This window comes from Streptomyces erythrochromogenes, assembly GCF_036170895.1.
GTDB classification, from domain to species: Bacteria; Actinomycetota; Actinomycetes; order Streptomycetales; family Streptomycetaceae; genus Streptomyces; species Streptomyces erythrochromogenes.
The window spans coordinates 5,029,024-5,075,000 of record NZ_CP108036.1 but is presented as its reverse complement, the minus strand read 5'-3'; the positions used below and the strand labels follow the sequence as shown (position 1 = coordinate 5,075,000).

Genomic DNA, 45,977 nt, shown 5'->3' with positions numbered 1-45,977 from the left:
AATAGAAAATCGGACGTACCCCGATCGGATCTTGAAGTCCATGTGGGGTGAGAGAGAGTTTAAACCATCGCTGCCGAACTTGTCCAGTTCGAGGCAACCGTTCGAATCTACCTCCCCGCTCGCTCCGTGTCAACGGCGTTTGCGGGACGACGAGGAGACTAGCAGCTCAGCGGGCTTGTACGCACATCAGGCTGCGGTCGGGAGCGTTGCAGTGCGGTCCGCGGCCTCCACGTCGCCGAGTTCGCCGGCGCGGGCGGCCCTGCCGCCCAGGACGAAGACGTAGAGCAGGAACGCCGCCTCGGCGACCACGCCGATCGTGATGCGCGCCCAGGTGGGGAGGCCAGAGGGGGTGACGAAGCCTTCGATCAGGCCGGAGACGAACAGGACCACCGCGAGGCCGATCGCCATGCCGAGGGCGGCCCGGCCCTGTTCGGCGAGGGCCGTGCGGCGGGTGCGGGGGCCCGGGTCGATGACCGTCCAGCCCAGGCGCAGGCCGGTGCCCGCCGCCACGAAGACGGCCGTCAGTTCGAGCAGGCCGTGCGGGAGGATCAGGCCGAGGAAGACGTCGAGCCGGCCGGCGGACGCCATCAGGCCGAGGCCGACCCCGAGGTTGGCCATGTTGAGGAAGAGGATCCACAGCACCGGGATCCCCAGGAAGGCGCCGAGGACCAGGCACATCGCGGCCGCCTGGGCGTTGTTCGTCCAGACCTGGGCGGCGAAGGAGCCCGCGGGGTTGCTGGAGTAGTACGTCTCGTACTCGCCGCCCGGCTTCGTGAGCTCCTTCAGGTGTTCCGGAGCGGCGATGGCGCCCTGGACCTCGGGGTGCGTCGCTATCCACCAGCCGATGAGCACGCCGAGCGCCGTGGAGAGCAGGGCCGTCGGTATCCACCAGCGGCGGCTGCGATAGACCGCGGCCGGGAAGCCGACGGTGAAGAAGAGCGCGGCGTCGCGCCAGCCCGCGCGGCGGGTGCCCGTGACCGTGGCCCGGGCCCGTGCGACCAGCTGGGTCAGCCGCCCGGTGAGCATGGGGTCGGGGGCGCTGGACTGGATGAGGGAGAGGTGGGTCGAGGTGCGCTGGTAGAGAGCGACGAGTTCGTCGGCCTCCTCGCCCGTCAGCTTGCGGCCGCGGCCCAGGAGCTGCTCCAGGCGGTCCCATTCCGCGCGGTGTGCCGTGACGAAGACGTCGAGATCCATCCGGTGCGCTCCCCTGCCCAGGTCCCCTGGCCGCTGCCTATTCCTAGTGTGGTCAGCTTGGCAGACTTGATGCAGTAGGGGCGGAGCAGGTCACATGAGAGGTGCTGCGGTGAGCGATCTGGTGACGGGGGACGCGGTCGTCCTGGGGCTGCGGCCGGCGAGACTGCCGAGCCGTGCGCTGGCGATCCTCCTGGACCTGACCCTCTACGTCACCGCGTACGTCCTCATCGGGGTCGGGCTGACCCTCGCGACGGCCTCGCTGGATCCGGCCGCCCAGGCCGCCATCGCGGTGGCGAGCTTCCTGTTGCTGCTGGTCGGAATCCCGATCGCGGTGGAGACCCTGTCCCACGGGCGCTCCCTGGGCAAGCTCGCCTGCGGGCTGCGGGTGGTGCGCGACGACGGCGGGCCCATCCGGTTCCGGCACGCGCTGGTGCGCGGGGCCCTCGGGGTCGTGGAGCTGTTGCTGACCTTCGGCACGGTGGCGGCCATCGCCTCGCTGGTGTCGGTGCGCGGGCGGCGGCTCGGAGACGTCTTCGCGGGGACCCTGGTGGTCCGGGAGAGGGTGCCGGGAGCGCGGGTGATGCCGGTGCCGGCGCCGCCGCCGTGGTTGGCCGGGCGGTTCACGCAGCTGGACCTGTCCGCCGTGCCGGACGGGCTGTGGCTGGCGATCCGCCAGTACCTGACGCGCATGAACCAGCTGGATCCGCAGGTGGGTGCGGCGATGGCGGCGCGACTCGCGGACGATCTCGTGGCGCGTACGGGGGCGCCGCCGCCGGCGGGGGTGCCGGCCGCTGCCTATCTGATGGCCGTGGTCCACGAACGCCAGTCGCGCGATGCCGCCCGGGCCTTCCGCGCCACTGCCGCCGCCGGGGCCTCTCCCCCCGCACACGCCACACACGCCGCACCCGTCGCGCCCGTACCGCCGGTCGCGTCCGGCTTCGGGCCGGTGCCGACCACGGCGCCGGCCCCTGCCCCGGCCCCGTACCTCGCCCCCGCGCCCGCGCAGGCTCCGCGCGCCGGCGGGTTCGCTCCGCCCGCCTGAGGGTGAGGGGTCACTGCTCCTCGAAGGCCGAGGGCGGGGTCTCCAGGTGTTCCAGTTCGATGCCGGGGGCCGAGAGGACAACGTCGCCGGCGATGTGGACCGTGTGGACCTCGCCCGTGTCCAGGGCGGTGACCCGGTACTCGTCCACCAGGAGCGGGCCGCTGTCCGTCGGGTGTTCCTCACGGGCCACCAGCGCCCAGGCCTGGTCGACCGTACGCGGGGCCAGCACCGGGTCGGTGAGGGCGAGCAGCCGGACGCGCGTGGCGGGTGCGCCGGGGGTCAGCCGCAGCAGGCGGGCCGTGGCGACGAGGAAGGCCGGGGAGGTGCCGGTGAAGCCGGGGGCGGCGATGTTGCCCTCGGTGGCCTCGGTGCCGGTGGGGTCGGTGCGGACCCAGGTGACGCCGTCGAGGGCGGCTCCGCGCACCTGCCAGCTCGCGGCGTTGACCTCCAGGCGGATCGGGCGGCCGAGTTCGTCGATCGCGAGGTCGACGGAACCGCGGTGTTCGCCGTCCGGGGCGGTCAGCTGGGAGACGTAGCGCCAGCCCGAGGGGCCGGGGGCGCAGTGGAAGTGCTCCTCGCCGAGGGGGGCGTGGTCGTGCGGGTCGTGGAGTGAGTAACGGCCGCGGGGCATGGTGCGCACACTTCTTCGGATCGGGGATACGGGGCAGGCCCCCGGCACGGGTGCCGGGGGCCTGCTTCAGGTCCGTCCGCGGTTGATCAGGGGGCTGATCAGTAGCGGTAGTGGTCCGGCTTGTACGGGCCCTCGACCTTGACGCCGATGTAGGCGGCCTGCTCCGGGCGGAGGGTGGTGAGCTTGACGCCGAGGGCGTCGAGGTGGAGGCGCGCGACCTTCTCGTCGAGGTGCTTGGGGAGCACGTAGACGTCGGTCGGGTATTCCTCCGGCTTCGTGAAGAGCTCGATCTGGGCCAGGGTCTGGTCCGCGAAGGAGTTCGACATGACGAAGGACGGGTGGCCGGTCGCGTTGCCGAGGTTCAGCAGGCGGCCCTCGGAGAGGACGATCAGGACCTTGCCGTCCGGGAACGTCCAGGTGTGGACCTGCGGCTTGACCTCGTCCTTGACGATGCCGTCGACCTTGGCCAGGCCGGCCATGTCGATCTCGTTGTCGAAGTGGCCGATGTTGCCGACGATGGCCTGGTGCTTCATCTTGGCCATGTCGGCGGCCATGATGATGTCCTTGTTGCCGGTCGTGGTGATGAAGATGTCGGCGGTCTCGACGACGTCGTCCAGCGTGGCGACCTGGTAGCCGTCCATCGCCGCCTGGAGGGCGCAGATCGGGTCGATCTCGGTGACGATGACGCGCGCGCCCTGGCCGCGGAGCGACTCGGCGCAGCCCTTGCCGACGTCGCCGTAGCCGAAGACGACCGCGACCTTGCCGCCGATGAGGACGTCGGTGGCGCGGTTGATGCCGTCGATCAGGGAGTGGCGGCAGCCGTACTTGTTGTCGAACTTCGACTTGGTGACGGCGTCGTTCACGTTGATCGCCGGGAACAGCAGGGTGCCCTCGGACATCATCTCGTAGAGACGGTGGACACCGGTGGTGGTCTCCTCCGTCACACCGCGGATCTCGGACGCGAGCTGCGTCCACTTCTGCGGGCTCTCGGCGAGGGTGCGGTTGAGCAGGGTGAGGATGTACGCGTACTCCTCGGAGTCCGCCGTGGACGGGTCCGGGGCCTCGCCGGCCTTCTCGAACTCGACGCCCTTGTGGACGAGGAGGGTGGCGTCACCACCGTCGTCGAGGATCATGTTCGGGCCGCCGGTGGGGGTGTTCGGCCAGGTCAGAGCCTGCTCCGTGCACCACCAGTACTCCTCCAGCGTCTCGCCCTTCCAGGCGAAGACCGGTACGCCCTGCGGGTTCTCCGGGGTGCCGTTCGGGCCCACCGCGATGGCGGCGGCAGCGTGGTCCTGGGTGGAGAAGATGTTGCAGGAGGCCCAGCGGACGTCGGCGCCGAGGGCGACGAGGGTCTCGATGAGCACGGCCGTCTGCACGGTCATGTGCAGGGAGCCGGTGATGCGGGCGCCGGCCAGGGGCTGGGCCTCGGCGTACTCCCGGCGGATCGACATCAGACCCGGCATCTCGTGCTCCGCCAGGGTGATCTCCTTGCGGCCGAAGGCGGCGAGGGAGAGGTCTGCGACCTTGAAGTCCATGGGTGCTGCTCCTCATGGTTCGAGAGGTGGGTACGGCTGGTCCGTGCGCCGTCCTGGGGACGGGACACCGAGCACAGTCCGTCGGGGGTCCTCTCTCCCCTCGGCCGGTCGCAGGGACCGCCCGACCCGCCATCAGCAGCGACGCCTGACACTGCCCACGAATCTACACCGATCGGCGGTGGCGGCCCCAGTCGGACGAAGAACTGGCGGGGTTCGGATTGCGGGTCGACCCACCCCACCCATGGAGGGTTTTCGGCCAGACCGTATTCTTCCGGCCGTTCGTATCGGTGGGAGGGGTGGGGGATCGATGGCACGCAGGCCCGGGCGGAGACGGGGGATCTGGGCGATAGCCCTGCTGGTGCTGGGCGTGGCGCTGGCCGCCGGACCGTACGCGTACATGTTCGGCCGGTTCACCCCCGTGAAGCAGTTCGGCGAGGGCATGCTGCCCACGGTCCCCGTCGGAGAAGTGCTCGCGATGGAAAGGAACCCGGGCGAGGTCCGCCACGGTGACGTGATCACCTACGACCCGGCCGACTGGGGACTCGACGGCCCGTTCATCGGACGCGTCGTGGCCTTGGGCGGGGACCACATCTCCTACGCGATGGGCGACCGGACGCTGACCCTCAACGGGAAGCCGCTCGACGAGCCGTACGTGCGCGACGGCGACCCCGGGGCCGGCGGGGTGAGTTTCGCCGTCTCGGTGCCGCAGGGCCGGATGTTCGTACTGGGCGACAACCGCGGCAACTCGGCGGACTCCCGGTTCCACCCGGAGACCCGGGCGGGAACGCTGCCGGTGTCCGCAGTGACCGGGATCGATGCCGGCCTCGACGAGGCGGCTCCGCTGGTGATCGCCCTCAGTCTGATCTCGTTGGCGGGGGCCGGACTCCTGCTCACGGGGCTCGGGCTGGGGATCGCCTCGCTCGTGGCGCGCAGGCGCAGGCCGGCCGAGGCACAGGGGCCCGTCTGGGGAACCACGCAGGTGGACGCACCGTAGCCGTCCCGCACACTCCGAAGGCCCCCGCGGGCTGCTGCTCGCGGGGGCCTTCGGCATGTACGTGCGGGGCGTACGGGACTACTTGGCGGCCTCGGGACGGTAGATGTCCGGCTCCAGGTAGATCACCCGGGCGATCGGGACCGCCTCGCGGATGCGGGCCTCGGCGGCGTTGATCGCGTCCGCCACCTCGGTCGCGGTGTCGTTGCCCTCGACGGCGATCTTGGCGGCGACCAGCAGCTCCTCGGGGCCGAGGTGCAGGGTGCGCATGTGGATGACGCGGGTGACGACGTCCCCGTCGACGACCGCGGCCTTGATCTTCTCGACCTCTTCGACGCCGGCGGCCTCACCGAGCAGCAGGGACTTGGTCTCCGCGGCCAGGACGATCGCGATGGCGATGAGCAGGACGCCGATGCACAGGGTGCCGATGCCGTCCCAGACGCCGTTGCCGGTCAGCAGGGCGAGGCCGACGCCGGCCAGCGCCAGGACCAGGCCGACGAGCGCGCCGAGGTCCTCCAGCAGCACGACGGGCAGTTCGGGGGCCTTGGCCCGCCTCACGAACTGGGTCCACGACAGCGTGCCGCGGATCTCGTTCGACTCCTTGATCGCGGTGCGGAAGGAGAAGGACTCGGCGATGATCGCGAAGACCAGGACGCCGACCGGCCAGTACCAGGCCTCGATCGGGTGCGGTTCGTGGATCTTCTCGTAGCCCTCGTAGATGGCGAACATGCCACCGACGGTGAAGAGCACGATGGAGACGAGGAATGCGTAGATGTAACGCTCGCGCCCGTACCCGAAGGGGTGCTGCGGCGTCGCCTCCCGCTGGGCCTTCTTGCCTCCGAGGAGGAGCAGGCCCTGGTTCCCGGAGTCGGCCACCGAGTGGACGCTTTCCGCGAGCATCGACGACGAGCCGCTGAAGAGGAACGCCACGAATTTGGCTACAGCGATGGCGAGGTTGGCGGCAAGGGCCGCCACGATCGCCTTGGTACCGCCCGACGCGCTCATGGGTGCAGGGTGTCCTTCCTGGGCCAGTGACTACGGCCGCACATTGTTGCAGCCCCCGGGCCGGACGCCGCCTCAGACGACCACGGTGGCCCGGAAGACAGTGCCGTTTCCGGATAGTTCGACCTTTTCGCCCGCCGGTACGAAGGCCGATCCGCCGGGCGAGAGCGCCAGTTCGCCGGCCCGTACGGAGCCGGCCGTGCAGAGCAGGATCTGCGGGGCGCCGTCCGGGAGCACGTGCGGGGCGCCGCCGGGCGCGAGGAGGAAGCGGGAGAGCCGGAACTCGTCGATGGGGGCCTCGTAGACCTCCTCGCCGCCGTCGCCCTCGGGCCGCATGACGGTCGGGTCGCTCGGCTCGAACCGCACGATCTTCAGCAGCTCGGGCACGTCCACGTGCTTGGGCGTGAGCCCGGCGCGCAGCACGTTGTCCGAGTTGGCCAGCAGTTCGACGCCGAGGCCGTCGAAGTAGGCGTGCGGGACGCCCGCGCCGAGGAACAGCGCCTCGCCGGGCTGGAGTCGGACGTGGTTGAGCAGCATGGCCGCGATGACGCCGGGGTCCCCCGGGTACTCGTGGACCAGGGCGGCGTAAGTGGCGTACTCGCCGCCCAGGCGTTCGGCGGCGGCCGCGGTCTCGGCGACCGTACGGGCCATCTGCTCGCGGTCCGCGCTCAGTACGGCGGTCAGCACCTCGCGCAGCGCGGCCTCTTCGGGGTGGGCGCGCAGCAGGTCGGCGTACGGCTTGAGGGAGTTGACGCCCAGCCCCTCGAAGAGGTCCGCGGACGCCTGCGGGGAGCGGAAGCCGCACAGCCCGTCGAACGTCGTGATCGCGCAGATCATCTCGGGCTTGTGGTTGGGGTCCTTGTAGTTGCGGTGGGCCGCGTCGATCGGGATCCCGCGCCGCTCCTCGGCCTCGAACCCCGCCTTCGCCTGGGCCAGGTCGGGGTGGACCTGGAGGGACAGCGGGGCGCCGGCGGCGAGGATCTTGAAGAGGAACGGCAGCCTGGGGCCGAACTTGGCCACGGTGGCGGCGCCTAGCTCCCCCTCGGGGTCGGCGGCGATGACCTCCGCGAGCGTCCTGACGCCGGCACCGCGGTCGACGCGGGACGGGGCGCCCGGGTGGGCTCCCATCCACAGCTCGGCCTGGGGCTCACCGGTGGGTTCGACACCGAGGAGCGCGGGCAGGGCCGTGGGGGATCCCCAGGCGTAGGGGCGGATCGTGTTGGTCAGGCGGTCCATCGTCGTCTTCCTGGATAGATCCGGGCTACGTGCGCGGGTCTCAGCTGTGTCCCCCGGAGGCCAACGCCAGGTAGGCGGTGGCGAAATCCGTGACGGCGAGCAGTTCGGCGAGCTGTTCCAGCTCGGCGCCTTCCTCCGGTTCGAGCTCGCTGATGGCCGTGTCGTGGCTGAGGGCGAGCTCGCGTGCGGCGGGGGCGGCGGTGAGGCCGCCGGCCGGCCGGTCGCGCAGCAGGACGACGCGGGCGCGGAGGGCCTGCGGCTCTTCGACCCGGTCGCGGAAGAAGTCGTCGGGGTCGGCGCCGGCGGCGAAGTCGCCGGCGAGCAGGACGCCGTGGGCGGGCAGTGCCTCGGGGAGCGCGGCGGCCAGTGCGGGGCGGCCGGCGAGCTCGGCGAGGGTGGCGGCGAAGCGGCGGCCGGCGGGGCCGGCACCGGTGCCCTCGCTCCAGATGAGCGGCAGCGAGTCCGCCAGCTCGGCGGCGAGGGTCTTGGCCGGGTTGGAGTAGGTGGCGATCGCGGGCCCACAGCGTTCGGCCGTCCGGTCGAGCCGGTCGGCGACGAGTTGGAGGGTGTCGGGGGCCGCGGTGATCAGGCCGACCTTGTCGAGCAGCAGCAGCAGGGGCGTCAGCAGGGCCCACAGGGCGCCCGGGCCCGCGGCTGCGGACTCGTCGAACTCCTGGTACGGGGCCTTGGCCATCGGTACGAGGAGCCCGTGCGCGCCGTCCACCGCCTCGCTCAGCGGTGAGCGTTCGGGGGCGACGGCGACGACGGTGCAGCCGCGCCGGTAGGCCTGCTCGGCGAGCACGGCGAGCCCGGGCTCGGTGCCGTCGGTGGTGGCCACGAGCAGCAGGTCGACGGACCCGGCCCAGCCGGGCAGGGCCCAGCGCAGTGCCCCGGAGGCGTGGGCGACCCCGGTGGGGTCGAGCCGGATCACCGGCGCGGAGGCGCCCGCGAGGGCGCCGAGCAGGTCGGCGACGCCCGTGGCGGCGGTGCCGGGCCCGGCGATCAGGACCGCGCGCGGCCGGCCGTCGGGGCGCAGGGTGGCGATGCCCGCCTCGCTCGCGTGCCGGGCCGCGGTACGGACTCTGGCCCCGGCCTCGGCCGCGCCGCGGAGCAGGCCCCGTCGGTCGACGCGGGCGAGATCGTCCGGTGCGTCGAGGAGCGACTCGTCGAGCATGGCGGCCTCCGGCTGTTGGGTGACGGGAACCTGTCTGCGCGTGATGCGGTGTGTTCTTCGGTGGTGCGGGTCAGGCGGGGCGGCGGGCCTCGTCCACGAGGAGGACCGGGATGCCGTCGCGGACCGGGTAGGCGAGACCGCAGTCCTGGCCGGTGCAGAGCAGCTCGGGGGTCTCGTCGGCCGACTTGTCCTCGAGGGGCGCGTGGCAGGCGGGGCAGGCGAGGATCTGCAGGAGGCCGGCTTCGAGCGGCATGGGGTGGGTTCCCTTCGGGGATGCGGGTATGGCGTGGTCAGCGTACCGCCGGGGCTGCGCCGATGCGGCTTGGGGCGGGCGGGGGTGGGACCCGGCTGCGCCGGGGCTCGTGGGGCTCCGCCCCACACCCCGCGCCTCAAACGCCGGCGAGGCTGGTTTTGCGGGCCCGTGCCGGAAAGTGCAGGCCGAAGGGGCTGGAATGGCCCAGCCCCCTCAGGACCGGGACGGTCAGGCGCGGATGAGGGCGAGGGCCTCGTCACGGACCCGGGCCAGGGTGTCCGCGTCACGGGCCTCGACGTTCAGGCGCAGCAGCGGCTCGGTGTTCGACGCACGCACGTTGAACCACCAGCCCTCGCCCGTCACCGTCAGACCGTCCAGCTCGTCCAGGCCCACGCCCTCACGGCCGCCGAAGGTCTCCCGCACCGCCGCCAGACGACCCGCCTGGTCCGCGACCGTGGAGTTGATCTCCCCCGAACCCTCGTACCGGTCGTAGGAGGCCACCAGTGCAGAGAGGGGCCCGTCCTGGCCGCCCAGCGCCGCCAGAACATGGAGCGCGGCGAGCATGCCCGTGTCCGCGTTCCAGAAGTCCTTGAAGTAGTAGTGCGCCGAGTGCTCACCACCGAAGATCGCACCCGTCCTCGCCATCTCCTCCTTGATGAAGGAGTGGCCCACCCGCGTCCGGACCGGGGTGCCGCCGTTCTCACGCACGACCTCCGGCACCGACATCGAGGTGATCAGGTTGTGGATCACCGTGCCCGACCCACCGTTGCGCGCCAGCTCACGCGACGCCACCAACGCCGTGATCGCCGACGGCGACACCCCGATACCGCGCTCGTCCACAATGAAACAGCGGTCCGCGTCCCCGTCGAAGGCGATCCCCAGATCCGCGCCCTCCGCCAGCACCCGCGCCTGCAGATCCACGATGTTCTTCGGATCGAGCGGATTCGCCTCGTGGTTCGGGAACGTACCGTCCAGCTCGAAGTACATCTCGGTGACATCCAGCGGCAGGCCCTCGAACACCGTCGGAACGGTGTGACCACCCATCCCGTTGCCCGCGTCCACGACGACCTTCAGCGGACGGATCGACGCCAGGTCCACCAGAGAACGCAGGTGCTCCGCATAACCCTTCAGGGAATCCTGCTCCGTCACCGTCCCCGGCACCGTCCCCACCGGAACCTCCGGCGCGCCATGGTCCAGCCACCCCTCCACCAGCACCCGGATCTGCGACAGACCCGTGTCCTGACCCACCGGAGCCGCACCCGCACGACACATCTTGATCCCGTTGTACTGCGCAGGATTGTGCGACGCCGTGAACATCGCACCCGGCAGACCCATCGAACCCGACGCGTAATACAGCTGATCCGTCGAACACAGACCGATCAACGTCACATCCACACCACGCGCCGCCGCACCCCGCGCGAACGCCGCCGACAAACCCGGCGACGAAGGACGCATGTCATGCCCCACCACGATCGCCGAACCACCCACGACCTCGACGAAAGCACCACCGAACAGCTCCGCCAGCGACTCGTCCCACTCGTCCGGCACAACGCCACGCACGTCATACGCCTTGACGATGTTCGAAAGATCTGCGGCCACTGCCTGCCCTCCTGAGGTTCTGTGCGGTCCGGCAAACCTACCCTGAACCAGCAGCTGTCCCGCAGATGACCCGAGCGTCAGGAATCCGGCGATCTGAGGACGCGCAGGTGTCCGCGACGGGTCTCGCCGGTGGTCTGGCCGCCCTTGCCCGATCCGGCCGGCCCGGGGGCGCGGCCCGGAGGGCGCGCGGCTTCGCGGACGGCGTTGGCCAGGGCTTCGAGGTCGTCGCCGCTGGGGCGCGACGGACCGGACCCGTCGGACAGACGGACGACCTCCCAGCCCCGCGGGGCTGTCAGGCGCTCCGAGTGCTCGGCGCACAGGTCGTAGCAGTGGGGTTCGGCGTATGTGGCGAGCGGGCCGAGAACTGCGGTCGAATCGGCGTAGACGTACGTCAGTGTCGCGACGGCAGGGCGGCCGCACGCGGTGCGCGAACAGCGACGTACAAGGCTCACGACGTTGGACGGTACCGCACTCTTGACCGGGCCGCGACGACTCCACCGCTGCTCACTCCCCCGTGTCGTGCTCGGAGCTACCCTGCGGGGGTGACGGACACCCCTCTGCCCCCCTGCCCCGCCGAGCCCCCCGCGGGGGCCCCCGTCGAGCCCAGAACGCGTCGCCGGGACCGGCACGGGCGCGGGATGCGCGGTCCGCTGGCCCCTCCGCAGGTGCCCCTGGCGGCGAGCCGGGCGGAGCTGTTCGGGGATCTCGTACGGGACTCCGTGGAGCGGCTGGAGCGGCGCTGGCCGCAGCTGTCCGAGGTGGAGTTCCTGGTGGGCGACGTGCCGGGGCCGCCGGGCGGTCCGGACGGCGGATGGAACGACGAGGCGGTGCCGCTCGGTGCGGTGTCGGAGTCGCGCCAGGGGCGGCCGGCCCGGATCGTGGTCTTCCGGCGGCCGGTGGAGATCCGTACGAAGACGCGCGACGAGAAGGCGATGCTGGTCCACGAGATCGTGGTGGAGCAGGTGGCGGAGCTGCTCGGCCTCACTCCGGAGACGGTGGACCCCCGATACGGCCAGGACTGACGACCGGTCCGGACGCGGCGGGGGCCCTGATCGTCACCTGGTCAGGACGGAGAGGTCCTGGACGGCCTTGGGGACCGACACCGTGGAGTAGTCGTCGGAGAAGCCCTGGACGGTGAACATCGCGATGCCGTCGTTCGGGAAGGACAGGGTGCGGGCCGCGTGGACCGGGCCGCCCGAGAGGGTCTCGACGGTGAGGGCGTAGGAGCCCTTTCCGCCGGCGGGGGCGAGGGTCAGCGTCTGGGTGGTGCCCGCCTTGACCGTGACCTCCTGGGAGGCCGGCTCGCCGCCGCCGGTGCCCGGGGACGCAGTCACCTTGACCTTCGCCTCGGCGCTCGGCGCGGTCAGCGACAGCACGGTGGTGTTCTCCTCGGGCCGGTTGTCGGCGACGGTCGCCCGGGCGCCGACCGGCCCGGTGGCCGGGACGAATCCGAGCTCCTGCTTGGCCCCGCTGCCGCGGACCACGCGTACCGCAGCGACCACCGGGGCGGCCTTCTTGGCGTCCGCCGGGGTCAGCAGCAGCGAGCCGGGCTCGCCGCGGGTCACGTCCTTGAGGTCCACGACCGCCGTCATGCCCGCCTTGACGTGCAGCTGCTCGCTGCCGGCCGGGCTGATGGCGCTGCCGGGTCCGGCCAGGCGCAGCTTCAGGTCCGCGTCCTCCTCGCCGGGCACGAAGGCGACCAGCCGTACGGAGGTGGCGTCCGCCGGGATGCCCGGCAGCACCAGCGAGCCGGCCGGGTCGGTGGAGGCGGGCAGCCAGTCGGCGCCCACGTTCTCCTCGGCGACCTGCACGGAGGCGCCCACCCGGCCCGCGCGGGTCGTCACGTGGGCGGTGGCGTCGGCGAGCTGGGTGGTCGGGAGCAGGGAGGAGAGCAGGACGGTCTTGGTGGACTTGGGGTCGACGCGGATGTTCTCGCTGGTGCCCGCGTCGGGCTTGGCCAGGCCGTCGGGGCCGAAGAGCGCGATGTCGACGATGGCGGCCGCGTCGTCGGGGTTGGTGAGGTGGAGGTAGTCCTCACGTCCCTTGGCGGTGCTGACCCCGGGGAACCAGAAGTCGGTGCCGGGCGCGGTGCAGCCGACGCCGAGCACGCCCCGGGCCCGGCCGACCGAGACCTTGGTGGTCAGCTGCGCCGTCCAGCCGGGGGCGAGGACGCCGTCGGCGCTGCCGGTGAGGGCGGGGGCGTCGGCCCCGTTGGCGGTGGCTCCGACGGGCTTGCCGGGCTCCTTGGGCTCCAGGACGGGTTTGGCGTCCTTGGTCGCGCCGAGCAGCCGGGCCGAGCCCTTGCCCTCCCCGGCGGGTGCGCCGGGCGTGAACGAGGTGTACGTGGTCTCGGCGATGTCCGAGGAACTGGGGCCCGGGCACACCAGCAGGGACCGCTCCACGGGCATCCGGGCCGAGGCCGCCGCCTTGCCGTCGGAGGCCCCGTCCGCGGGGGCGGGCGCGGTGAGGGCGGCCACGCCGGTGAGGGCGGCCAGCGCCGCCGTCACGGCCGCCAGCGTCAGGGGTGCGCGCTGCTTCACTGCTGGGGGCTCCCGTCAGGACGCGGGTCGTGCTGTGCGTGGACGTCGTGGGGTGGGTACGGCTCGTAGGGCTCGTACGGGTAGGGGTACTGCTGCTGGTCCTGGTGGTGGACCGGCTGGTGCTGCTGCGGGTAGGGGCTCTCGTAGGCCGCGCCGCCCTGCTGCTGGTCGTACCCGGGGTACTGCTCGTACGGGTACTGCTCCTGGGGCTGCTGCTGCGGCTGCTGGGGCTGCTGCGGCTGCTGCGGCTCGTACGTGTAGCCGCCCTGGTCGCCGTAGGCCTGGTAGGCGTACGACTCCTCGCCGTACACCGGCTGCGCGGGGATATGGGCGTACGGGTCGGCGGCGGCCGCGGTCTCCACGGGGCCGGGGGCGGCGTCCGCCTCGGCCTCGGCGCGGAGCCTGCGGGCCCGGCGGCCCTCGCCGGCCTCGCCCGGACCGGGACGGGACGCGGACGCGGCCTCCTCCTCGGGCAGGTCGTCGTCGAGCTCGGCGCGCCGGCCGGGCAGGGCCATGACCAGCAGGACCAGGGCGAGCAGGCCCTGGGTCCAGTTCCAGGCGGTCCGCAGCAGGGAGCCCTCGTGGACGAGGTCGAGGCGGCCTCCGCCGGCGGGGAGTTCGAAGCCCTGGGCCCAGCCGTCGAGGGTCTTCGCCTTGAGCGGCTTGCCGTCGAGGGTGGCCTGCCAGCCGGCGTCGGCCCGGTCGGCGATGCGCAGGACTCGGCCCGCCTCGCCCGCGGGGATCTTGCCGTGGGCCTCGACCGGGCCCGCAGCGACCGGGATCGGGGCCTCGCCCTGCTTGGCGGAGACGATGACGGCGCGCGGCAGCCAGGGCTCGACGCCCCACAGCGCGGTGCCGTCCTGCTGGTGGCGCCGGCTCAGGCCCGGGGTGGCGTCGAGGACGCGGCGGATGTCCTCGGGCCCGCCGGGGCGGAACATCACGAAGCGGATGGCGTAGGCGCTGAGCTGGCTGGACTGATCGGCGCCGGAGCCTGCGACGAGGTTGGAGACGACCTTGTCGAGCCGGGGGTCGTCGCCGGTCCGGGCGGTGATCTCGGCGTCGCCGAGGCGGCCGCCGGGGCCGCGGACGAGGCTGTAGGAGACCGTGGCGGGCCCGTCGAGGTCGAGGAGCAGGGTGCGGGTCTGGTTGTCGTCGCCGCCGGCGTCGGCGACGAAGGCCGGTACCTGCACCGGGTCGCGGCGCTGGAGCGGGCCGTCGGCGCCGGCGATCATCCAGGTGGCCGCGGCGATCAGCGGGCCCGCGGCGGCCGCGAGGGCGATGAGCGCGGCCAGCGGCTGGCGCCAGCCGAAGTTGCGGGCGGCGACCCGGTCCTTGGCGCCGTCCGCGCCGACCACGGCGGCGGCGAGGAGGGCGATTCCGTACACGAGGGTGGCCGGTCCGGCCCACGCGGTCCGGTTGGCGAGGACCGCGAGGAGGAGGGCGGCCAGGGCGGCGGCCCAGGCGGTGCGGACGGCGAACTGCCGGTCGGCGCGGAGCAGGGCGGCCAGGGCGGCGAGGACGACGCCGGCGAGGAGCAGGCGGGCGCCGGTGCCGGGGCCGCCGGGGCTGATGCCGAGCAGGTCCAGCGCGCCCGCCGAGCCGGCTCCGTAGGGCAGTCCGGCCTCCTGGAGGAAGCGGCCGGGGTGCGTGAGCAGGCCCAGCGACCAGGGGGCGAGGACGACGAGGGGGACGGCGAGGGTGGCGAGCAGCCGCAGGCCGTACGTCTTCCAGTGCGCACGGCGCAGGACGAGCGCGGCGGCGCCCAGGAGGGCGGCGAGCGGCCAGACGACCGGGGTGAAGGCGGTGGCCAGGGTCAGCAGGAGCGTGTACGTCCACACCGCGCGCCAGCCGCCCCGCTGCTCGGTGGCGGCCGCGTGCTCGCCGAGGCCGAAGGCGGCGACGGCGGAGCGGGCGATGAGCGGGAGCACGACGGCGAGGACGGCGGTGCCGAGGCGGCCGCCGGCGAGGGCGCCGGTGACGGCGGGGAGGAAGGCGTAGGCGGTGGCGGCCCAGGCGCGCAGCAGCCGGGATTCGACGAGCGGCCGGGAGGCGAAGTAGGCGGTGAGGCCGGCCAGCGGGACGGATCCGACGAGCAGGAGCGTCAGGGCGGCCTGGGTGGAGCCGAACAGCAGGGTGGAGAAGGCGCCGAGGGCGGCCAGGTAGGGCGGGGCGGAGGCGGTGGAGCCGGTGCCCACGGGGTGCCAGCCGTCGGTGTGGATGCTCCACAGGTCGAGGCCGCCGGCGGGGGCGGGCAGGAGGGCGCCGCCCATGAGGGAGCCGCCGCCGATCAGGGCGCGGCAGGCCGCGAGGGAGACCAGAAGGAGGAGTCCGAAGAGGAAGGGCGCGGGGTTGCGCGCGATCCGCTTGAGGCGTGCGAAGCGCTCGGTCTCCTGGTAGTCGCCGTCCTCGCCGGGCGCGTTGAGGATGCTGCCGCCGCCGTGCCGGCCGGCGGGGGCGGAGTCGGTGGCGCGGTCGCCGCCGAAGTAGCCGGCGAGCTGGTCGGCGTTGGCCCGCAGGGAGGCGCCCGGCGGGGGGAAGAGCTGGCGCAGTTCGGAGGCGGGGACGGCGGGGCGGCGGCGGGCCCTGCGGGCGGCGAGGAGGCGGCCGGGGCGCAGCAGGGTGGCGAGGAGGCCGGTGATCTCGTCGACGGCCTGGCCTGGGGCCTTGCCGATCAGGTAGGCGAGGGTGCGCAGCACGGTGCCGAACAGGACGCGCAGCAGGACGTAGGGCAGGGCGCGGCCGGAGCTGTTGGCGAGGATCGTGTAGACGGCGCCGGCCTTGTCGACGCGGTGCGGGCTGGCGGTGGTGCGGCCGGCGCAGTCGACGGTGCGGCGTTCGCGGGCGGAGGCCTCGGCGTGGCGCATGACGGCGTCGGGGGCGACGAGGACGGTGTGGCCGGCGCTCTGGGCGCGCCAGCACAGGTCGACGTCGTCGCGCATGAGGGGCAGGCGGCGGTCGAAGCCGCCGAGTTCGTCGTAGACGTCGCGGCGCACGAGCATGCCGGCGGTGGAGACGGACAGGACGGGGCGGACCTGGTCGTGCTGGCCCTGGTCCTGTTCGCGGCGGTCGAGGCCGGTCCAGCGGCGGCCGCTGCGGGCGATGGTGACGCCGGCTTCGAGGAGCTGCTTCTTGTCGTACCAGCCGCGGAGCTTGGGGCCGATGATCGCGGCGTCGGGGTTCTCGTCGGCGACGCGGAGCAGTTCGGTGAGGGCGTCCGGTTCGGGGGCGCTGTCGTCGTGGAGGAGCCAGAGCCACTGGACGGGTTCGCCGTGGGGCAGGTCGGGGAGGTCGTAGGCGTCGTCGCGCCAGGTGCGGCTGACGGGGTCCCAGCCGCTGGGGCGCTTGAGGTACGGGAGGTCCTCGGGGCTCAGGGTGCCCGCGGTGCGGGCGGATTCGTCGACGGCGGTGCCGAATCCGGTGCGGCGGGCCAGGTGCAGGACGTGGTCGTCGCCGAGGGCCTCGGTGAGCAGCCGTGCGGACTCGTCGGCGCTGCCGGTGTCGGCGGCGACGTGGTTCTGCGCGGGGCGTTCCTGGCCGAGGAGGCCGGCGAGCGTCCGGGGCAGCCAGCGGGCGCCGTCGTGGGCGACGAGGACCGCGGTGACGACGTGCCGGGGGAACTCGGGTGTGACGGGCGCCTGGTAGGAGGCCGTCGACTGGCTGTGCAGGGACATCGCGGTACTGGCCCTCCGGCCGGGGGTCCGGGGGTGGTGTGCCCTCGGAGGCTGCTGGACAGCGCCCCACCCTAACGGCTGCCAAAGCAGCGGTCCGCCTCCTGCGGGGAAGGTGCAGGAGGCGGACCGTGTGTGGTGCTCTTTGTTCGGCTGTGCGCCGTGCTCGACGTCTTGCTCGGATATTCGGATATGTCGTGCGGGGTGCTGCGGGTGCCGGGTCGGTGGCGCTCCGGCGGTATCAGACGGCTGCCTTTTTCAGGCGCCGGCGCTCGCGCTCGGACAGGCCGCCCCAGATGCCGAATCGCTCGTCGTTGGCGAGGGCGTACTCCAGGCATTCGGAGCGGACTTCACAGGCGAGGCAGACCTTCTTGGCCTCGCGGGTGGAGCCGCCCTTCTCGGGAAAGAAGGATTCGGGGTCGGTCTGGGCGCACAGGGCGCGCTCCTGCCATCCGAGCTCCTCGTCCGCTTCCTCGACCAGCAGTTCCTGAAACAGCTCGGTCATGTGCGCCCCTCGCTCTGTTGGTGCGTCCCCGTGGTCACGTCGTCACTCATAGCTACGTAACGACACGAGTGAAATTACAAGTGCGTGGCTCCGGGGCAGTCAAGCCGAGATCTGCTATTGGGCCCCTTATTCACTCTGCGGAACCAAGCCTATGCAGAAAGTGTTCATATCGCCAAAAATCGTGACACATGCCATCGGCGTCATCGGATGTCACCTTCACCCGTAATCCACGCGTCGCCCCGAAGCGGGGTTGCGACCCACCCCGAAGAGCGGCGCAGATCACATTCAGGTCACGACATGGCGAGATCAGGTTTGAGTCCCGGCGCAGCGCCACCTCCCCCGCCGCGGACTGCACAAACCTTTCTCCGCACACAGTAACCGGATGAGGTGAAACTTTTCCCCCAAACCGGACATTGGGTTGACAGCCGGACCCTAAACCCGTTCTCCTAGTTCGCATGTCAGCGCCCGCAGCCACCACCCGGACCCCCATTCGTGGGTTCCTGTGCGCTGCCCAGGTTCGCTGTTGCTGTTGCAGCTGTTGATGCCCGTGGAGCCTCGGCTCCCCAGAGCTCCGGCCCTCCCCCACAGCGACCGCCAGCACGACTGACATCCGTCGAGGTACACCCCGATGAACAGCACCAGCGCCACCGCCGCTCCCGCCGCCGTCACTCCCACGACCGTGACCGCGACCGTCGAGAGCGACCTGCAGATCGCCGGCGACATCCTCGCCGTCCAGCACCTCCTCCAGCCCGCCCGCGAACACCCGGCCACCGTCGCCGAATTCGTCGGCCTGGCCCGCTCCATCGCCGAGGACCGCGCCTCCTGGGAGCACCTCGTCCAGTACGACGCCACCACCCGCTGGTACCACCGGCTGCGCACCGGCCCCGGCTACGAGGTCTGGCTGCTCAGCTGGGTCCCCGGCCAGGGCAGCGGCCTGCACGACCACGGCGCCTCCTCCGGCGTCCTGACGGTCCTGGAGGGCGAGCTCACCGAGCACACCTCCCGCGGACGGCTCACCCACCGCGCCGGCGGCCAGCGCGTCTTCGCCCCCGGCTACGCCCACGAGGTCGTCAACGACACCCTGGACGGCGCGGTGAGCCTGCACGTCTACTTCCCCGGACTGACCGAGATGCCGATGCACAGCTGCTCCCCGGCAGAATCCGAGTCCGTCCCGGCCTGACCCCGAGAGGCCTGACAGTCCCACCCGCCTCCCGACCGCCACCCCTCAACGACAGCCTTCGGCTGACAGTCCCACCCGTCGCCCGACCGCCACCCCTCAACGACAGCCTTCGGCTGACAGACTGTCTGCATGCGCATTGTTGTTCTGGCCGGCGGTATAGGCGGCGCCCGGTTCCTTCGCGGACTCAAGTCGGCGGTGCCCGACGCGGACATCACGGTCATCGGCAACACCGGTGACGACATTCACCTCTTCGGGCTCAAGGTCTGCCCCGACCTGGACACGGTGATGTACACCCTCGGCGGTGGCATCAACGAGGACCAGGGCTGGGGCCGCACCGACGAGTCCTTCACCGTCAAGGAGGAACTCGCCGCCTACGGGGTCGGACCCACCTGGTTCGGCCTCGGGGACCGCGACTTCGCCACCCACATCGTCCGCACGCAGATGCTCGGCGCCGGCTACCCGCTCAGCGCCGTCACCGAGGCCCTCTGCGACCGCTGGCAGCCCGGGGTGCGGCTGCTGCCCATGTCCGACGACCGGGTCGAGACCCACGTCGCGATCACCGAGGCCGGAACCGGCGAACGCCGGGTCATCCACTTCCAGGAGTACTGGGTCCGGCTGCGCGCCTCGGTCGACGCGGAGGCCGTCGTACCGGTCGGGGCCGAGCAGGCCAAGCCCGCGCCCGGCGTGCTGGAGGCCATCGCCGCGGCCGACGTGATCGTCTTCCCGCCGTCCAACCCCGTGGTGTCGGTCGGCACGATCCTCGCCGTGCCCGGCATCCGCGAGGCCATCGCCGCCGCCGGCGCCCCCGTCGTCGGCCTGTCCCCCATCGTCGGCGGCGCCCCCGTGCGCGGGATGGCCGACAAGGTGCTCGCCGCGGTGGGCGTCGAGTCCACGGCCGCCGCGGTCGCCCTGCACTACGGGACCGATCTGCTCGACGGCTGGCTCGTCGACACCTCCGACGCGGCCGCCGTCGCCGAGGTGGAGGCCGCCGGGATCACCTGCCGCGCGGTGCCGCTGATGATGACCGACCTGGAGGCCACCGCCGAGATGGCCCGGGCCGCGCTGGAGCTGGCGGAGGCCTCTCAGTGACGGCGGCTCCCTCGTACGAGGTGCGGGCCGTCGACGGGATACCGGAGGTCAGGCCGGGCGACGACCTGGCGAAGCTGATCACGACGGCCGCGCCCGATCTGCGCGACGGCGACGTCCTGCTCGTCACCTCGAAGATCGTCTCCAAGGCCGAGGGCCGGATCGTGCGGGCGGACTCGCGCGAGGCCGCCATCGACGCGGAGACCGTACGGGTGGTCGCGCGCCGGGGCCCCCTGCGCATCGTCGAGAACCGGCAGGGCCTGGTGATGGCCGCGGCCGGCGTGGACGCCTCCAACACCGCGCCCGGCACCGTGCTGTTGCTCCCGGAGGACCCGGACGCGTCGGCGGCCGCGATCCGCGCCGGGGTGCGCGACGCGCTCTCCGTGGACGTGGGCGTGGTCGTGACGGACACCTTCGGGCGGCCGTGGCGCAACGGGTTGACGGACGTCGCCATCGGCTCGGCCGGCGTGCGGGTCCTGGACGACCTGCGCGGCGCCACCGACGCGCACGGCAATCCGCTCAGCGCGACGGTGGTGGCGACGGCGGACGAGCTCGCCGCCGCCGGCGACCTGGTCAAGGGCAAGGCGGCCGGCCTGCCGGTGGCCGTCGTGCGCGGGCTGGCGCACGTCCTGGGCGAGGGCGCGACGGCGCGGGACCTGGTGCGCACGCCGGCCGACGACATGTTCCGGCTGGGCACCTCGGAGGCGGTACGGGAAGCCGTCACGCAGCGCCGTACCGTACGGGCCTTCACCGCGGAGCCGGTGGACCCGGGCGCGGTGCGGCGGGCGGTGGCGGCGGCCGTGACGGCCCCGGCCCCCCACCACACGACGCCGTGGCGGTTCGTGCTGCTGGAGTCCGAGTCCTCACGGGTGCGGCTGCTGGACGCGATGCGGGACGCGTGGATCGCGGACCTGCGCTCGGACGGCAAGTCCGAGGAGTCCGTCGCGAAGCGGGTGCGGCGCGGGGACGTGCTGCGGGCCGCCCCGTACCTGGTGGTGCCGTGTCTGGTGACGGACGGGGCGCACCACTACGGGCACGCCCGGCGGGACGCCGCGGAGCGGGAGATGTTCGTGGTCGCCATGGGCGCGGGCGTGCAGAACCTGCTGGTCGCGCTGGCCGGTGAGCGGCTGGGGTCGGCGTGGGTGTCCTCGACGATGTTCTGCCGGGACGTGGTGCGGGAGGTGCTGGACCTGCCGCAGGACTGGGACCCGATGGGGACGGTTGCGGTCGGCCACCCGGCGGCGGCCCCGCCGCAGCGGCCGGGGCGCCCGGCGGAGGACTTCGTAGAGGTCCGCTGACGGCCGCCTGCGGCGAGCCCTGCGGACGGAGCCGGGGCGCGCTGCGGCGGGGCGCGGGCCCTGGACGGCGGGACCGTGCCGGCCCCCGGCCTCAGGGGTCCGGGGCGGCCCGGGCCGCTGACGCGCCGGACGCCTGCGGCGAGCCCCGCGGAACACAGCCCGGCCCGGGCTACGACGGGGCGGGCCCTGGACGGCGGGCCGTGCGAGCCGCGGCCTCAGGGGACCGGCGGGGATCCGGGTACGCCTGCGGCGAGCGTCTGGCCCGACGGGCACGGGCCGCGCGGACCGCCCGACCGGGGACAGCTCGCCCGGCGGGGCGGGGTGGCGTGGGCGGGCCTAGAGGCGGCCGATGTCGCTGCGGTACATCCGCGGGGTCCGGCGGGGCGGGGTGCGGCCCGCGAGGAGGACGAGGCGGGCCGCCCGGTGGCGCTGGCCGGCGTACGGGGCGAGGAGCTCCAGCATCGCGGCGTCGTCGGCGTCGCGGTCGCCGGCGAGGGCGTAGCCGATGATGCCGGGCAGGTGCAGGTCGCCGGTGGTGACGGCGTCGGGGTGCCCGTTGCTGCGCTGGAGGGTCTCTGCGGAGGTCCACGGGCCGATGCCGGGGACGGCCTCCAGCCGTCGCACGGCCTCGGGCAGGTCCATGGCCGCCGCCTCCTCCAGGCGGTTCGCGACGCGTACGGCCCGGACGATGGTGTCGGAGCGCTTGGCGTCGACACCGGCCCGGTGCCAGTCCCAGGACGGGATCATCGCCCAGGTGCGGGGGTCGGGCATGACGTGCAGGCTCAGCCCGTGGGGGCCGGGCGCGGGCTCGCCGTACTGCCGTACGAGGCGGCGCCAGGCGCGGTAGGCCTCGTCTGCGGTGACCTTCTGTTCCAGGACCGTGGGGATCAGGGACTCCAGCACCAGGCCGGTGCGGGTCAGGCGCAGGCCCGGGCGGCGGCGGTGGCTGGCGTGCACGAGGCGGTGGCGGGGGACGAAGACCGCCGGGTCGTCGCCCGCGCCGAGCAGTGCGGGCAGCTGGTCGAGCAGCCAGGCGGCGCCGGCGCCCCAGGCCTCGGCGTCGATCTCGGTCCCGGTCCCGGTCCGGGAGACCCGGAGGGTGGCGGGCCCGTCGGGGGTGCGCGTGGCGCGCCAGACGGAGCCGTCGGGTGTGGTGCGGAAGGTGGGGTCGGCGGGGCCGCGCCGGAGCGGGCCGAGGGTGAGGCCGAGGTCGACGGGGCCGTCGGGGGTCCAGCGGCGTTCCACGGCCCCCGCGCCCGCGGTGCCTGCGCGGCCCGGCGGTACGTCGGTGCGGCCGCCGCGTACGGCGGTCCGGTTGAGGGGGTCGAAGCGGCCGGCCATGGGTCGAGCGTAGCCCGCCCCGGCCGGCCGCCGGAGGCTACGGGCGGCCCTGGAGCTTGGCCGAGGAGGTGCGGGTCGTCGGGAGCTTGCCGTACAGCTGCTTGCCGGGGCACTCCGTCGCGAAGCCGTCCCGGTGGCCCGAGATGACGTTCATCGAGACGTTCCTGCCCTTGGGGTAGCGGTTGCCGCCGCCCGACTTGAGGGTGGCCTTCGCGCGCGGGTCCCGGCCGAAGAGGCCGAGCTTCCAGGCGGTGAGGCGGGCGACCGCGTCGACGGCGGCGGCCGGGGGCGCCGAGTTCGTGAAGGTGCCGAGCACCGCCACGCCCATGCTGTCCGTGTTGAAGCCCATGGTGTGGGCGCCGAGGACCGGCTTGGAGACGCCGCCCGCGCGGCCCTCGTAGACCGTGCCGCACTTGTCGACGGCGAAGTTGTAGCCGAAGTCGCGCCAGCCGCTGCTGACCACGTGGTAGCGGTACAGGCTGCGCAGCACCGCCGGGGCGTCCTTGCAGGCGTAGTTGTTGCCGGAGGCGCTGTGGTGGACGAACGCCGCCTTCACGGTGTTGGTGTAGGCGAAGGCCTTCTCGCGCAGGGACTCGTCCGCGCCCCAGCCCTTGCGGGTGACGATCCGCGGGCGCGGGCCGATGTACGGGGCCGCCGCCGCGGTGAGTTCGCCCTCGCTGGCGAAGACGGCGTCGGCGGTGGAGTCGGCCTTGTCCAGCTCGATGATCTCGTTCGCGCCGAGCGCGGCGTGCGGCACGTTCGCCGCGGAGGCCTCGGCCATCTCCATGGTCAGGCCGGGCGCGACCATCTCGCCCTTGTCGTCGGCCGGGCCGCTGTTCTTGCCGTCCGAGGACCCCGCCGGGGCCGCCGCGCCCGGGTCGACGAGTTCGATGCGCATGCCCGAGGGCAGCCGGGAGCCCGCGCGGGTGGTCGGGGCGTCCAGTTCCGCCTGGACGCGGACCTCCACGCCGTCGGACTCGCCGACCCACAGCGGGGCGGTGGCGCCGCGGACCCGGCCGGAGTCGCGCTCCACCGCGTCGGGGTCGGCCGCGTGCTCGCTGTTGTGGACCTCGACGTCCTGCCAGTCGGACCAGGTGGCGGTGCGGACGGAGCGGGTACGGACCTGGACGCTGCCGTTGAGCTGGGTGGTGGCGTCGTCCCAGACGACACCGACCATGGAGAACGTCTTGACCTCACGGGCGGCCAGGCCCTGCGTCTCGGAACCGCGGGGCGAGGCGCTCATTCCGGGGACGCCGGGGGTGCGGTCCGCCGCGGGCCCGAGGGGAACGAGCGGCAGCGACTGGGTGGACCCGGCCGGGGTCACGGGGACGGTTTCGGCGAGTGCTGGAGTCGGGAGCGCGAGGGGCAGGGCCAGTACGGCGGCCGTCGCGACGCCGATCGAGGAAGCAAGGAATCCACGCATGACAAGGATGGTGGGCACGCCCACCACGGGGCGCCATCCGAGATCTGATGCTCCGTCCGCTGCGCCGCGGATACCCCTCCCCCGTACGGAGGAGCCGCGGACCCCCGTACGGGGGAGGGCCCCGCGTACCCTGTGCCGGGTGAACGCCATTGACCGCACCCCTGCCGACCTGCTGCGATCCGCGCTCGCCGCCGATCCGGGCCGCCCGCTCGTCACCTTCTACGACGACGCCACCGGCGAACGCGTCGAATTGTCCGTCGCGACCTTCGCCAATTGGGTGGCCAAGACCGCGAACCTGCTCCAGGGCGACCTGGGCGCCGAGCCCGGGGACCGGCTCGCGCTGCTGCTCCCGGCGCACTGGCAGAGCGCCGTGTGGCTGCTGGCCTGCGACTCGGTCGGGGTCGTGGCCTCGGTGGGCGGGCACCCGGGCGACGCCGACCTCGTCGTCAGCGGTCCGGACACGCTGGAGCAGGCGCTGGAGTGCGACGGCGAGCGCGTGGCGCTGGCCCTGCGGCCGCTGGGCGGGCGCTTCCCGCAGCCCCCGGCCGGTTTCGCCGACTACGCGGTGGAGGTGCCGGGGCAGGGTGACCGCTTCGCCCCCTTCGTCCCGGTGCAGCCCGAAGGTCCCGCTCTGATCGTCGGCGGCGAGGAGCTCTCGCACACGGCGCTGGTCACCCGGGCCCGCGAGGACGCGGCGAAGCTCGGCCTCGGCGAGGGGGCGCGGGTGCTGACCGGGCTGGGCTACGACACCTGGGAGGGGCTGTCCGCCGGGCTGTACGCCGCGCTGGCCGCGGGGGCGTCCGTGGTGCTCTGCCGGAACCTGGACCGGCTGTCACCGGAGGCGCTGGCCCAGCGGACCGAGAGCGAGCGCGTCACCCACACGGTCTGAAACCGGGGCGCGGCCCGTCACCCACACTGATCAACCTCGGGAACGGCCGATCTGTCACCCGCATGGCCCTAGACACGACCCCGCCCCCGGGCTGCTCCGGCGCCCCGGGGGGAGGATCGGCAATGGCCGTGCTCACCCGTACGGCTGCTCGCAGCGGCGAGGGGACGCACGCCAGTGACGGACAGCTCAGGCATACCGGGCGGCAGCGATGCGGCCGGAGGCGAACGACGGCCTCCGCGGGACCGCAGGCGCAGGCTGCTGCGCTGGATCGGTCTCGGGCTGACCCTGCTGGTCCTGGTGGGGGCGGCCACCGGCTGGTGGCTCTACAACAAGCTCGACGGGAACATCACCGAGGACACCTCCGCCGCGGCCGAGCTGGAGCGCTACGAGCGCGAACGCCCGGCGCACCTCGCCACGGGCGCCCAGAACATCCTGCTGATCGGCTCCGACTCGCGCTCCGGCAAGGGCAACGCCGGCTACGGGGAGGACAAGGGCACCCAGCGCTCGGACACCACGATCCTGCTGCACCTGCCGCAGGACCGCAGGAGCGCGACGGCGGTGTCGATACCCCGGGACCTGATGACGGAGATCCCCTCCTGCCTGCAGCCCGACGGGTCCCGCACGGGCGCCTCCTTCGCCCAGTTCAACTGGGCGTTCGAGTGGGGCGGGGCCGCCTGCACGATCCGGACCGTGGAGAAGCTCACGGGCATCCGGATCGACCACCACATGGTCATCGACTTCAGCGGGTTCAAGCGGATGGTCGACGCCGTCGGCGGGGTGGAGGTGTGCCTCAAGCAGCCCATCGACGACGTGCAGGCCAAGCTGAAGCTGCCCGGCGGCCGGCAGACCCTCCGGGGCGAGCAGGCGCTGGGGTTCGTCCGCGCCCGGCACAGCCTGGGCAACGGCAGCGACACCGAACGGATGGAACGCCAGCAGCAGTTCCTCGGATCCCTCGTCAAGAAGGTGCAGAGCAACGGCGTCCTGCTGAACCCGACACGCCTGTACCCGCTGCTGGACGCCGCCACCTCCTCGCTGACCACCGACCCCGGACTGGCGTCGCTGCGCAACATGTACGAACTCGTAAGGGGCGTACGGGGCATACCGACCCATCGCATCACGTTCCTGACCGTGCCGCGCCGGCCCTACGCACCCAACCCCAACCGGGACGAGTTGGTGGAACCGGACGCAGAGCGGCTGTTCCAGCAGCTGCGGGAGGACGAACCGGTGACGGTGACCCCGCCGGAGGCGACGCCTTCTGCGGCGGCGCGGGCCCCCGGGACGGCCGCCCCGACCCCGGCCGCGACCACCACTGCCGCTGTTCCGGAAGGGAATTCGGCCGGTGAGGGAACCTCGACCCCCTCCGCGCCCATCCCTACCTTCACAGGAACGACCGCAGGGAACACCGGGTGCCGGTAAAGCAATCCCAAAAGCCGGTGACCGAACCGAGTGGGATGGGCGCTTCACCCCGTTATAAGGGGAGTGGAATTTGTCACCACCATGGTTTGCGGCCGAACAGGACGGATAAGGTGAGCGATCCGGTGCCCGGCCGGACCGGAGACCGGGTACCAGCAGCCGGATCGTTGACCGTGCGCCTTGGGGAGGCGCGTCGCGAGGCACCCGACGGAGGATTCGAGCAACCGTGGATGCGCAAAGCCGTGGGCGGGCGGAAGAGATCGACCCCGCAGACCAGTGGGTGCTCAATCCCCGCACCGGCCACTACGAGCTGCAATTGAACGACTCCGCAGCGCGAGAGCGGCCCAAGGTCGCCGCGCCCCGCAGATCTTCGGCGGCACCCGCAGCTCCCACCGCACCCTCCCCCGGCGTGCCGGGGCCCCGCCGCGGCGACGCCCCGCCCGGGGGCCGCAGGGGCGGCCGCTCGCGCAAGGGCGGCGGCGGTGGCGGACGCCGCAAGAAGGCCCTGCTGATCACCAGCGGGACGCTGGCACTCCTGCTGGTCGGCGGCGCCGCGGCGGCGTACCTCTACTACGACCACCTGAACGGCAACCTCAGCGTCACCGACATCGCGGGCGCGGGCACCGGCGGGTTCAAGAAGGACCAGGCCATCAACATCCTGGTCATCGGCACCGACAAGCGCAGCGGTGCGGGCAACGAGGGCTACGGCGACAAGGACAGCGTCGGCCACGCCGACACCACGATCCTGTTCCACATCGCCAAGGACCGCTCCAACGCCACCGCGCTGTCCATCCCCCGCGACCTGATCACCACCATCCCGGACTGCCCGACGAAGCAGCCGGACGGCACCACGAAGACGGTCCGCGGCGCGAAGGGCGTGCGCTTCAACACCAGCCTGGGCCAGGAGGGCCGCGACGCGGGCTGCACCATGCGCACGGTGAAGGAGCTCACCGGCATAGAGGTCGACAACTTCATGATGGTCGACTTCAACGCGGTGAAGACCCTCAGCACCGCGGTCGGCGGCGTGCCCGTGTGCCTGGAGAAGGCCGTCGACGACGAGGACTCCAAGCTCAAGCTCCCCCAGGGCGAGCACCGGCTGGAGGGCGAGCAGGCGCTGGCCTTCGTACGCACCCGGCACGCCTTCGGCAACGAGAGCGACCTGGACCGCATCAAGACCCAGCAGCAGTTCCTGGGTTCGATGATGCGCGAGATGAAGTCCAAGGAGACGCTGACCAGTCCGAAGAAGTTCTTCTCGCTCGCCGAGGCGGCCACCAAGTCGCTGACGGTGGACCAGGGCCTGGGCTCCATCGACAAACTCACCGACCTCGCGGGCGAGTTGAAGGACATCGACCTCAAGAACATCACCTTCACCACCCTGCCGGTGCTCGACAACCCGGCCGAGAAGGTCAAGGCGACCGTCGTGGTCGACCAGCGGCTGGCCGACCCGTTGTTGCAGATGATCCGGGGGGACGTCTCGCTCACGGAGGTCGAGAAGAAGGAGCAGGCCGCGAAGGAGGCGGCCGACGCCGACGCGAAGGCCAAGCAGGACGCGCTGCTCCAGGGCAACCGGGCACCCGCTGGGGACGTACGGGTGGCCGTCTACAACGGCGGCGGGCCCAAGGGCGCCGCCTCCACCACGCTGGGCTGGCTGCAGAACACCAAGGGGATGTCCAAGGCCAGCAACCAGGGCAACGCACCGTCGAAGGTGGACGCCACCCAGCTGGAGTACGCGCCCAACCAGGCCGACCAGGCCCGTGCGCTGGCGGACGCCCTGGGGCTGCCGGTCACCGCGCTGAAGATGGGGACGACGGACGCGGCGGCGAAGGCCCCGATGAAGCTGACTCTGGGTCCGGACTTCCAGAAGCCGGGCACCCCGCTGGCGCCGCCGGTGCCGCAGGAGCTGCCCAAGGACGTCCAGCAGGCCCAGGCCGACAAGGCCGTCTGCGCCAAGTAGCGGCACGTGTCCGGTCACCCCGGCACACCAACGACCGAGAAGGACCTTGAGGGGGATGCGCGTGAGGCACAGCGACGTGCGGGAGGAGGGGGCGAGCGCCCAGGCCGACGGGGAGATACCCGGCGGCGGGGCGGGCGCGCCCGGCACGGTGCCCGGCCCGCGGGGCGGTTCGAGGTCGGCCCGCAGGACCGGCGGCGCCCGCCCTCCCAGGCGGGGCCGCAGGCGCGTACTGCGCTGGGTCTCCTCCGTCCTGTCCCTGCTCATACTCGGGACGGCGGCGGCCGGCTACCTCTACTACCGGCACCTGAACGGCAGCATCCAGACGGACGCGCTGAACCTCGGCGAGAACAAACTGGGCGGTTCCAAGCCCAACGCCTTCGGGCAGACCCCGCTGAACATCCTGCTGATCGGTTCCGACGCGCGCAACGACGCGGAGAACCAGGCCCTCGGCGGGGCCACGGACACCTTCGACGGCCCGCCGCTCGCGGACGTCCAGATGCTGCTGCACCTGTCGGCGGACCGCAGCAACATGTCCGTGGTCTCGATGCCGCGCGACACGATGCTGATGATGCCCAAGTGCACCGAGCCGGGCGGCAAGGTGCACCCGGCCAGCAAGGGCCTCGTCCAGACGAACGAGTCGATCCAGCGCGGCGGACCCGGCTGCACGGTCGCCGCCTGGTCCGAGCTGACCAAGATCCCCATCGATCACTTCATGATGATCGACTTCAAGGGCGTGGTCCGGATGGCCGACGCCATCGGCGGCGTCCCGGTCTGCGTCGAGCAGAACGTGCACTCCCGCACCCGGGACGGCAAGGGCTCCGGCCTGAAGCTGCCCAAGGGCACGAGCGTCATCCAGGGCGAGACGGCCCTGCAGTGGCTGCGAACCCGCTACGGCTTCGAGGACGGCACCGACATCGGCCGCACCCACGCCCAGCACCAGTACATGAACTCGATGGCCCGGGAGTTCCGCAAGAACGCCAAGCTCAGCAACCCGGTCAAGCTCAACAGCCTGGCCCAGGCGGCGATCGAGGCCATGGTCGTGGACACCGGCCTGAACAAGATCGACAAGCTGTTCGACCTCAGCATGGAGCTGAAGAAGGTCCCGCCGGGCCGGATCACCATGACCACCATGCCGTGGATCTACAGCACCAAGCCCGGCCTGGACGGTCGTGTCGAGCCCAAGCCGGGCGAGGCCGAGGACCTGTTCAGGATGGTCCGTGAGGACATCGCCCTGGACGGCCAGGGTTCGGCCTCCCCGGCGGCCTCCGCGACCCCGGGGGCACCGGCCTCGCCGTCCGCCCCGGCCCAGCAGCAGCCGACCACGGCCCCGACGGCCGCCGCCACGGCCGCACCCCCCGCGAAGATCGCGGTCACCGTCCGCAACTCGACCGGGGGCAAGGACGGCACCGAGGCCAAGGTGAAGGGCCGCGCCAGCGAGGTCGCCGCGCTGCTGACCGGCAAGGGCTTCACCAAGGTCGTCGCCGACACCCAGACGGGCGCCGAGGACACCTCGGTGATCCGCTACGCCACCGACGCCCAGGCGGCCGACGCGGCCGCCGTGGCCACCGCCCTCGGTCTGCCCGCAGGCTCGGTGCAGAAGTCCGACCAGGTCGCCGGGATCGTCGTGTTCGTCGGCAAGGACTGGCGGACCGGCGGCACGCCGACCCCGCCGCCGGCCGCCCCGACCAAGGCGCCGGACTCCGCCCACGCGCTCAACGGCGACAACGACCAGGCCTGCATGCCGATCCAGCCCGGCTTCACCTGGTAGCAGGCGCACGAAAGGGGCCCGGCCCGGAGACTGCGATCGAACGCAGCTTCCGCGCCGGGCCCCTTCGTACGTCTCAGACCTGCGGGACGCCGGGCACCACGGCCGGGCGGCGGCTCGCGATGAGCTTGTTCGCCAGGGCGCGCGGGCTGGTCAGGAAGCCGAAGCCCCAGGACAGGTGCATGGTCGCCAGGGCGACGGGGATCTGCGCCCGGGCCTTCAACGACAGCCCCTTGCCCGCCGGGACGGAACCCGCGGCGATGGCCGCGAGGTAGCCGGCCGGGACGGCGAAGCCCAGCGGGGTGACGGTCGCGCCCACGACCACGCCCGCGGCGATCGCGCAGACGAGGGTCGGCGGGGCCAGGTAGCGCATGTTGATCGAGCCCGAGTGGTAGCGGGCCACCACGTGCCGCCACCGGCCGTAGTCCTTGTACTGCTTGGCCAGCGCCTTGACGGAGCGCCGCGGGCGGTACTGGACCTTCAGCTCGGGCGAGAACCAGATCAGTCCGCCGGCTTCGCGGATGCGGAAGTTCAGCTCCCAGTCCTGGGCGCGGATGAACTCCTCGTTGTATCCGCCCTGCTGTTCCAGCGCCTCGCGGCGGAAGACGCCGAGGTAGACGGTCTCGGCCGGGCCGGCCTGGCCGCCGGTGTGGAAGGGGGCGTTGCCGACGCCGATCTTGGAGGTCATCGCGGCGGCGACGGCCTCTTCCCAGGCGTTCTCGCCTTCGGCGTGCATGATCCCGCCGACGTTCTGCGCACCGGTCTCCTCCAGCAGGCGGACGGCGGTGGCGATGTAGTTCGGCGAGAGCATGCCGTGGCCGTCGACGCGTACCACGATCGGGTGACGCGAGGCCTTGATGGCGGCGTTGAGCGCCGCCGGGGTCCGGCCGGTGGGGTTCGGGACGGTATGGACTCGGGGATCCTCGGCGACGAGTTCGGCGGCGATCTCGTCGGTACGGTCCGTGGACGGCCCGAGTGCGATCACCACCTCCATCTCGCCCGCATACTCCTGTTCCAGGATGTGGCGGACGGACTCGCGGAGGTAGTGCTCCTCATCGAGCACCGGCATGATCACCGAGACTGCGGGCTGCTGGGCGGGCATGTGGTCCTTCAAGGTCGGGTATCGGTGTCACGTTACCGCGTACGGGGGAACCGGGTGCGCGCCGAGTGATCGGTACGGACAGCGGCTGATCGTATGGGCCTACTGTTCTGTCGAATCAGCCGGCTGCGCTGCATGAGGGCCGGCCCCGTCCTTCGACCGGTATCCCTGTGCTCCCGCGGAGGTGTCCCCCGTGCCCCAGCCGCACCGTCCCATCCGTCCGACCGGGCCGCCCCGGCCGCAGCGCGTGCGGCGCGGCGGCGGAGGCGGACCGGCCCGGCACCGGGAGGGGCGGCCCCGCTGGGGGGTGCGGATCGCGGCCGGGCTGTCGGTGGCGGTGCTGGGCTCCGGGGCCATCGGGCACGCCGTGATGACCGGCCTGGACACAGGGATCGAGCGGGTGGACCCGTTCAAGGACATGAAGAACCGCCCGCAGGCCGGACACGGCATCAACTTCCTGCTCGTGGGCACGGACGGCCGGGAGAAGATCAGCCCCGAGGAGAAGCGGGAGTACCGCCTGGGCGGGGCGCCCTGCCGCTGCACGGACACGATCATGCTGGTGCACCTGTCGGCGGACAAGGAGCGGGCGAGCGTCGTCAGCCTGCCCCGCGACAGCTACGCCGAGGTGCCCGCGCACCGCGACCTCGTCACCGGGAAGGCGCACAAGGCGCACCCCGTGAAACTGAACGCGGCCTACGCGGAGGGCGGGCCCAACCTCACCGTGCGGACGGTCGAGAACATGACCCGGGTGAAGATCGACCACTATCTGGAGGTCGACTTCACCAGCTTCATGAAGACGGTCGACGCGATGGGCGGGGTGGAGATCTGCACCGCCAAGACCATGCGCGACCCGAACACCGGCCTCGATCTGCTGCCCGGCACCCACCGGCTGACCGGCGGCCAGGCCCTGCAGTACGTGCGCTCGCGCCACGTCGACGGCGCCTCCGACCTCGGCCGCATGCAGCGCCAGCAGCGGTTCGTCGCCGCCCTGATCAAGCAGGCGACCGGCGGCGGAGTACTGCTGAACCCCGTCAAGTTCAAGGAGCTCAGTTCCACCCTGCTCGGCTCGGTCCGCGCCGACAAGGGCTTCGGCTCGGAGCAGATGCTGGCGCTCGGTCAGGCGATGCGGGACTTCACCCCCTCCTCCTCCGAGTTCGCCTCGGTGCCCATCGGCAGCCCCTCGTTCCGCGTCAAGGGCATCGGGTCCACCGTGAAGTGGGACGAGCCGAAGGCGGCCAAGCTCTTCGAGGCGCTGCGCGAGGACCGCCCGCTGGCCCCGGCCCGGCCCGGGAGGGCCGCCGCCGGCCGGCCCACGGCGGTGCCGGTGGACGTGCCCCCCGCGCAGGTCCGGATCCAGGTGGAGAACGGGACCCGGATCGACGGGCTGGGCGGGCGCGTCGACTCCGCGCTGCGCGCCACGGGTTTCGACACCACGCGGGCCCCGGGCAACGGCGCGAGCCGCGACGTCAAGCGCACGGTGATCACGTACGACCCGCGCTGGGACCGCTCCGCGCGGTCGGTGGCGACCGCGCTGCCCGGCAGTGAGCTGCGGGCGGTCGCGGGGCAGGGTCGGACCGTCACGGTGATCGCGGGCGCCGACTACCGCAAGGTGGTGCCGGTGCGCGCGGAGGACCCGTACCAGGGCGCCTTCGGGGTCGTCAGCGGCGACCAGGTGGTCTGCGGGAACTGAGGCCCGTACGAGCCGTACGGGCCCCTGTGCGGGCCGACTCAGTCGTCGAAGCCCTGGGCGGCGCGCTCCTCGCGCAGGGCCATGATGGCCTGGCGGCGGGCGAGCCGGTGGGTGCGGCGGATCTGGGCCTCCTGGTAGCGCCGCTCGTCCTGCTCCGTCTCCGGGAGCACCGGCGGGACCTGGCGGGGCTTGCCCTCGGAGTCCACCGCGGTGAAGACGAGGTAGGCGCTGCCGACCTGGGTGGCGGGGGTGGACTCGTTCCACCGCTCGGCGAGGACGCGTACGCCGATCTCCATGGAGGAGCGACCGGTCCAGTTGCACTGTGCCTTCACGTGCACGAGGTCGCCCACGCGCACGGGTGCGAGGAAGGCCATCTCGTCCATGGAGGCGGTGACGGCCGCACCGCCGGAGTGACGGCCCGCCACGGCGCCGGCGGCGTCGTCGACCAGCTTCATGATGACGCCACCGTGCACCGTTCCCAGGAGGTTGGTGTCGTTGGCGGTCATGATGTGGCTGAGGGTCGTCCGGGAGGCGGCGGTCGGCTTCCCGGGCAGCTCGCCCGGTATCTGTGTCATACGGACACCTTAGTTGGGTCCCGGAGGCATCAGCTCTGCAACAGCACCGGTACGGAACCTCCCCCGGGCTGTCGGAGGCACCGCCCGGGCAGGCATCCTTGGGCGCATGAATGACTGGCCAGAAGGTCGTGACGACGCCTACGGACGCGGCAGCGCGCGTCCGCAGCCCGAAGGTGTGCAGCGGATGCGGCACATCCAGCGGCAGCCCCAGCAGCCGCCGCGGCCCCCGCAGCCCGTGCAGCCCCCGCGGCCGCAACGCCCGGCGGGGCCCGTGCCCGCGCCCGGCGTCCCCCCGCAGCAGGCGGGCGGCCACGACACCTACGGCGGTTACGACAGCGGCTACAACACCGGCCAGGTCTACGGCGCGCCCTCGGGCGGCGCCCCGGGCCGGCCTCAGGGTCCCGGCGGGCCGTCGGGCCCCGGCGGCCCCGGGCGGGCGCCCGGTCCGGCCCCGGACTGGCGCAAGCGCATCAAGGTCGGCTCGATCGTCCTGGTCTCCGCGCTCCTTGTGACGTCCGTCTCCACCTACTTCTGGGCCGACTCCAAGGTGCGCCGCGAGGTGGACCTCTCCAAGGTCATCGAACGGCCGAAGGAGGGCGACTGCACGACGTACCTGATCGTGGGCTCGGACAGCCGTGAGGGCATGTCCGACGAGGAGAAGAAGAAGCTCCACACGGGCTCGGCCGAGGGCAAGCGGACCGACTCGATGATGATCCTGGCGAAGTGCTCCAGCGGGAACACCATGATCTCGCTGCCGCGCGACTCGGACGTGGAGATCCCCTCCTTCGTCGGCTCCCAGTCCGGCAAGAAGTTCCCCGCGCAGGGGCGGCGGGTCAAGCTGAACGCGGCGTACGCGGAGGACGGCCCCGAGCTGCTGGTGCGGACGGTCGAGCACAACACGGGCCTGCGCATCGACCACTACGCGGAGATCGGCTTCGCCGGCTTCGCGAACATCGTGGACGCGCTGGGCGGCGTGGAGCTCGACATCGAAGAGGGCTTCAAGGACGAGAAGTCGGGCGCCGACTTCAAGGCGGGCAAGCAGACGCTGAACGGCGAGCAGTCGCTGGCCTTCGTGCGGACCCGGTACGCCTTCGCCGAGTCGGACCTCCAGCGGACGAAGAACCAGCAGAAGTTCCTGGCGGCGCTCGCCAACCAGGCCGCTACCCCCTCGACGATCCTGAACCCCTTCGCGCTCTACCCGATGCTCGGTGCCGGCCTGGACACCCTCATCGTCGACAAGGACATGGGCCTGTACGACATGGGCCAGATGTTCTTCGCGATGAAGGGCGTCAACGGTGGTGACGGCGTGTCGATGAACATGCCGATCTCCGGGCAGCGCGGCGGCAACCTCGTCTGGGACAAGGCGAAGGTGCAGCAGCTGGTGAAGGAGATCCAGAACGACGAGAAGGTCACCGTCCGCGGCAACTGACCGCGGCGGCGGCCTCCCCGCCCCCCGCGGCCTCCCCGCCTCCCCGGACCGGGATTCAGGCGTCCGGGGAGAAGCGGATGACGGCGGCGGGCAGTTCCGCCTCGCACCACACCCGGGCGCCGGCCCGCAGTTCGTTGTCGGCGCCCACGGAGGCGCCGTCGCCGACGACGGTGCCGTCCAGCACGGTCCGCGCGCCCACGGAGGCGCGGGCGCCGATCAGGCTGGCGTTCACCTGCGCGTCGGGGCCGATGACCGCGTCGTCGAGCACGATGGAGCCCTGGACGACCGCGCCGGCCTCGATCCGGGCGCCGGCGCCGACGACGGTGCCGCCCGACAGCTTGGCCCCGGCGGCGACCTGCGCACCGGGCAGCACCAGGGACTCGCCCCGGCGGCCCGGTACGGCCGGGGAGGGGACGACGCCGCGGACGAGGTCGGCGGAGGCCTGGATGATGGACTCGGGCTTGCCGAGGTCCATCCAGTAGGTGTTCTCGGTGACTCCGTGCAGCGTGGCCCCGGAGGCGAGCAGGCCCGGGAAGGTCTCGCGCTCGACGGAGACCGGGCGGCCGGCCGGGATGGAGTCGATGACGCTGCGGCGGAAGACGTAGCAGCCGGCGTTGATCTGGTCGGTGATGATCTCTTCGGGTGTCTGCGGCTTCTCGGTGAAGGCCAGCACCCGCCCGTCGGGGTCGGTGGGGACGAGGCCGAAGGCGCGCGGGTCCTCGACCCGCACCAGGTGCAGGGAGACGTCGGCGTCGGCCGCCTCGTGGGCCTCCACGAGGCCGCGGATGTCCAGGCCCGTGAGGATGTCGCCGTTGAAGACGAGGACGGAGGAGTCGGGGCCGCCGGTCAGGCGCTGCCCGGCGTTGCGGATGGCGCCGCCGGTCCCGAGGGGCTCGTCCTCGACCACGTACTCCAGACTGAGGCCGAAGTCGGAACCGTCCCCGAAGTAGGGCTCGAAGACCTCGGCGAGGTAGCAGGTGGCCATGACGATGTGCGTGACACCGGCGGCGGCGGCCCTGGCTATCTGGTGGGCGAGGAACGGGACGCCAGCCGTGGGGACCATCGGCTTGGGCGTGTTCACCGTCACGGGACGCAGCCGTGTCCCCTGTCCGCCGACCAGCAGGATCGCTTCCGTCATTGCGTTCTCCCCAACCGATTCCGGCGTACGAAGGTCCAAATTTAGCCCATCCGGGGACGCCCGGAGGCCGGTGCCGGATGTGTCGACCGGCGCGCGCACCGTACGGGTACTGCGCTCGGTATGTCATGAAATGACCGGGCGTTCGCGCTACCAGGAGGCGAACGGGGCGGCGTGGCCGGGCAGTTGCCGCCCGGGGCGCCGGAGGCCCCGCCTGCCGCCCCCGTCCCGTACCGGGACGAACCCGGCGGCCGCACGCCGGGCCGGCGGTCCGCTGTCGGCGGATCTCTTACAGGACGACCCCCGGCCGGGGCCGGGGGTCGTCCTGGTTCGCGCAGGCCGGAGCCTTGCGGCTACGGCAGGTTGCGGGCCATGACGATCCGCTGGACCTGGTTCGTGCCCTCGTAGATCTGCGTGATCTTGGCGTCGCGCATCATGCGCTCGACCGGGTAGTCGCGGGTGTAGCCGTAGCCGCCGAGGAGCTGGACGGCGTCCGTGGTGACCTCCATGGCCACGTCGGAGGCGAAGCACTTGGCCGCGGCACCGAAGAAGGTCAGGTCGCCGTCGACGCGCTCGGACTTGGCGGCGGCCGAGTACGTGAGCTGGCGGGCGGCCTCGATCTTCATGGCCATGTCCGCGAGCATGAACTGCACGCCCTGGAAGTCGCCGATCGGCTTGCCGAACTGCTTGCGCTCCTGGACGTAGCCCTTGGCGTAGTCCAGGGCGCCCTGCGCGATGCCGAGCGCCTGGGCGGCGATCGTGATGCGGGTGTGGTCGAGGGTCTTCATCGCGGTGGCGAAGCCGGTGCCCTCGGCGCCGATCATGCGGTCGGCCGGGATCCGGACGTTGTCGAGGTAGACCTCGCGCGTCGGGGAGCCCTTGATGCCGAGCTTCTTCTCCGGGGCGCCGAAGGAGACGCCCTCGTCGGACTTCTCGACGACGAAGGCGCTGATGCCCTTGGAGCGCTTCTCCGGGTCGGTGACGGCCATGACCGTGTAGTACTCGGAGACGCCCGCGTTGGTGATCCAGCGCTTGACGCCGTTGAGCACCCAGAAGTCCCCGTCGCGCACGGCGCGGGTCTTCATGCCGGCGGCGTCGGAGCCCGCGTCCGGCTCGGAGAGGGCGTACGAGAACATCGCGTCGCCCTTGGCGAGCGGGCCGAGGTACTTGGCCTTGAGCTCCTCGGAGCCGGAGAGGATCACCGGGAGGGAGCCGAGCTTGTTCACGGCCGGGATCAGGGAGGAGGAGGCGCAGACGCGGGCCACTTCCTCGATCACGATCACGGTGGCGAGGGCGTCGGCGCCCGCACCGCCGTAGATCTCGGGCACGTGGACGGCGTGCAGGTCGTTGGCGACCAGCGCGTCCAGGGCCTCCTGCGGGAAGCGGGACTCCTCGTCGACCGCGGCTGCGAACGGCAGGATCTTCGCCTCGGCGAGCGAGCGGACCGACTCGCGGAGCATGTCGTGCTCCTCGGCCGGGCGGTACAGGTCGAAGTCGGCAGAACCCGCCAAGATCTCTCACTCCCCAGGGTGACACGCGATACGTGATGCTAACTACCGTTAAGTAACCCAAGCTTAGTGTCCCGGTCACGGATGGCGATATGGACGGGCCACGTGAGCTGCGTGACAGAGACGGTGCTCCTGGGGAACGTCCCCGCGTGTCGGCCCGACTATGCTCAGTGGCCGCAAACGGCCCCGCACCTCTGGAGCACCCATGGCCCCCCTCAGGATCACTGTGATCGGCACCGGCTACCTCGGCGCGACCCACGCCGCGGCGATGGCGGAGCTGGGCTTCGAGGTGCTGGGGCTGGACGTGGTGCCCGAGAAGATCGAGATGCTGGCCGCGGGCCGGGTGCCGATGTACGAGCCCGGGCTGGAGGAACTGCTGGCCAAGCACGTGGCCGGGCTGCCGGGCTCGACCGGGCGGCTGCGGTTCACGACCTCCTACGAGGAGGTCGGCGCCTTCGGCGACGTCCACTTCGTCTGCGTGAACACCCCGCAGAAGCACGGCGAGTACGCCTGCGACATGTCCTACGTCGACTCCGCGATGGCCTCGCTGGCCCCGCACCTGACGCGGCCGGTCCTGGTCGTCGGCAAGTCCACGGTGCCGGTGGGCTCGGCGCAGCGGCTGGCGGAGAAGCTGGTGGAGCTGTCCCCGGCGGGCGACGGCGTGGAGCTGGCCTGGAATCCGGAGTTCCTGCGGGAGGGCTTCGCCGTGCAGGACACCCTGCACCCCGACCGGATCGTGATCGGCGTCCAGGGCGAGCGCGGCGAGAAGCTGCTGCGCGAGGTGTACGAGACCCCCATGTCCGAGGGGTCGCCGCTGGTCGTCACGGACTTCCCGACGTCCGAGCTCGTCAAGACCGCAGCCAATTCCTTCCTCGCCACCAAGATCTCCTTCATCAACGCGATGGCGGAGGTCTGCGAGGCCGCCGGCGGTGACGTGGTCAAGCTGGCGGAGGCCATCGGCTACGACGAGCGGATCGGCGCGAAGTTCCTGCGCGCCGGGATCGGCTTCGGCGGCGGCTGCCTGCCGAAGGACATCCGGGCCTTCATGGCGCGCGCGGGCGAGCTCGGCGCGGACCAGGCCCTGACCTTCCTGCGCGAGGTCGACTCCATCAACATGCGGCGGCGCGGGCACATGGTCGAGCTCGCCCGCGAGGCCGTGGGCGGGTCCTTCCTCGGCAAGCGGGTCGCCGTGCTCGGCGCCACCTTCAAGCCGGACTCGGACGACGTACGGGACTCGCCCGCCCTGAACGTGGCGGGCCAGATCCACCTCCAGGGCGGCCAGGTGACCGTCTACGACCCCAAGGGCATGGACAACGCCCGGCAGGTCTTCCCGACCCTCGGGTACGCGGACTCCGCGCTCGCGGCGGCCCGCGGCGCGGAGGTGGTCCTCCACCTCACCGAGTGGCGCGAGTTCCGCGACCTCGACCCGGCGGAGCTCGCCTCCGTCGTGACCGACCGGCTCGTACTGGACGGCCGCAACGCGCTGGACCCGGTGCGGTGGCGTGCCGCCGGCTGGACGTACCGGGCGATGGGGCGGCCCCGGGCCTGACCCCTGCGGAGGGCTCGGCAAAGGCGAAAGGACCCGGGGCTCCGCCCCGGACCCTGCGCCTCAAGCGCCGGCGGGGCTGGACCGGCGGCGGGCGGTGAATTCTGCGTCGCGGACCACGCGGAGGGCGTTGCCCCAGGTCAGCAGGGCCAGGTCGGATTCGGGCCAGCCGCGGTCCAGGAGTTCCGCGATCAGCCGCGGGTAGCCCGAGGGGTCGGTCAGGCCGGTCGGGCGGGGGCCCGGCGGCTCGGCGCCGAAGGTCGCGCCGAGTCCGACGCCCTCCGGGCCCGCGACCGCCCGTACGTGGTCGAGGTGGTCCGCCACCGCGTGCAGGGAGTCCCCGGTGCGCGCGCTGTCGAAGGTGACCATCGCGAGGCCGTTCGCCTCGCGCAGCGCGACCAGCACCTCGTCGGGCACGTTCCCCGGATGCGGGTTCAGCGCGGCGGCCGCCGTGTTCGAGATGATCACCGGGGCCTTCGAGGCGCCCGCGAGCTGGCGGGCGACCGCCGGCTCGCAGCCCGTGAGGTCCAGCAGGATCGCCAGCCGGTTCGCCTCGTGCACCACCTCGTGGCCGAAGGCCGTCAGCGCCTCCTGCGCCCAGGGCGCGCCCGCGGGCGCGAGGACCCGTACGCCGAGCGCGTGGAAGGCGCGCAGCGCGCCCAGCGAATCGGTCAGCGTCCGGCCCGGTACGGGGCCGAGGAACGAGGCGATCCGGCCGCGGTTGCGGGCGTCCGCCATGTCGTCGGCGCTGAGCGCGAGGCGCAGGCTGTCGGGATAGCGGCGGACCAGGGTCAGTGCCGCGTCGATCTGTTCCAGGGTGTCGGAAACCACCCGGTCGCCGGCCGCGTCCTCGTGGGGCCGGGCCTGCGGCGGCACGAGCAGGGACCAGAACTGGGCCCCCACTCCCCCGGCGCGCAGGCGCGGGATGTCGGTGTCGACGCCCGCGTCGGGGGTTTCGATGTCGTGGTACGGGCTCTGGCGCAGGGTCCAGACCAGGGTGTTGCACCCGTCGGCGACGGGGTGGACGGACAGCAGCGCGGCGGCCCGTTCGAGGGCGCTCGCCTTCGTCTCGGGTCCGGCGGGGGCCTGGAGGTCCGGGGCCCCGATGCCCACGGAGTGGGGTTCATCCTGCAGGTCGGCCATGGCGTTCGCTCCGGTCTCGGCGGCAGCAGGGAGAGCTGGTGCCACCGTGACACGCGGTGCGGCGCAGCCGCCCGGCAGGTGTGGCGTTCGAGTGAACCGCGGTCACACCGCGTCACCACACCCGCCGGACCAGCGCTTCCGCCGTGCCCGCCCCTAGATCACCGCGTTCGACGGGCCCCGGGTCGCCGACAGGTCGCGGGCCACCGCTTCCGCGTCGCGCAGCGCGCGGACCGCGTTGGACCAGGTCAGCTTGGCCAGGTCCGCCTTGGACCAGCCGCGCGCCAGGAGTTCCGCGACCAGGTTCGGATAGCCCGCCACGTCGTCCAGGCCGGACGGGGTGAAGGCCGTGCCGTCGTAGTCGCCGCCGATGCCGATGTGGTCGACCCCGGCCACTTCCCGCATGTGGTCCAGGTGGTCGGCCACCGTGGCGGCCGTGGCCACCGGCCGCGGGCGGTCCGCCTCGAACGCCCGGTGCAGGGCCATCGCCTCGGGGGTGGTGTCGAGGTGGTGGAAGCCGTGCGCCCGCAGGTTCTCGTCCGCGGCAAGGGTCCATTCCACCGCCGCCGGCAGGATGAACTTCGGGACGAAGGTCGCCATCGCCACCCCGCCGTTGGCCGGCAGCAGCGCCAGCACGTCGTCGGGGATGTTGCGCGGGTGGTCGCAGACCGCTCGCGCCGAGGAGTGCGAGAAGACCACCGGCGCGGCCGAGACGGCGATGGCGTCCCGCATCGTCGTCGCGGCGACGTGCGAGAGGTCCACCAGCATGCCGACGCGGTTCATCTCGCGGACGACCTCGCGGCCGAAGTCGGTCAGGCCGCCGTGGCGGGGCTCGTCGGTCGCCGAGTCCGCCCAGTCGATGTTGTCGTTGTGCGTGAGCGTCATGTACCGCACGCCCAGCCGGTGCAGGGCGCGCAGCGTGGCGAGCGAGTTGTTGATGGAGTGGCCGCCCTCGGCACCCATCAGCGAGGCGATCCGGCCGGTGGCGCGGGCCTGCTCCATGTCGTCCGCCGTCAGCGCCCGCACGAGGTCGCCGGGGTAGCGGTCGATCAGCTGGGCGACGGCGTCGATCTGCTCCAGGGTGGCGCTGACCGCCTCGTCGCCCGCGAAGTCGGAGCGTACGTACACGGACCAGAACTGGGCCCCGACACCCCCGGCGCGCAGCCGGGGGATGTCGGTGTGCAGGTGTGCGGACTGGTCGCCCGCGATGTCCCGCTGCGCCAGGTCGTAGCGCACCTGCTGGCGCAGCGCCCAGGGCAGGTCGTTGTGACCGTCCACGACGGGGTGCTCGGCCAGTAGCTCGCGCGCCTCCGCCAGACGCTGCGCCGCGCTCACTTGCCGAACCCGAAGGACTCCGCGTTCGCGACCTTCGTACGCAGCCGCTTGCCCTTCTCGGTGGCCTGGTCGTTGAGCTCCTGCTGGAAGTCGCGCATCCGGGCCAGCAGCTCCGTGTCGTGGGCGGCCAGCATCCGTACGGCCAGCAGGCCGGCGTTGCGCGCCCCGGCGACCGAGACGGTGGCGACGGGGACCCCCGCCGGCATCTGGACGATCGACATCAGGGAGTCCATGCCGTCGAGGTACTTCAGCGGCACCGGCACGCCGATGACCGGCAGCGGGGTGACCGAGGCGAGCATGCCGGGCAGGTGGGCGGCTCCGCCCGCGCCCGCGATGATCGCCTTCAGGCCGCGCCCGGCGGCCTGCTCCCCGTACTCGATCATCTCGCGCGGCATCCGGTGGGCGGAGACGACGTCGACCTCGTAGGGGATCTCGAACTCGTCGAGGGCCTGGGCGGCGGCCTCCATCACGGGCCAGTCCGAGTCGGACCCCATGACGATGCCGATGACAGGTCCTGCGGCGGTGGTGCTCATTCCGTGACCGTTCCTCTGAGGTAGTCGGCGGCGTGGCGTGCGCGCTCCAGCACATCGTCCAGGTCGTCGCCGTAGGTGTTGACGTGGCCGACCTTGCGACCGTGTTTCACGTCCTTGCCGTACATGTGGATCTTCAGCTGGGGGTCGTGGGCCATGCAGTGCAGGTAGGCCGCGTACATGTCGGGGTAGTCCCCGCCCAGCACGTTCGCCATGACGGTCCACCTGGCGCGGGGGCGCGGGTCGCCCAGCGGAAGGTCCAGGACCGCACGCACGTGGTTGGCGAACTGGGAGGTCACGGCCCCGTCCTGGGTCCAGTGACCGCTGTTGTGCGGACGCATCGCCAGTTCGTTGACGAGGATCCGGCCGTCGGTGGTCTCGAACAGCTCCACGGCCAGGTGGCCGGTCACGCCGAGTTCCTGCGCGATGCGCAGGGCGAGGGCCTGGGCCTCGCCCCCCAGCTCCTCGGAGAGGTCCGGGGCGGGAGCGATCACCGTGTCGCAGACCCCGTCCACCTGGCGGGACTCGACGACGGGGTAGGCGACCGCCTGCCCGTGCGGGGAGCGGACGATGTTCGCCGCGAGCTCGCGGACGAAGTCCACCTTCTCCTCGGCGAGGACCGGGACGCCCGCCTTGAACGGGGCCTCGGCGTCCTGCGGGGTGCGGACGAACCACACCCCCTTGCCGTCGTAGCCGCCGCGTACGGTCTTGAGGATGACGGGGAACCCGCCCACCTCGTCCGCGAAGGCGGTCACGTCGTCCGGATCGCTCACGATCCGGTGGCGGGGGCTGGGTGCGCCGATCTCGTCGAGCTTGGCGCGCATCACCCCCTTGTCCTGGGCGTGTACCAACGCGTCGGGCCCCGGGCGGACGGGGATGCCGTCCGCTTCCAGGGCCCGCAGGTGCTCCGTGGGTACATGCTCGTGGTCGAAGGTGATCACGTCACAGCCGCGCGCGAAGGCGCGCAACGTCTCCAGGTCGCGATAGTCGCCGATGACGACATCGCTCACGACCTGGGCCGCCGAGTCCTGTGGTGTGTCACTGAGGAGCTTGAATCTGATGCCGAGGGGGATACCCGCCTCGTGGGTCATGCGGGCGAGCTGACCGCCGCCGACCATGCCGACTACCGGGAACGTCACCTCTCCAGGGTATCCGCCGGTATTCCGCCATCCGGACGTGGCCCTGGGAGGGGTGTGGCGCGATCCCCCGGTGTGCCGTGCGTCGCAGGGTGCCGGAAGGCACAGACGGAGCACAGGGGGGAGACTTAGCATGGGTGGGTTGACGGACAACACCGGACGCCCCGTACGGGGGCGGCGACCGACGGGACTGGCCTACTGATGACCACGCAGGGCGGATCGGTCCTCGAACGCGTACGCGGCCTCGTGCGCGAGGTGGCCAAGTTCGGGGCGGTCGGCGGCCTGGGGGTCCTGGTCAACCTGGGTGTCTTCAACCTGATCCGCCACACCACCGATCTCCAGGTGGTGCGGGCGAGCGTGATCGCCACGGTTGTGGCCATCGCCACGAACTACCTCGGCTTCCGCTACTTCGCCTACCGGGACCGCGCCCAGAGCGGCCGTACCCGCGAGATGGCCCTCTTCGCCGGCTTCAGCGCGATCGGCCTGGTCATCGAGAACGGCGTGCTGTACACCGCCACCTACGGCTTCGGCTGGGACGGCCCGCTGGCGAGCAACGTCTTCAAGTTCATCGGCATCGGCACGGCCACCGTCTTCCGCTTCTGGTCGTACCGGACCTGGGTCTTCAAGGCCCTGCCGCCGGTCGCCCCGCCCGCGGCCACCGAACCGGTGCCGGACCCGGCGCCGCTGCCCCGGCCGGAGCGCAGGCCCGAGCCGCTGCCCGAGCCGGAGCCCGCGAACAACTAGCGGACCGTCTTCTCCCGGTCCGCCGGCTCCGGGGCCGTACGGCTGAGGAACAGCGCGAACACCGGGGGCTGCGTCTGGAGCAGCTCCAGACGGCCGCCGTCCGCCTCCGCGAGGTCGCGGGCGACCGCGAGGCCGATGCCGGTGGAGTTCCGGCCGCTGATGGCCCGCTCGAAGATCCGGTTGCCGAGGTCGGGCGGGACGCCCGGTCCCTCGTCCGTGACCTCCAGCACCGCCTGGTTGCCGATCACCCGGGTGCGCAGGGCGACGGTGCCGCCGCCGTGCATGAGGGCGTTCTCCACGAGGGTGGCCAGGACCTGGGAGACCGCGCCGGGGGTGCCGACGGCCCGTACCCCCTGCTTCCCGGAGCGCACGATGGCCCGGCCCGCGCTGCGGTAGGCCGGCCGCCACTCCTCCACCTGCTGTTTGACGACCTCGTCGAGGTCGAAGGGGACCGCGGAGCCCGTGCGCGGGTCCCGCGAGTTCGTGAGCAGTCGCTGCACGACGTCCGTGAGCCGCTCCACCTGGGTCAGGGCGATCGTCGCCTCCTCCCGCACGGTCTCCAGGTCGTCGGTGACCGTGATCTCCTCCAGCCGCATCGACAGCGCCGTGAGCGGGGTGCGCAGCTGGTGGGAGGCGTCGGCGGCGAGGCGCCGCTCGGCGGTGAGCATCCGGCCGATCCGCTCGGCGCTGGAGTCCAGCACGTCCGCGACCCGGTCCAGCTCGGGAACCCCGTACCGCTTGTGCCGGGGCCGCGGGTCGCCCGAGCCGAGCCGCTCGGCGGTCTCGGCGAGGTCGGTGAGCGGGGAGGCCAGCCGGTTCGCCTGCCGTACGGCGAGCAGTACGGCCGCCACGACGGCCAGCAGGGCCACCGCGCCGACCACGGCCAGGGTCCGCACGACCTCCCTGGTCACGGTGGAGCGGGCCTCCTCCACGACGACGATTTCGCCCTGCTCGCCGCGCGCGGTGCCGCGTACGACGCTGTCGGGGATCGACGCGCCCACCTCGACGGCCGGCTGACCGGGGATCGTGATCCGCGCGTAGTGCCCGGCGTCGAGCAGTTCGGCGAGGGCGGAGGGGTCGGTCGGCTTCTTCTCCAGGACGTTCGCCTCGACGACGCTCACCAGCCGCAGCGCCTCGGACTCGACCCGGTCCTGGGCGCTGCTGGTGATGGTCCGGGTCTCCACGATGACGAGGGAGACCCCGAAGACGGCGATCACCACGAGCACCACGGCGAGCGTGGACTGGATGAGGCGGCGGCGCATGGGCTGGGGATCAGCTCTTCTCGAAGCGGAAGCCGACGCCGCGGACGGTGGCGATGTAGCGGGGGTTGGCGGCGTCGTCGCCCAGCTTCTTGCGCAGCCAGGAGATGTGCATGTCGAGGGTCTTGGTGGAGGACCACCAGGTGGTGTCCCAGACCTCGCGCATGAGCTGGTCGCGGGTGACGACCCGGCCGGCGTCGCGCACCAGGACGCGCAGCAGGTCGAACTCCTTGGCCGTGAGCTGGAGCTCCTCCTCGCCCATCCAGGCGCGGTGCGACTCGACGTCGATCCGCACGCCGTGGGTGGCGGGCGGCTGGGCGGCCTCGGTGGCTCCGCGCCGGAGCAGGGCCCGGACCCGGGCCAGGAGCTCGGCCAGGCGGAAGGGCTTGGTCACGTAGTCGTCGGCGCCCGCGTCCAGGCCGACGACCGTGTCGACCTCGTCGGCCCGGGCGGTGAGGACCAGGATCGGGAAGCCGTGGCCCTCGGCGCGCAGCCGGCGGGCGACCTCGAGTCCGTCCATGCCCGGCAGTCCCAGGTCGAGGACGACGAGGTCGACGCCTCCCTGGAGTCCCGCGTCCAGGGCGGTGGGGCCGTCCTCCCGGACCTCGACCTCGTAGCCCTCCCGGCGCAGGGCGCGGGCCAGGGGTTCCGAGATGGATGCGTCGTCCTCGGCGAGCAGTACACGCGTCATGTGGGTGATGGTAGTCCGCGGCGACTGAATCGAGAGGCCTGCCTGCAGACCCCTTCCGATCTGGGTTTATGGACTACTAAGCGCCTTCGAATATGGTCGAACGGTTCCCGACTCACCTTGTGATCCATCTCTCAAGTCCTTTCATATGCCGCAGTGTCGTGTCGTATGGTGGCGAGACGCCTGATGCAATACCTCAGGGACCTTTGTGCCGAAAAACAGCACATAGGTCTCTATTTCTGTCCGGAACCGGACGGGCAGCCTTAACGAGGACTGACCCGGCCGGCCTTGACGACAGTGAATGACCTGTTGGCCGGGCCCCTCGCGTGATGGTGCGCGGGTGGGCGTGGATCCCGGTTGCGGATTCCCGTCACCCCCTGTTCGAAGGGGGCGAGACCCCGAGGCGTGGGGTGGGACTCCGTCCGCCGGTGCCGGCCACCCCCC

General features: G+C 72.3%; 38 protein-coding genes. 14 read left to right on the top strand and 24 right to left on the bottom strand.

Annotation, left to right across the window (positions count from 1 at the left end):
• Window positions 1–186: 186 nt before the first annotated feature.
• Window positions 187–1,194: a stage II sporulation protein M gene (locus OHA91_RS23255; protein WP_031155416.1), complete on the bottom strand. Its 1,008-nt coding sequence runs from the start codon at window positions 1,192–1,194 to the stop codon at window positions 187–189.
• Window positions 1,195–1,303: 109 nt separating this feature from the next.
• Between OHA91_RS23255 and OHA91_RS23250 the strand changes: the two genes are divergently transcribed.
• Window positions 1,304–2,236: an RDD family protein gene (locus OHA91_RS23250; protein ID WP_245240232.1), complete on the top strand. Its 933-nt coding sequence runs from the start codon at window positions 1,304–1,306 to the stop codon at window positions 2,234–2,236.
• Window positions 2,237–2,246: 10 nt separating this feature from the next.
• On the opposite strand, the gene OHA91_RS23245 is transcribed toward OHA91_RS23250, so the two are convergent.
• The gene (locus tag OHA91_RS23245; protein ID WP_031155420.1) at window positions 2,247–2,867 is read right to left on the bottom strand and encodes a hypothetical protein; all 621 of its coding nucleotides are present in this window, start codon (window positions 2,865–2,867) and stop codon (window positions 2,247–2,249) included.
• A 98-nt stretch (window positions 2,868–2,965) separates the two neighbouring features.
• Entirely contained in the window at window positions 2,966–4,402 is a 1,437-nt protein-coding gene (gene ahcY / locus OHA91_RS23240) for an adenosylhomocysteinase (protein ID WP_031155422.1), read from the bottom strand.
• Window positions 4,403–4,709: 307 nt separating this feature from the next.
• On the opposite strand from ahcY, the gene lepB reads away from it, so the two are divergent.
• The gene (gene lepB, locus OHA91_RS23235; protein ID WP_266500731.1) at window positions 4,710–5,396 is read left to right on the top strand and encodes a signal peptidase I; all 687 of its coding nucleotides are present in this window, start codon (window positions 4,710–4,712) and stop codon (window positions 5,394–5,396) included.
• Between the two features lie 78 nt (window positions 5,397–5,474).
• On the opposite strand, the gene OHA91_RS23230 is transcribed toward lepB, so the two are convergent.
• The 6 genes from OHA91_RS23230 to OHA91_RS23205 form a co-directional block, all read right to left on the bottom strand.
• Window positions 5,475–6,398, bottom strand: coding sequence for a cation diffusion facilitator family transporter (locus tag OHA91_RS23230; RefSeq protein ID WP_031155426.1), 924 nt, complete (start codon window positions 6,396–6,398; stop codon window positions 5,475–5,477).
• A 72-nt stretch (window positions 6,399–6,470) separates the two neighbouring features.
• Window positions 6,471–7,631 (bottom strand): mannose-6-phosphate isomerase, class I, encoded by a 1,161-nt coding sequence (gene manA / locus OHA91_RS23225; RefSeq protein WP_031155428.1) that lies wholly within the window; start codon window positions 7,629–7,631, stop codon window positions 6,471–6,473.
• Window positions 7,632–7,671: 40 nt separating this feature from the next.
• Entirely contained in the window at window positions 7,672–8,805 is a 1,134-nt protein-coding gene (locus OHA91_RS23220; RefSeq protein ID WP_031155430.1) for an SIS domain-containing protein, read from the bottom strand.
• A 70-nt stretch (window positions 8,806–8,875) separates the two neighbouring features.
• Window positions 8,876–9,058 (bottom strand): Trm112 family protein, encoded by a 183-nt coding sequence (locus OHA91_RS23215; protein WP_030659888.1) that lies wholly within the window; start codon window positions 9,056–9,058, stop codon window positions 8,876–8,878.
• A 228-nt stretch (window positions 9,059–9,286) separates the two neighbouring features.
• A complete protein-coding gene (locus OHA91_RS23210; RefSeq protein ID WP_328739935.1) occupies window positions 9,287–10,657 on the bottom strand; it encodes a phosphomannomutase/phosphoglucomutase in 1,371 nt (456 codons plus the stop codon).
• A gap of 77 nt (window positions 10,658–10,734) precedes the next feature.
• A complete protein-coding gene (locus OHA91_RS23205) occupies window positions 10,735–11,109 on the bottom strand; it encodes a DUF3499 domain-containing protein (protein ID WP_031150939.1) in 375 nt (124 codons plus the stop codon).
• 90 nt (window positions 11,110–11,199) lie between these two features.
• On the opposite strand from OHA91_RS23205, the gene OHA91_RS23200 reads away from it, so the two are divergent.
• Window positions 11,200–11,679 carry a metallopeptidase family protein gene (locus tag OHA91_RS23200; protein WP_381628805.1) on the top strand — a complete coding sequence of 160 codons (480 nt, stop codon included), beginning with the start codon at window positions 11,200–11,202 and terminating at the stop codon, window positions 11,677–11,679.
• Between the two features lie 33 nt (window positions 11,680–11,712).
• Here OHA91_RS23200 and OHA91_RS23195 read toward each other — a convergent pair whose 3' ends face one another.
• The 3 genes from OHA91_RS23195 to OHA91_RS23185 all read right to left on the bottom strand — a co-directional run bounded on the left by OHA91_RS23195 (window position 11,713) and on the right by OHA91_RS23185 (window position 17,370).
• A complete protein-coding gene (locus OHA91_RS23195) occupies window positions 11,713–13,197 on the bottom strand; it encodes a DUF5719 family protein (RefSeq protein ID WP_328739934.1) in 1,485 nt (494 codons plus the stop codon).
• Entirely contained in the window at window positions 13,194–16,868 is a 3,675-nt protein-coding gene (locus OHA91_RS23190) for a glycosyltransferase family 2 protein (RefSeq protein ID WP_328739933.1), read from the bottom strand. The genes OHA91_RS23195 and OHA91_RS23190 overlap by 4 nt, the downstream gene beginning before the upstream one ends.
• Before the next feature lie 238 nt (window positions 16,869–17,106).
• Complete coding sequence (locus tag OHA91_RS23185; protein ID WP_003983763.1) at window positions 17,107–17,370, bottom strand: WhiB family transcriptional regulator; 264 nt, start codon at window positions 17,368–17,370, stop codon at window positions 17,107–17,109.
• Between the two features lie 628 nt (window positions 17,371–17,998).
• On the opposite strand from OHA91_RS23185, the gene OHA91_RS23180 reads away from it, so the two are divergent.
• The 3 genes from OHA91_RS23180 (at window position 17,999) to OHA91_RS23170 (ending at window position 20,934) form a co-directional block, all read left to right on the top strand.
• Window positions 17,999–18,550: a cysteine dioxygenase gene (locus tag OHA91_RS23180; protein WP_078959283.1), complete on the top strand. Its 552-nt coding sequence runs from the start codon at window positions 17,999–18,001 to the stop codon at window positions 18,548–18,550.
• A 129-nt stretch (window positions 18,551–18,679) separates the two neighbouring features.
• The gene (cofD, locus tag OHA91_RS23175; RefSeq protein WP_328739932.1) at window positions 18,680–19,639 is read left to right on the top strand and encodes a 2-phospho-L-lactate transferase; all 960 of its coding nucleotides are present in this window, start codon (window positions 18,680–18,682) and stop codon (window positions 19,637–19,639) included.
• The gene (locus OHA91_RS23170) at window positions 19,636–20,934 is read left to right on the top strand and encodes a coenzyme F420-0:L-glutamate ligase (protein ID WP_328739931.1); all 1,299 of its coding nucleotides are present in this window, start codon (window positions 19,636–19,638) and stop codon (window positions 20,932–20,934) included. Before cofD ends, OHA91_RS23170 begins: the two co-directional genes overlap by 4 nt.
• Window positions 20,935–21,270: 336 nt before the next feature.
• On the opposite strand, the gene OHA91_RS23165 is transcribed toward OHA91_RS23170, so the two are convergent.
• On the bottom strand, window positions 21,271–22,275 hold the full coding sequence (locus tag OHA91_RS23165) for a DNA-3-methyladenine glycosylase family protein (protein ID WP_031150929.1): 1,005 nt from the start codon (window positions 22,273–22,275) through the stop codon (window positions 21,271–21,273).
• A 37-nt stretch (window positions 22,276–22,312) separates the two neighbouring features.
• The gene (locus OHA91_RS23160; protein WP_266500724.1) at window positions 22,313–23,698 is read right to left on the bottom strand and encodes a peptidoglycan recognition protein family protein; all 1,386 of its coding nucleotides are present in this window, start codon (window positions 23,696–23,698) and stop codon (window positions 22,313–22,315) included.
• 139 nt (window positions 23,699–23,837) lie between these two features.
• Here OHA91_RS23160 and OHA91_RS23155 point away from each other — a divergent pair, with 139 nt between their 5' ends.
• The 4 genes from OHA91_RS23155 to OHA91_RS23140 all read left to right on the top strand — a co-directional run bounded on the left by OHA91_RS23155 (window position 23,838) and on the right by OHA91_RS23140 (window position 29,722).
• Window positions 23,838–24,587 (top strand): TIGR03089 family protein, encoded by a 750-nt coding sequence (locus tag OHA91_RS23155; RefSeq protein ID WP_031150925.1) that lies wholly within the window; start codon window positions 23,838–23,840, stop codon window positions 24,585–24,587.
• A 174-nt stretch (window positions 24,588–24,761) separates the two neighbouring features.
• Window positions 24,762–26,003, top strand: coding sequence for an LCP family protein (locus tag OHA91_RS23150; protein ID WP_328739930.1), 1,242 nt, complete (start codon window positions 24,762–24,764; stop codon window positions 26,001–26,003).
• Between the two features lie 223 nt (window positions 26,004–26,226).
• The gene (locus OHA91_RS23145; RefSeq protein ID WP_031150921.1) at window positions 26,227–27,954 is read left to right on the top strand and encodes an LCP family protein; all 1,728 of its coding nucleotides are present in this window, start codon (window positions 26,227–26,229) and stop codon (window positions 27,952–27,954) included.
• A 55-nt stretch (window positions 27,955–28,009) separates the two neighbouring features.
• Window positions 28,010–29,722: an LCP family protein gene (locus tag OHA91_RS23140; protein ID WP_078959282.1), complete on the top strand. Its 1,713-nt coding sequence runs from the start codon at window positions 28,010–28,012 to the stop codon at window positions 29,720–29,722.
• Window positions 29,723–29,795: 73 nt separating this feature from the next.
• Here the strand turns inward: OHA91_RS23140 and OHA91_RS23135 are convergent, their stop codons facing one another.
• Window positions 29,796–30,821 (bottom strand): glycosyltransferase family 2 protein, encoded by a 1,026-nt coding sequence (locus OHA91_RS23135; RefSeq protein ID WP_031150917.1) that lies wholly within the window; start codon window positions 30,819–30,821, stop codon window positions 29,796–29,798.
• Window positions 30,822–31,002: 181 nt separating this feature from the next.
• Between OHA91_RS23135 and OHA91_RS23130 the strand changes: the two genes are divergently transcribed.
• A complete protein-coding gene (locus OHA91_RS23130; protein WP_456293584.1) occupies window positions 31,003–32,508 on the top strand; it encodes an LCP family protein in 1,506 nt (501 codons plus the stop codon).
• 38 nt (window positions 32,509–32,546) lie between these two features.
• Here the strand turns inward: OHA91_RS23130 and OHA91_RS23125 are convergent, their stop codons facing one another.
• The gene (locus OHA91_RS23125; RefSeq protein WP_031150913.1) at window positions 32,547–33,083 is read right to left on the bottom strand and encodes an acyl-CoA thioesterase; all 537 of its coding nucleotides are present in this window, start codon (window positions 33,081–33,083) and stop codon (window positions 32,547–32,549) included.
• Window positions 33,084–33,189: 106 nt separating this feature from the next.
• Here OHA91_RS23125 and OHA91_RS23120 point away from each other — a divergent pair, with 106 nt between their 5' ends.
• Window positions 33,190–34,512, top strand: a complete 1,323-nt coding sequence (locus OHA91_RS23120; RefSeq protein WP_078959281.1) for an LCP family protein — start codon at window positions 33,190–33,192, stop codon at window positions 34,510–34,512.
• Between the two features lie 55 nt (window positions 34,513–34,567).
• On the opposite strand, the gene manB is transcribed toward OHA91_RS23120, so the two are convergent.
• Both manB and OHA91_RS23110 read right to left on the bottom strand, forming a co-directional pair.
• Complete coding sequence (gene manB / locus OHA91_RS23115) at window positions 34,568–35,650, bottom strand: mannose-1-phosphate guanylyltransferase (RefSeq protein ID WP_328739929.1); 1,083 nt, start codon at window positions 35,648–35,650, stop codon at window positions 34,568–34,570.
• A gap of 350 nt (window positions 35,651–36,000) precedes the next feature.
• Window positions 36,001–37,158, bottom strand: a complete 1,158-nt coding sequence (locus tag OHA91_RS23110; protein WP_031150907.1) for an acyl-CoA dehydrogenase family protein — start codon at window positions 37,156–37,158, stop codon at window positions 36,001–36,003.
• A gap of 202 nt (window positions 37,159–37,360) precedes the next feature.
• Between OHA91_RS23110 and OHA91_RS23105 the strand changes: the two genes are divergently transcribed.
• Window positions 37,361–38,704 (top strand): UDP-glucose dehydrogenase family protein, encoded by a 1,344-nt coding sequence (locus tag OHA91_RS23105; protein WP_031150906.1) that lies wholly within the window; start codon window positions 37,361–37,363, stop codon window positions 38,702–38,704.
• A gap of 60 nt (window positions 38,705–38,764) precedes the next feature.
• Here the strand turns inward: OHA91_RS23105 and OHA91_RS23100 are convergent, their stop codons facing one another.
• The 4 genes from OHA91_RS23100 to OHA91_RS23085 all read right to left on the bottom strand — a co-directional run bounded on the left by OHA91_RS23100 (window position 38,765) and on the right by OHA91_RS23085 (window position 42,977).
• A complete protein-coding gene (locus OHA91_RS23100; protein WP_031150904.1) occupies window positions 38,765–39,844 on the bottom strand; it encodes a membrane dipeptidase in 1,080 nt (359 codons plus the stop codon).
• Window positions 39,845–39,997: 153 nt separating this feature from the next.
• Window positions 39,998–41,176, bottom strand: coding sequence for a dipeptidase (locus OHA91_RS23095; RefSeq protein ID WP_031150902.1), 1,179 nt, complete (start codon window positions 41,174–41,176; stop codon window positions 39,998–40,000).
• Window positions 41,173–41,709: a 5-(carboxyamino)imidazole ribonucleotide mutase gene (gene purE / locus OHA91_RS23090; RefSeq protein ID WP_031150900.1), complete on the bottom strand. Its 537-nt coding sequence runs from the start codon at window positions 41,707–41,709 to the stop codon at window positions 41,173–41,175. The genes OHA91_RS23095 and purE overlap by 4 nt, the downstream gene beginning before the upstream one ends.
• On the bottom strand, window positions 41,706–42,977 hold the full coding sequence (locus OHA91_RS23085; protein WP_381700763.1) for a 5-(carboxyamino)imidazole ribonucleotide synthase: 1,272 nt from the start codon (window positions 42,975–42,977) through the stop codon (window positions 41,706–41,708). Before OHA91_RS23085 ends, purE begins: the two co-directional genes overlap by 4 nt.
• Before the next feature lie 66 nt (window positions 42,978–43,043).
• On the opposite strand from OHA91_RS23085, the gene OHA91_RS23080 reads away from it, so the two are divergent.
• Window positions 43,044–43,586, top strand: coding sequence for a GtrA family protein (locus OHA91_RS23080; RefSeq protein WP_031150896.1), 543 nt, complete (start codon window positions 43,044–43,046; stop codon window positions 43,584–43,586).
• Here the strand turns inward: OHA91_RS23080 and OHA91_RS23075 are convergent.
• Window positions 43,583–44,848 carry an ATP-binding protein gene (locus OHA91_RS23075; protein ID WP_031150894.1) on the bottom strand — a complete coding sequence of 422 codons (1,266 nt, stop codon included), beginning with the start codon at window positions 44,846–44,848 and terminating at the stop codon, window positions 43,583–43,585. The two genes, OHA91_RS23080 and OHA91_RS23075, sit on opposite strands and share 4 nt — an antisense overlap.
• Window positions 44,849–44,858: 10 nt before the next feature.
• Window positions 44,859–45,536 (bottom strand): response regulator transcription factor, encoded by a 678-nt coding sequence (locus OHA91_RS23070; RefSeq protein WP_030961403.1) that lies wholly within the window; start codon window positions 45,534–45,536, stop codon window positions 44,859–44,861.
• Between the last annotated feature and the right edge of the window lie 441 nt (window positions 45,537–45,977).

Excerpts from the sequence above, each read along its gene's own strand:
- ahcY (WP_031155422.1), bottom strand. The coding sequence starts at position 4,402 with ATGGACTTCAAGGTCGCAGACCTCTCCCTCGCCGCCTTCGGCCGCAAG.
- lepB (WP_266500731.1), top strand. The coding sequence starts at position 4,710 with ATGGCACGCAGGCCCGGGCGGAGACGGGGGATCTGGGCGATAGCCCTG.
- OHA91_RS23070 (WP_030961403.1), bottom strand. The coding sequence starts at position 45,536 with ATGACGCGTGTACTGCTCGCCGAGGACGACGCATCCATCTCGGAACCC.
- OHA91_RS23135 (WP_031150917.1), bottom strand. The coding sequence starts at position 30,821 with ATGCCCGCCCAGCAGCCCGCAGTCTCGGTGATCATGCCGGTGCTCGAT.
- OHA91_RS23080 (WP_031150896.1), top strand. The coding sequence starts at position 43,044 with ATGACCACGCAGGGCGGATCGGTCCTCGAACGCGTACGCGGCCTCGTG.
- OHA91_RS23245 (WP_031155420.1), bottom strand. The coding sequence starts at position 2,867 with ATGCCCCGCGGCCGTTACTCACTCCACGACCCGCACGACCACGCCCCC.
- OHA91_RS23105 (WP_031150906.1), top strand. The coding sequence starts at position 37,361 with ATGGCCCCCCTCAGGATCACTGTGATCGGCACCGGCTACCTCGGCGCG.
- OHA91_RS23185 (WP_003983763.1), bottom strand. The coding sequence starts at position 17,370 with ATGACCGAGCTGTTTCAGGAACTGCTGGTCGAGGAAGCGGACGAGGAG.
- OHA91_RS23100 (WP_031150904.1), bottom strand. The coding sequence starts at position 39,844 with ATGGCCGACCTGCAGGATGAACCCCACTCCGTGGGCATCGGGGCCCCG.
- OHA91_RS23215 (WP_030659888.1), bottom strand. The coding sequence starts at position 9,058 with ATGCCGCTCGAAGCCGGCCTCCTGCAGATCCTCGCCTGCCCCGCCTGC.
- OHA91_RS23220 (WP_031155430.1), bottom strand. The coding sequence starts at position 8,805 with ATGCTCGACGAGTCGCTCCTCGACGCACCGGACGATCTCGCCCGCGTC.
- OHA91_RS23230 (WP_031155426.1), bottom strand. The coding sequence starts at position 6,398 with ATGAGCGCGTCGGGCGGTACCAAGGCGATCGTGGCGGCCCTTGCCGCC.
- OHA91_RS23255 (WP_031155416.1), bottom strand. The coding sequence starts at position 1,194 with ATGGATCTCGACGTCTTCGTCACGGCACACCGCGCGGAATGGGACCGC.
- manA (WP_031155428.1), bottom strand. The coding sequence starts at position 7,631 with ATGGACCGCCTGACCAACACGATCCGCCCCTACGCCTGGGGATCCCCC.
- purE (WP_031150900.1), bottom strand. The coding sequence starts at position 41,709 with ATGAGCACCACCGCCGCAGGACCTGTCATCGGCATCGTCATGGGGTCC.
- OHA91_RS23190 (WP_328739933.1), bottom strand. The coding sequence starts at position 16,868 with ATGTCCCTGCACAGCCAGTCGACGGCCTCCTACCAGGCGCCCGTCACA.
- manB (WP_328739929.1), bottom strand. The coding sequence starts at position 35,650 with ATGACGGAAGCGATCCTGCTGGTCGGCGGACAGGGGACACGGCTGCGT.
- OHA91_RS23075 (WP_031150894.1), bottom strand. The coding sequence starts at position 44,848 with ATGCGCCGCCGCCTCATCCAGTCCACGCTCGCCGTGGTGCTCGTGGTG.
- OHA91_RS23120 (WP_078959281.1), top strand. The coding sequence starts at position 33,190 with ATGAATGACTGGCCAGAAGGTCGTGACGACGCCTACGGACGCGGCAGC.
- OHA91_RS23125 (WP_031150913.1), bottom strand. The coding sequence starts at position 33,083 with ATGACACAGATACCGGGCGAGCTGCCCGGGAAGCCGACCGCCGCCTCC.
- OHA91_RS23085 (WP_381700763.1), bottom strand. The coding sequence starts at position 42,977 with ATGCTAAGTCTCCCCCCTGTGCTCCGTCTGTGCCTTCCGGCACCCTGC.
- OHA91_RS23160 (WP_266500724.1), bottom strand. The coding sequence starts at position 23,698 with ATGCGTGGATTCCTTGCTTCCTCGATCGGCGTCGCGACGGCCGCCGTA.
- OHA91_RS23140 (WP_078959282.1), top strand. The coding sequence starts at position 28,010 with ATGCGCGTGAGGCACAGCGACGTGCGGGAGGAGGGGGCGAGCGCCCAG.
- cofD (WP_328739932.1), top strand. The coding sequence starts at position 18,680 with ATGCGCATTGTTGTTCTGGCCGGCGGTATAGGCGGCGCCCGGTTCCTT.
- OHA91_RS23165 (WP_031150929.1), bottom strand. The coding sequence starts at position 22,275 with ATGGCCGGCCGCTTCGACCCCCTCAACCGGACCGCCGTACGCGGCGGC.
- OHA91_RS23180 (WP_078959283.1), top strand. The coding sequence starts at position 17,999 with ATGAACAGCACCAGCGCCACCGCCGCTCCCGCCGCCGTCACTCCCACG.